General features: G+C 40.6%; 55 protein-coding genes and 4 pseudogenes (1 of these 59 cut by a window edge). 25 read left to right on the top strand and 34 right to left on the bottom strand.

The genetic code is table 11. The features are described from left to right. Positions 1 to 234, top strand: partial view of an NADH-quinone oxidoreductase subunit M gene (locus TOL9009_RS0124225; protein ID WP_029635336.1) — the final stretch only. Its footprint begins 1,263 nt before the window's first position; only the last 234 of its 1,497 coding nucleotides appear in the window; its start codon lies beyond the left edge, outside the window; it ends in the stop codon at positions 232 to 234. Positions 235 to 420: 186 nt separating this feature from the next. Continuing rightward, entirely contained in the window at positions 421 to 1,551 is a 1,131-nt protein-coding gene (locus TOL9009_RS0124220; RefSeq protein WP_029635334.1) for a CO2 hydration protein, read from the top strand. Positions 1,552 to 1,554: 3 nt separating this feature from the next. Here TOL9009_RS0124220 and TOL9009_RS0124215 read toward each other — a convergent pair whose 3' ends face one another. The 3 genes from TOL9009_RS0124215 to TOL9009_RS0124205 all read right to left on the bottom strand — a co-directional run bounded on the left by TOL9009_RS0124215 (position 1,555) and on the right by TOL9009_RS0124205 (position 4,153). Beyond that, positions 1,555 to 2,298, bottom strand: a complete 744-nt coding sequence (locus tag TOL9009_RS0124215; RefSeq protein WP_029635332.1) for a Uma2 family endonuclease — start codon at positions 2,296 to 2,298, stop codon at positions 1,555 to 1,557. A 193-nt stretch (positions 2,299 to 2,491) separates the two neighbouring features. Next, the gene (locus tag TOL9009_RS0124210; RefSeq protein ID WP_051503016.1) at positions 2,492 to 2,950 is read right to left on the bottom strand and encodes a DUF29 domain-containing protein; all 459 of its coding nucleotides are present in this window, start codon (positions 2,948 to 2,950) and stop codon (positions 2,492 to 2,494) included. 231 nt (positions 2,951 to 3,181) lie between these two features. Continuing rightward, the gene (locus TOL9009_RS0124205; protein ID WP_029635328.1) at positions 3,182 to 4,153 is read right to left on the bottom strand and encodes a protochlorophyllide reductase; all 972 of its coding nucleotides are present in this window, start codon (positions 4,151 to 4,153) and stop codon (positions 3,182 to 3,184) included. Positions 4,154 to 4,371: 218 nt separating this feature from the next. On the opposite strand from TOL9009_RS0124205, the gene TOL9009_RS0124200 reads away from it, so the two are divergent. Further along, entirely contained in the window at positions 4,372 to 5,313 is a 942-nt protein-coding gene (locus TOL9009_RS0124200) for a tetratricopeptide repeat protein (RefSeq protein ID WP_029635326.1), read from the top strand. Between the two features lie 50 nt (positions 5,314 to 5,363). Here TOL9009_RS0124200 and TOL9009_RS0124195 read toward each other — a convergent pair whose 3' ends face one another. After that, the gene (locus tag TOL9009_RS0124195; protein WP_398344914.1) at positions 5,364 to 7,004 is read right to left on the bottom strand and encodes a sensor histidine kinase; all 1,641 of its coding nucleotides are present in this window, start codon (positions 7,002 to 7,004) and stop codon (positions 5,364 to 5,366) included. A 300-nt stretch (positions 7,005 to 7,304) separates the two neighbouring features. Next, a complete protein-coding gene (locus TOL9009_RS47705; protein ID WP_186227640.1) occupies positions 7,305 to 7,448 on the bottom strand; it encodes a hypothetical protein in 144 nt (47 codons plus the stop codon). Positions 7,449 to 7,615: 167 nt separating this feature from the next. Between TOL9009_RS47705 and TOL9009_RS0124190 the strand changes: the two genes are divergently transcribed. Beyond that, positions 7,616 to 8,137, top strand: a complete 522-nt coding sequence (locus TOL9009_RS0124190) for a hypothetical protein (protein ID WP_051503015.1) — start codon at positions 7,616 to 7,618, stop codon at positions 8,135 to 8,137. 15 nt (positions 8,138 to 8,152) lie between these two features. Here the strand turns inward: TOL9009_RS0124190 and TOL9009_RS0124185 are convergent, their stop codons facing one another. Together TOL9009_RS0124185 and TOL9009_RS0124180 are read right to left on the bottom strand one after the other, a co-directional pair. Then, positions 8,153 to 9,301, bottom strand: coding sequence for an extracellular solute-binding protein (locus TOL9009_RS0124185; RefSeq protein WP_029635320.1), 1,149 nt, complete (start codon positions 9,299 to 9,301; stop codon positions 8,153 to 8,155). Positions 9,302 to 9,582: 281 nt separating this feature from the next. After that, complete coding sequence (locus TOL9009_RS0124180) at positions 9,583 to 10,167, bottom strand: PAP/fibrillin family protein (RefSeq protein WP_029635318.1); 585 nt, start codon at positions 10,165 to 10,167, stop codon at positions 9,583 to 9,585. 47 nt (positions 10,168 to 10,214) lie between these two features. Between TOL9009_RS0124180 and TOL9009_RS46135 the strand changes: the two genes are divergently transcribed. The 3 genes from TOL9009_RS46135 to mraY all read left to right on the top strand — a co-directional run bounded on the left by TOL9009_RS46135 (position 10,215) and on the right by mraY (position 11,878). Continuing rightward, a complete protein-coding gene (locus tag TOL9009_RS46135; protein WP_144238329.1) occupies positions 10,215 to 10,394 on the top strand; it encodes a hypothetical protein in 180 nt (59 codons plus the stop codon). Between the two features lie 64 nt (positions 10,395 to 10,458). After that, positions 10,459 to 10,698 carry a DUF3134 domain-containing protein gene (locus TOL9009_RS0124175; RefSeq protein WP_029635316.1) on the top strand — a complete coding sequence of 80 codons (240 nt, stop codon included), beginning with the start codon at positions 10,459 to 10,461 and terminating at the stop codon, positions 10,696 to 10,698. Positions 10,699 to 10,774: 76 nt separating this feature from the next. Next, on the top strand, positions 10,775 to 11,878 hold the full coding sequence (gene mraY, locus TOL9009_RS0124170) for a phospho-N-acetylmuramoyl-pentapeptide-transferase (RefSeq protein ID WP_029635314.1): 1,104 nt from the start codon (positions 10,775 to 10,777) through the stop codon (positions 11,876 to 11,878). 117 nt (positions 11,879 to 11,995) lie between these two features. Here mraY and TOL9009_RS0124165 read toward each other — a convergent pair whose 3' ends face one another. The 4 genes from TOL9009_RS0124165 to TOL9009_RS0124150 all read right to left on the bottom strand — a co-directional run bounded on the left by TOL9009_RS0124165 (position 11,996) and on the right by TOL9009_RS0124150 (position 14,910). Continuing rightward, positions 11,996 to 12,496 carry a MogA/MoaB family molybdenum cofactor biosynthesis protein gene (locus TOL9009_RS0124165; protein ID WP_029635312.1) on the bottom strand — a complete coding sequence of 167 codons (501 nt, stop codon included), beginning with the start codon at positions 12,494 to 12,496 and terminating at the stop codon, positions 11,996 to 11,998. Between the two features lie 141 nt (positions 12,497 to 12,637). Then, positions 12,638 to 12,979, bottom strand: a complete 342-nt coding sequence (gene psb28 / locus TOL9009_RS0124160) for a photosystem II reaction center protein Psb28 (RefSeq protein ID WP_029635311.1) — start codon at positions 12,977 to 12,979, stop codon at positions 12,638 to 12,640. A gap of 103 nt (positions 12,980 to 13,082) precedes the next feature. After that, positions 13,083 to 13,535 (bottom strand): D-aminoacyl-tRNA deacylase, encoded by a 453-nt coding sequence (dtd, locus tag TOL9009_RS0124155; RefSeq protein ID WP_029635310.1) that lies wholly within the window; start codon positions 13,533 to 13,535, stop codon positions 13,083 to 13,085. Positions 13,536 to 13,788: 253 nt separating this feature from the next. Then, entirely contained in the window at positions 13,789 to 14,910 is a 1,122-nt protein-coding gene (locus TOL9009_RS0124150; RefSeq protein ID WP_029635309.1) for a CobW family GTP-binding protein, read from the bottom strand. 138 nt (positions 14,911 to 15,048) lie between these two features. Between TOL9009_RS0124150 and cysS the strand changes: the two genes are divergently transcribed. From cysS to TOL9009_RS0124130, 3 genes are all read left to right on the top strand, one after another. Next, positions 15,049 to 16,488 carry a cysteine--tRNA ligase gene (gene cysS, locus TOL9009_RS0124145; protein ID WP_029635308.1) on the top strand — a complete coding sequence of 480 codons (1,440 nt, stop codon included), beginning with the start codon at positions 15,049 to 15,051 and terminating at the stop codon, positions 16,486 to 16,488. Between the two features lie 153 nt (positions 16,489 to 16,641). Beyond that, complete coding sequence (locus TOL9009_RS0124140; protein ID WP_029635306.1) at positions 16,642 to 18,081, top strand: TldD/PmbA family protein; 1,440 nt, start codon at positions 16,642 to 16,644, stop codon at positions 18,079 to 18,081. A 194-nt stretch (positions 18,082 to 18,275) separates the two neighbouring features. Beyond that, a complete protein-coding gene (locus TOL9009_RS0124130) occupies positions 18,276 to 19,622 on the top strand; it encodes a TldD/PmbA family protein (protein ID WP_029635302.1) in 1,347 nt (448 codons plus the stop codon). 328 nt (positions 19,623 to 19,950) lie between these two features. On the opposite strand, the gene TOL9009_RS0124125 is transcribed toward TOL9009_RS0124130, so the two are convergent. The 3 genes from TOL9009_RS0124125 to coaD are packed head-to-tail and all read right to left on the bottom strand — an operon-like array spanning position 19,951 to position 21,486. Beyond that, on the bottom strand, positions 19,951 to 20,277 hold the full coding sequence (locus tag TOL9009_RS0124125; protein WP_029635300.1) for a Ycf66 family protein: 327 nt from the start codon (positions 20,275 to 20,277) through the stop codon (positions 19,951 to 19,953). Between the two features lie 55 nt (positions 20,278 to 20,332). Continuing rightward, positions 20,333 to 21,025: an ATP synthase subunit B family protein gene (locus tag TOL9009_RS0124120; protein ID WP_144238328.1), complete on the bottom strand. Its 693-nt coding sequence runs from the start codon at positions 21,023 to 21,025 to the stop codon at positions 20,333 to 20,335. Further along, positions 20,911 to 21,486: a pantetheine-phosphate adenylyltransferase gene (coaD, locus tag TOL9009_RS0124115; protein ID WP_029635296.1), complete on the bottom strand. Its 576-nt coding sequence runs from the start codon at positions 21,484 to 21,486 to the stop codon at positions 20,911 to 20,913. Before coaD ends, TOL9009_RS0124120 begins: the two co-directional genes overlap by 115 nt. A 370-nt stretch (positions 21,487 to 21,856) precedes the next feature. On the opposite strand from coaD, the gene lgt reads away from it, so the two are divergent. The 4 genes and pseudogenes from lgt to TOL9009_RS43810 all read left to right on the top strand — a co-directional run. Then, positions 21,857 to 22,732, top strand: a complete 876-nt coding sequence (gene lgt / locus TOL9009_RS0124110) for a prolipoprotein diacylglyceryl transferase (RefSeq protein ID WP_029635294.1) — start codon at positions 21,857 to 21,859, stop codon at positions 22,730 to 22,732. A gap of 213 nt (positions 22,733 to 22,945) precedes the next feature. Beyond that, positions 22,946 to 23,785 carry a precorrin-4 C(11)-methyltransferase gene (gene cobM, locus TOL9009_RS0124105; protein WP_029635292.1) on the top strand — a complete coding sequence of 280 codons (840 nt, stop codon included), beginning with the start codon at positions 22,946 to 22,948 and terminating at the stop codon, positions 23,783 to 23,785. Between the two features lie 264 nt (positions 23,786 to 24,049). Continuing rightward, positions 24,050 to 24,268, top strand: coding sequence for a hypothetical protein (locus tag TOL9009_RS46125; RefSeq protein ID WP_144238327.1), 219 nt, complete (start codon positions 24,050 to 24,052; stop codon positions 24,266 to 24,268). Positions 24,269 to 25,016: 748 nt separating this feature from the next. After that, positions 25,017 to 25,335: pseudogene (locus TOL9009_RS43810) on the top strand (IS630 family transposase); the annotation flags it as partial. A 289-nt stretch (positions 25,336 to 25,624) separates the two neighbouring features. Here the strand turns inward: TOL9009_RS43810 and TOL9009_RS48525 are convergent. The 6 genes from TOL9009_RS48525 to TOL9009_RS0124070 form a co-directional block, all read right to left on the bottom strand. Then, the gene (locus tag TOL9009_RS48525; RefSeq protein WP_029635288.1) at positions 25,625 to 26,062 is read right to left on the bottom strand and encodes a hypothetical protein; all 438 of its coding nucleotides are present in this window, start codon (positions 26,060 to 26,062) and stop codon (positions 25,625 to 25,627) included. Between the two features lie 370 nt (positions 26,063 to 26,432). Further along, positions 26,433 to 26,702: a hypothetical protein gene (locus TOL9009_RS0124085; protein WP_029635286.1), complete on the bottom strand. Its 270-nt coding sequence runs from the start codon at positions 26,700 to 26,702 to the stop codon at positions 26,433 to 26,435. Beyond that, positions 26,681 to 26,848, bottom strand: coding sequence for a hypothetical protein (locus TOL9009_RS47700; protein WP_186227639.1), 168 nt, complete (start codon positions 26,846 to 26,848; stop codon positions 26,681 to 26,683). The genes TOL9009_RS0124085 and TOL9009_RS47700 overlap by 22 nt, the downstream gene beginning before the upstream one ends. 99 nt (positions 26,849 to 26,947) lie before the next feature. After that, positions 26,948 to 27,337, bottom strand: a complete 390-nt coding sequence (locus TOL9009_RS40330; RefSeq protein WP_063628701.1) for a mannose-binding lectin — start codon at positions 27,335 to 27,337, stop codon at positions 26,948 to 26,950. Positions 27,338 to 27,460: 123 nt separating this feature from the next. Beyond that, on the bottom strand, positions 27,461 to 29,131 hold the full coding sequence (locus TOL9009_RS0124075) for a tetratricopeptide repeat protein (protein WP_029635282.1): 1,671 nt from the start codon (positions 29,129 to 29,131) through the stop codon (positions 27,461 to 27,463). After that, the gene (locus TOL9009_RS0124070) at positions 29,071 to 30,036 is read right to left on the bottom strand and encodes an RNA polymerase sigma factor (protein ID WP_038296559.1); all 966 of its coding nucleotides are present in this window, start codon (positions 30,034 to 30,036) and stop codon (positions 29,071 to 29,073) included. The genes TOL9009_RS0124075 and TOL9009_RS0124070 overlap by 61 nt, the downstream gene beginning before the upstream one ends. A gap of 591 nt (positions 30,037 to 30,627) precedes the next feature. Between TOL9009_RS0124070 and TOL9009_RS0124065 the strand changes: the two genes are divergently transcribed. From TOL9009_RS0124065 to rlmN, 3 genes and pseudogenes are all read left to right on the top strand, one after another. Further along, positions 30,628 to 30,999 (top strand): hypothetical protein, encoded by a 372-nt coding sequence (locus TOL9009_RS0124065; protein ID WP_144238325.1) that lies wholly within the window; start codon positions 30,628 to 30,630, stop codon positions 30,997 to 30,999. A gap of 97 nt (positions 31,000 to 31,096) precedes the next feature. Then, a pseudogene (locus tag TOL9009_RS0124060) lies at positions 31,097 to 31,513 on the top strand (sensor histidine kinase); the annotation flags it as partial. Between the two features lie 150 nt (positions 31,514 to 31,663). Beyond that, positions 31,664 to 32,731 (top strand): 23S rRNA (adenine(2503)-C(2))-methyltransferase RlmN, encoded by a 1,068-nt coding sequence (gene rlmN, locus TOL9009_RS0124055; protein ID WP_029635273.1) that lies wholly within the window; start codon positions 31,664 to 31,666, stop codon positions 32,729 to 32,731. A gap of 83 nt (positions 32,732 to 32,814) precedes the next feature. Here rlmN and TOL9009_RS0124050 read toward each other — a convergent pair whose 3' ends face one another. Together TOL9009_RS0124050 and TOL9009_RS40325 are read right to left on the bottom strand one after the other, a co-directional pair. Next, on the bottom strand, positions 32,815 to 32,994 hold the full coding sequence (locus TOL9009_RS0124050; protein WP_029635271.1) for a hypothetical protein: 180 nt from the start codon (positions 32,992 to 32,994) through the stop codon (positions 32,815 to 32,817). Between the two features lie 449 nt (positions 32,995 to 33,443). Further along, positions 33,444 to 33,800 (bottom strand): annotated as a pseudogene (locus TOL9009_RS40325) (ISH3 family transposase); the annotation flags it as partial. A 161-nt stretch (positions 33,801 to 33,961) separates the two neighbouring features. On the opposite strand from TOL9009_RS40325, the gene TOL9009_RS40320 reads away from it, so the two are divergent. Further along, a complete protein-coding gene (locus tag TOL9009_RS40320) occupies positions 33,962 to 34,996 on the top strand; it encodes a DNA cytosine methyltransferase (protein WP_051503013.1) in 1,035 nt (344 codons plus the stop codon). Between the two features lie 184 nt (positions 34,997 to 35,180). Here the strand turns inward: TOL9009_RS40320 and uvrC are convergent, their stop codons facing one another. The 7 genes from uvrC to TOL9009_RS0124005 form a co-directional block, all read right to left on the bottom strand. Beyond that, positions 35,181 to 37,058, bottom strand: coding sequence for an excinuclease ABC subunit UvrC (gene uvrC, locus TOL9009_RS0124035; RefSeq protein WP_029635269.1), 1,878 nt, complete (start codon positions 37,056 to 37,058; stop codon positions 35,181 to 35,183). Between the two features lie 135 nt (positions 37,059 to 37,193). Further along, positions 37,194 to 37,730: a PEP-CTERM sorting domain-containing protein gene (locus tag TOL9009_RS0124030; protein WP_029635267.1), complete on the bottom strand. Its 537-nt coding sequence runs from the start codon at positions 37,728 to 37,730 to the stop codon at positions 37,194 to 37,196. A gap of 428 nt (positions 37,731 to 38,158) precedes the next feature. Then, positions 38,159 to 39,472, bottom strand: a complete 1,314-nt coding sequence (locus tag TOL9009_RS0124025) for an LL-diaminopimelate aminotransferase (RefSeq protein ID WP_029635265.1) — start codon at positions 39,470 to 39,472, stop codon at positions 38,159 to 38,161. 116 nt (positions 39,473 to 39,588) lie between these two features. Beyond that, a complete protein-coding gene (locus tag TOL9009_RS0124020) occupies positions 39,589 to 39,924 on the bottom strand; it encodes a thioredoxin family protein (RefSeq protein WP_029635263.1) in 336 nt (111 codons plus the stop codon). A 208-nt stretch (positions 39,925 to 40,132) separates the two neighbouring features. Further along, positions 40,133 to 40,909, bottom strand: a complete 777-nt coding sequence (locus TOL9009_RS0124015; protein WP_029635261.1) for a PspA/IM30 family protein — start codon at positions 40,907 to 40,909, stop codon at positions 40,133 to 40,135. Between the two features lie 181 nt (positions 40,910 to 41,090). Then, on the bottom strand, positions 41,091 to 41,807 hold the full coding sequence (locus TOL9009_RS40315; protein ID WP_038296558.1) for a PspA/IM30 family protein: 717 nt from the start codon (positions 41,805 to 41,807) through the stop codon (positions 41,091 to 41,093). 87 nt (positions 41,808 to 41,894) lie between these two features. Beyond that, positions 41,895 to 43,124 carry a hypothetical protein gene (locus tag TOL9009_RS0124005; RefSeq protein ID WP_029635259.1) on the bottom strand — a complete coding sequence of 410 codons (1,230 nt, stop codon included), beginning with the start codon at positions 43,122 to 43,124 and terminating at the stop codon, positions 41,895 to 41,897. A gap of 130 nt (positions 43,125 to 43,254) precedes the next feature. On the opposite strand from TOL9009_RS0124005, the gene TOL9009_RS0124000 reads away from it, so the two are divergent. Next, the gene (locus TOL9009_RS0124000) at positions 43,255 to 43,812 is read left to right on the top strand and encodes a DUF721 domain-containing protein (protein ID WP_029635257.1); all 558 of its coding nucleotides are present in this window, start codon (positions 43,255 to 43,257) and stop codon (positions 43,810 to 43,812) included. Positions 43,813 to 44,474: 662 nt separating this feature from the next. Continuing rightward, complete coding sequence (locus tag TOL9009_RS0123995) at positions 44,475 to 44,786, top strand: hypothetical protein (protein WP_029635255.1); 312 nt, start codon at positions 44,475 to 44,477, stop codon at positions 44,784 to 44,786. A gap of 131 nt (positions 44,787 to 44,917) precedes the next feature. On the opposite strand, the gene menB is transcribed toward TOL9009_RS0123995, so the two are convergent. Beyond that, a complete protein-coding gene (gene menB / locus TOL9009_RS0123990; RefSeq protein ID WP_029635253.1) occupies positions 44,918 to 45,751 on the bottom strand; it encodes a 1,4-dihydroxy-2-naphthoyl-CoA synthase in 834 nt (277 codons plus the stop codon). 247 nt (positions 45,752 to 45,998) lie between these two features. On the opposite strand from menB, the gene TOL9009_RS0123985 reads away from it, so the two are divergent. After that, entirely contained in the window at positions 45,999 to 46,553 is a 555-nt protein-coding gene (locus TOL9009_RS0123985) for a TRAP transporter small permease subunit (RefSeq protein WP_029635251.1), read from the top strand. After that, positions 46,537 to 47,874, top strand: a complete 1,338-nt coding sequence (locus TOL9009_RS0123980; protein ID WP_029635249.1) for a TRAP transporter large permease — start codon at positions 46,537 to 46,539, stop codon at positions 47,872 to 47,874. Before TOL9009_RS0123985 ends, TOL9009_RS0123980 begins: the two co-directional genes overlap by 17 nt. Before the next feature lie 180 nt (positions 47,875 to 48,054). On the opposite strand, the gene TOL9009_RS0123970 is transcribed toward TOL9009_RS0123980, so the two are convergent. Then, entirely contained in the window at positions 48,055 to 49,155 is a 1,101-nt protein-coding gene (locus TOL9009_RS0123970) for a TRAP transporter substrate-binding protein (protein ID WP_029635247.1), read from the bottom strand. A 209-nt stretch (positions 49,156 to 49,364) separates the two neighbouring features. Between TOL9009_RS0123970 and TOL9009_RS0123965 the strand changes: the two genes are divergently transcribed. After that, on the top strand, positions 49,365 to 50,165 hold the full coding sequence (locus TOL9009_RS0123965; protein ID WP_029635246.1) for a hypothetical protein: 801 nt from the start codon (positions 49,365 to 49,367) through the stop codon (positions 50,163 to 50,165). A gap of 1,091 nt (positions 50,166 to 51,256) precedes the next feature. Here the strand turns inward: TOL9009_RS0123965 and TOL9009_RS49620 are convergent. From TOL9009_RS49620 to TOL9009_RS40300, 3 genes are all read right to left on the bottom strand, one after another. Next, positions 51,257 to 52,252: a 4a-hydroxytetrahydrobiopterin dehydratase gene (locus TOL9009_RS49620; RefSeq protein WP_063628700.1), complete on the bottom strand. Its 996-nt coding sequence runs from the start codon at positions 52,250 to 52,252 to the stop codon at positions 51,257 to 51,259. 231 nt (positions 52,253 to 52,483) lie between these two features. After that, positions 52,484 to 53,953 carry a pentapeptide repeat-containing protein gene (locus TOL9009_RS0123955; protein WP_029635244.1) on the bottom strand — a complete coding sequence of 490 codons (1,470 nt, stop codon included), beginning with the start codon at positions 53,951 to 53,953 and terminating at the stop codon, positions 52,484 to 52,486. A 228-nt stretch (positions 53,954 to 54,181) separates the two neighbouring features. Further along, positions 54,182 to 54,763 carry a pentapeptide repeat-containing protein gene (locus TOL9009_RS40300; RefSeq protein ID WP_051503012.1) on the bottom strand — a complete coding sequence of 194 codons (582 nt, stop codon included), beginning with the start codon at positions 54,761 to 54,763 and terminating at the stop codon, positions 54,182 to 54,184. Positions 54,764 to 55,177: 414 nt separating this feature from the next. On the opposite strand from TOL9009_RS40300, the gene TOL9009_RS0123945 reads away from it, so the two are divergent. Together TOL9009_RS0123945 and TOL9009_RS40295 are read left to right on the top strand one after the other, a co-directional pair. Continuing rightward, the gene (locus tag TOL9009_RS0123945; RefSeq protein WP_029635243.1) at positions 55,178 to 56,380 is read left to right on the top strand and encodes an FAD-dependent oxidoreductase; all 1,203 of its coding nucleotides are present in this window, start codon (positions 55,178 to 55,180) and stop codon (positions 56,378 to 56,380) included. A gap of 283 nt (positions 56,381 to 56,663) precedes the next feature. Next, positions 56,664 to 57,575: pseudogene (locus TOL9009_RS40295) on the top strand (DNA cytosine methyltransferase); the annotation flags it as partial. Positions 57,576 to 57,671 lie beyond the last annotated feature (96 nt).

Below are 57,671 nucleotides of genomic sequence, written 5' to 3'. Positions count from 1 at the left end.
TACTTCTTACTTTTGCTAGACCGCGCCTTTTTTGGACGCTTATCTGTGCAAGTGATGAATTTGCCTCGTGTATATTGGAGCGATCGCCTTCCATCTGTAATATTAGCAATCTTAATTGTGATTTTGGGTATTCAACCTGCTTGGTTAGTCCGCTGGACTGAACCAACCATCACCGCAATGGTTAATGCTCAAAACGTAGTTGCAATATCTCCAGACAAAATCAAAGGTAATTGAGAAATGGATAATTGTTAGTGGATGGTGGTTAGTGGTTAATGGATGGTGATTAGTCGCTAGTAGTTAGTGGCTAGTCGGAAATTTAATTAACAACTATCACCCAACAACCATCAACCAAAAACCAACAACCATCAACCATCAACCATCAACCATCAACCATCAACCAACAACCAACAACTAACAGCAATGGTAACTCTTACAAACAAGCTTGCCAACCACCCACTTTCTAAATATATTGAACTTCTCCTTTTTGGAGAAGCATTACTTCCAGACAATCCCGAAAACGTATTAGAAGTAGTTGGCATTCTCAAAAGTTATGGCGTAGTTTTAGATGCTTACTCCAAAAATCTCATCTACATTGCCGAAAATCAATTTTTAATATTTTTTCCCTTTTTTAAATACATGAATGGGGAAGTTACTTTAAATAAATTATTACGTCATTGGTGGCATGACAGAATCAACTTTGAATATGCTGAATATTGTATGAGAGCTATGCTTTGGCATGGTGGGGGAGGGTTAGATGAATATTTAAATTCAGCAGAATTTGAAGAACGAGCCAAAGTTGTTATTAATGCCAAATTTCAAAATAATCCCTTGATGATGGGAGTTAACCAACTATTTCCTGACTTCTTAACAGAACAGTTGCGCGTAAGTTGTTATTATACTGGTTTGGGTCAATTTTGGCGAGTCATGGCTGATATGTTTCTCAATTTATCAGACCTTTATGACCAAGGCAAAATCAAATCGATTCCCCAAGTTGTCGATCATATTAAAGGGGAGTTGGTCGCAAATGCAAATAAGCCAATTACCTACTCTGTGAAAGTGCGGGATAAAGTTTATGAAATTATACCCCAAAGCGTTGGTTTAACCTTTCTTGCAGATACGGCAATTCCTTATGTTGAAGCTGTATTCTTTCGAGGAACACCTTTTCAGGGGACAGTTTCATATAATGCTCAAGCTTATCAAATTCCGGCAGATCAAGCACGATTTCAATATGGTGCTTTGTATGCCGATCCTTTACCCATTGGTGGTGCGGGTATACCTCCCACCTTGTTAATGCAGGATATGCGGCACTATCTGCCAGAGTATTTGCACGAAATTTATCGTCGCAGTCGCAGAGGTGAAGATGATTTGCGGGTACAAATTTGCATAAGTTTCCAAAAATCGATGTTTTGTGTGACTACAGCAACGATTTTAGGATTAATGCCTCATCCTTTGGATAGCCAAAATCCAGATGAGCAAAATGCTAATCAAGTGTATTTAGGAAAGTGGATGGATCGGCTACAAAATTCGCGCTTGTTGAATGTTAATCAGTAGTTGTTAGGCTTCCGGTTCAATGCCAAGCGATCGCAATTGAGCAGTTAGGCGATCGGCTCTTTGTCTTTCCTGTTCAGCCCGTTGGGATTCCTGTTCAGCTCTTTCCTCACCACTTAACAACAAATTACCTTGCAAATCCCACCAGCGTAACCAGGGTAATTCTGCATTCTGATATTCTCCCATCCATATGCCTAGCTCAACTCCTAAAGGTGCGATAAGATAATGTCCTCGTTCATTTGCTGCTAATAACTGATACTGTCCGCCAATGAATTCATATACTTCTACACTAGCTTTCTTGACTTCGTAAATAACATAGAAAGGAGGACGAATGACCTGCTCATAAATCCAAAATTTACCCGTCCAAGGGGTTTTGTCTCTTTCTTCATTTCCATTACCAGAGACAAATTCTAAGACAATCAATGGGGCGATAAATTCTCGCCATAACACATAAGAGCGGCGCGTTATCCCATCCAGCAAGGGGGGTACATTCGGGACATAGAACCAATCTGGTGCTTCTGCGCCTTTCTCTGGGGGGTCTGTCAAGCGCCAGTAAATACCTAAGTCCTGACCAATACAATATTGAGCATCAGGATGTAATTGTTTGAGGACGGGTGTAATCGAGTCAGTCAGTAAGATGCTTTGGGGATGCTCTTGCCAATTTTTCACGAAAGTACCATTAGACTCTGGTAGCTGCGTATGGTCGGGGAAAGGAGTAAGGGCAGTGGATGGATCGGTTGCAGAGGTCATAAGACTACCTTTGCAGGAGTAAGGGTTGTTTTTTAGTTTAGCAATGAAAAGGCAAAGGAGTGCGATCGCGCTTCTATAGACACTCTTTACTGGAAAAGATGTAGAGACTTAGCATTGCTACGTCTGTTGAGCATCTGGGTAGCACATATTAATTTCCACTAAAGAGTGTCTTATCTGTCAAGTCAAAATCGAGTTAGAATTCCTCAACATTCAAACTTGGTTCACCTGGATAAAACTCATTATCGATGATTTGCTCAAAGCTATAATTACATTCTGAGGGAAAGGTTTTCAAGGATAAATTAGTTTCTCCCATTGCTAAATCCCTACCGTTTTCATAAGCTGACTGTAAAGCATCTGGCAGGTAAGATTTTAGACTAGGATTATCTACTAATAATTTCATAGTTTCACGTCGCTGTAAGCGAATAGTTGCTAACCAGCTACGACTACGCCGTTCTGGTTGATACTCCCATTTTAGTAAATGCCCTAATAACACGCTCAGACGATTTCTCAATTCCTGGCGTTGTTGTTTCCCCAATGATTCTATTTCCTCAAGCAAATTTGGCAAGTCAATTTTGCTCCAGTTTTTGTGGCGTAATAACTCAGCTTGTTCTAGCGTCCAGGCGTAGAAGTCTGTTTCGTAGAGATTAGGCATTTTAATTGCCTGTATGCTTGTTATACCAATTCTATCACATACTTGTAATACAGCAGATTTCAGGTAAATCAAAATATATAAAACCCCTCTCCTTGTAGAGACGTAGCACTGCTACGTCTCTACGTACATTCGATTAAAGCACAATCTGCTGTAACTTTCTGATGTAAAAATGGGGTGGAAAAGGTTGTTAACAGGTAATAATTTTCTGCATTACCCATTGCCAACTGTATATTATGCAATTCCAACTAACTTGGCGCTCAAATCCCACAGCTTTTTAGCTTTGTTATCATCACTAGCTTCGTTAGAAACCTCTTGCACAAAAGATTTACGCCCTTCTTTCTGTCGATTTCCCCAACTCCAATACATCCCGGATTTATTATATTCGGGATTGGCGACAACTTCGGCAACGCGATCGCCTGCCAACTCTTCAGAGACAAATCCCCCAGTAATATTCTTCTGGAAGAGTGGAAAGATTTTCTGAAATAGCGGATAGTGATTGCGAAATAAAGCCGTAGTTGCTACACATCCAGGATACAGAGAACTGAAAACAATATTAGTTGACTCGTGATAACGCCGATGCAACTCTCGCATAGTCAAAACATTGCAAAGTTTGCTATCTTTGTAAGCTTTGCCTGATTTAAACTTCTTGCCGTTAATCATGGAAATCGGCGCTTTAAAACCTGCTTCAAAGCCTTGGAGTTCTCCTAAATCTGGAGGTGCTGGAATCGGAATTTTGCCTCCCAATTCCTTCGGATTTGCTGTCACAGTTCCCAAAATAATTAATCTTGGTTGCGAAGCTGAAGATTTTTTCAAATCCTCAAGCATCAAATTACATAAAAGAAAATGTCCAAGATGATTTGTCGCAACGCTCAACTCATAGCCGTCTTCGCTGTACAATGGCTCTTTTAATAAAGGCATATATACAGCAGCATTGCATACCAAAGCATCCAGAGATTTGCCGCTTTCTCGGAAGTTTTTCACAAACTGTCGCACACTTTCTAAGCTAGCTAAGTCGAGATGCATGATTGTGTAGCTGTCTTGCGACATTCCTACAGTTTTGGCAGCTTTTTCTGTCTTCGGGATATCCCGACATGCCATCACCACATGCCATTTTCCAGTTTGGGCAAGCGCTCTTGCAGCTTGCAAACCGACTCCTGAGGATGCACCGGTAATTACAACCGTTGACTGCCCATATTGTTGCATTCTCTTTAGACTCCCTTGACCGTCCTTAACTATCTTCAGGATCTCACATTTGTAACACTAGTAGAGACGTTCCACCGGAACGTCTTTACATCTGGAAATGCCGCAACTATGCGTTTTTGGCTATTTGCTAAGTGCTTTTACAAACATTTTTTTCTACTTATGCTATCCTTTTGGGAATCTGGACAATAAATATCATACCAAGGGGAGATGCCAGGTCTATGAAAATAATCCTCAACCTAGAAGCGGAATTATATTTTCAGCAAGGATTGCGCCAAAACAAAGCAGAAAAGTTTGAAGAGGCGATCGCCAATTTCGACAAAGCGCTTAGATGTAAGTCAGATTATCCGGAAGCCTTATCGCAAAAAGGTTTTGCCTTAGGTTGCTTGGGACACCACATGGATGCGATCGCTTGTTTTGACTTAACGTTAGAATTACGCCCAGATGCTTGCTGGGTTTGGCACAACCGCGCTATTGCTCTGGGGAAAGTAGAACGTCACAATGAAGCTCTCAACAGCTTTGACCGCGCTCTTGAATTCAACTTCAATTCCCCCACTATTTGGCACAATCGCGGTATTACCTTGTGCGACTTGGGACATTATGAAAAGGCAATTATCAGCTTTGAGCGCACTATAAACTTGCAACCAGATGCTTATTGGGCATGGAACAATCAAGGTAATGCCCTCAAACAATTAGAACGCTATGAAGAAGCTGTTAACAGCTACGATCGCGCTATTGAATTCGACCCCAACAACGTCATGGCTTGGCATAACCGAGGTGCAAGTTTGAGTAACTGGGGACGTTATGAAAAAGCAATTGTCAGCTTTGACCGCGTTTTAGCAATTCAACCAGATTATTATAAAGCTTGGTTAAACCGAGGCATAACTTGGGAAAAATTACAACGTTACTCTGAAGCGATCGCTAGTTACAATCGTGCCATTGAATTGCAACCCAACGATCACATAGTCTGGTACAACAAAGCTCGCTGTTATGCGTTACAAAATAATATCGAAAGCGCAATTGAAAACTTACAACAAGCAATTATTATCTGTCCAGAACAATATTTGCACACAATCCAAACTCACTCAGATTTTGACAAAATCCGTGACGATGGACGCTTTCAGGCTTTAATCCAACAACCAAATTACGACGGTGCCCAATAGCGATCGCAATTTTAGTTTCCTGCATCCTCTCCGCATTCAAAGATGAGCTTTCAAGATGATTCTGGCTGCTTGGGTTGCTCAAGAAGATTGCTTTGTTTGATAGGAATCTCAATTACAAATTCTGTACCTTCACCAGGTGCAGAGATACACTTAATTTTTCCTCTATGCTTATCTACTATAATCTGATAACTAATAGATAATCCTAAGCCAGTACCTTTGCCTACTGGCTTAGTAGTAAAAAAGAAGTCAAAAATTCTATTTTTGATTTCTTCCGTTATTCCTATTCCACTATCTTGTATACTAATAATTACATATTTTTTGTCTTTCATTTTAGTATGGATAGTAATAGAATTCCTGTAATTGTTAACTACTCCTTTTAAATATTCTCTTTCTTGTTCTCGTAAAGCATCAATAGCGTTAATAAGGATATTCATAAATACCTGGTTTAGTCCTCCCGCATAACATTCGATAAAAGGCAAATGACCATAATTTTTTATAATTATAATTTCTTGTTGAGGATGCTTTCCTTTAAGATGATGCTGCAAAATTAATAATGTACTATTAATCCCTTCATGGATATCAACAGATTTAATTTCTGCTTCATCAAGACGTGAAAAGTTCCGTAAATTTAGCACAATTTTACGGATGCGGTTAGCACCAACTTCCATTGAGGCTATAATTTTTGATACATCTTCTATAATAAAATTGAAATCTATTTCATCAATAAACTTATCTATTTTGGGGTGAGAAAAACCTTGTTGCTGATATAGATTAATTAAAGTTAATAATTGCTGAGTATATTGTTTAAAGTGTATTAAATTGCCGGAAATGAAATTAATTGGATTGTTGATTTCATGAGCAACACCAGCAACTAGTTGACCCAACGATGACATCTTTTCACTTTGAATTAGCTGTACTTGAGTCTGTTGTAACTCTTGTAGTGTCCGTTGTAATTGGATATTTTTTTGATTTAATTTTTCTGTTCTTGTCGCAACTTGTATTTCTAAATTAGAATTAGCTTCTTCTAAAGCAGCCTGAGATATTTTTTTAGCTGTCAGATATTTTTGCAGTAAATTTAATACTAAAAGCCATGTAGGAATCAGAATGAATAAACTTATCATAGAAACTAGAAATGCCCAAAACATTCTTTGGCGGTATTTAGTAATTTTCTGCTGTAAAGAAAGTGAAATATTATGGTTTCTTTGAGTAACACCATCAGCATAAATCTGTTTTTGCATCTCATAACTGCGGCTGGATAATAAAAGCTGCGCTGCGTCCTTTTGTTTGTTTCTAACTAAGTTAAAAGATTGGTATTCCATTGATACCAAACTTTTATTAGCTGCATCAATTTTTTTAGTATTATCGTTTTTATATGCATTAGGAGCTAGTTTAATAGATTCTTTGATTGCAGCATCAAGTTGAGGTTCAAATTGACGATAGCGTTGCTCCCAAGCAACATTCCCTGTTGCTGCGTTCATCCGAGCAGACATAGTTAAGACTTCATCGAAATAAGTAATTTGATCGCTCAGTTTTTGGAGTTTAAATTCGTTTTGAATAATACTATCGAAATTATAATACGCTTGCCAATTCAGCCAATTTTGACAAATAAACAAGAGTAGTGTTAGTGCTACTGTTACAGCTATTAGTTGAGATGGAACAAATTTTAGCTTAGAAAGTAGACGCATTTTCATAGTGTTATTTTAAATATAGTCTAATTTCACTGCTCATCCAAGCAGTTTTAGATCCTTACTTCTAGTATTCCCTAATTAAGAAAATTTTTAACACCACTTTTCTTTATTTACAACATTCATTTACATTAGAAGGCATAAATAAAGTTTGTACTAAGCGTTAAAACGTTTACTACGAATGGCAGACACTCTTACAGTAGTGACAATCACGCAGCACAATTTAGCCCCACCAAGGAGTTTCAATAATTCTTATTAAGTTCGTAGTGAGCGATTTATCGCTCAATTTAAGGGCTAAAGCCCTTACTACGAACTTATCAAAGATTCAGGTAAATGAAGTACATATATAAAACCCCTCTTCTTGTAGAGACGTAGCACAGAATAGTCTGTTACCTGTATTCGATATGCTGTATCAAAGATGTAGAGCGATCGCACGGGAGATCCTTCCATTGGTAAAAAATATAAAAATTGTTTTGATTGCGTTAGTTATATGCTTAAAATGGGAAACATTGGTATTAAAAGCTCTGTCTTTAATAAGTAGACAATAACACCAACTGTATTGACCTATTAGCCATACTCCTTCGAGGATTAATCCTAAATCGAACACAGTAGAAGTTATGCGTAAACATAAAACGGGTGCTCAAAAGTCATTACTTACACTACTCTTAGGCATTAGCCTCACTACCATTTCCCTTTTATCAATTCAACCATCAACAGCACAAACTGAAGCATCTGACGCTCCTTTAGAACTAGAATTATTGGACAATCCAAAAGGTGTAATTACAGCTAACACCATTAACCAAGGGCAATTGACTATTCCTAGTTTATGGTGGGCAAAAGAAAACTCTGAGAACAAGTTGCTAGATAACTGGATAGCATATCCAGCAGAAGGGACACAACCTGCACGAGTCGATGTTATTGTCAACCAGCAATATTGGAGTATTTTAGACTATTTAGAACGATACAATTTCGTGAATCGTGTCGGCAGCCTTGCCAAGAATTACGGTTACAATATCCGGGTTTTCAACTATCAACAAGAACGTTTAGCAACTTATACTTGTAACTTTAATACAAGTCCAACTTTATGTAGGATAGATTTCAATAATCAAAATAAGCTAGGGTTACGGCGCTCTTCATAGAAAAATAGCTTGTTCTTATGCTTCATTTTTGATTCTGGCAAACAAATCTCGATACTGCTTTTCCGTTGATTCGGTTAAAGGCAGTAAATATTCATTTTTATCGAAAAATTGTGAATTACTCACTAAAAGATTGCGTAATGGTTTCTGGATGTCAGATGTCGCAATGTCGGTAGAAATTGGCGAATTAGTTTTAGTCAGCAAAGAGATTTCCTTGGCAATGTTAGGAGTCCAACAAAAATCAATAAACTCAGATAATAAAGGACTTTTTGCCCCAACTGGACGTACCCATAAATCTGACCACATTGCCGTTCCGGACTGGGGGATAATTGCCGCAAGTTCTGGATAACGTATTAGCATCCGCAAGACGTCGCTTGACCAAGCAACTGCTAACCAAGTATCCCCAATAATTAAGGGTTCGAGATACTTATTAGAAGCGTAAAACTTCACCTGTTGGTTTAAGGTTCGTAATTCCTTTTCCAACGAAGGCACTTGATCAAGATTTTCTGTGTTGTAGGATTTTCCTAACTTCTTCAAAACTATACCAATAACTTCTCGTGGTTGATCGAGCAGAGAAATGCGATCGCGCAAGTCACTTCTAAACAAATCATCCCAATCTTTCGGTGTCCAACCCAATTCTTTAAATTTATCGCGACGATAAACAATCAGCGTACTACCCCAGCGGTAAGGTGCAGCCCAAATTTTTCCTTGAGCATCCAAGTTACCTTGGTCATTACGTCTCACCAATTGTTGCCAGCGTTTCGGCAAAGCAGACCACTGCTTTAACTGCGATTCTTCCAATGGTTGAATCAGTTTTTGCTCAATTGCCTCTTTTAGTGTATAATCTGCCAACGTTACCAAATCGGCTACAGCGGTTTTTTGGAATTGCGGCAAGGAGAAGGAGGGAAGCCATCCCTTACCATCAGTACGTTTGGTTTTCCCCTGCCAAGTTTCCAATTGATCGAATAAATCCTGCAATTGTCCTACTGGGACAAACTTTAATTGTGCTTTTTGCTGTAAACTCTTGCTAAATTGATTTACCACCTGTCCGGGGATAGAGCCTTTCAATAGCTGCACGTTTAATTTCGTCTGATTGTTGCCAGCACACCCAACAAGCAGTTGCGATGCTAGTGCGCCTGTACCCAGTATAAAAGACCGTCTATCCATCAATTTTGAATTTTAGATTTTGGAGCCACTTACGTGCAACTGGCATCGAAGTAGCGTGATTTGGAATTATATCTATATTAGACTTACCGGAAGAGGGGGAAAGGGCAAAGGGGAAAGGGGAAAGGGGGAAAAAATACGATCAGTGATTTAAATAACTCTTTATTTCCATACCTTTACCCTTTCCCCTTTAACCTTTTCCCCTCTTAAAATTCCCCACTCCCCTCTTGACAAAGTACCTACAATCGCTTAAGTTCAATCGCAAATACTCTTTCAGGAACAATTTATGCTTTGGTTAAGACAAACACACTACCCTCATTACCTCTACCAATACGCAGATCGTTATCTAGATAGGTGATATCTAGCCAACCTTGCTGTTCACCGCTTTTAATAGGAAAATCAATTGCAGTGAATTTTTTACCAGCTTCAATTTGTTGGATAAAAGTTTCTGGATTACTGTAGCCTATTAAGTTTTTCAAGCCGATAATAGACCGCTCAAATTTTACTTTGACGCGACGCTCGGAAAGTGGTTCAAATTTAGCAGCCACGCTCACTAAACCTTCGAGTAATGGTAAGCCATAAACTTCGGCTATATTGTAAACGCTGTTAGTTTCTACGCGAATACACTGATAAATTTGACCAACTTTAGACAAGGGTATCCGATCAAGGTTTAATAGCCCAATGCTTGTGGTGTATAGCAGTCGCCAATTGCCATTCAGTAAATGAGCAGCTTCAACCGGACGAAGTGTAGGGTTTAAGTCTTCTAAATTAGCGATCGCCGCTAAAATAGCCTGTTTTTCTAATTCAGTTGCCAAAATTCCCCGATTTGTAGAAGCAATTGCATTAATTAAATCCGCCTTTGCGATCATGTGTCATTACCTCAAAAGATATCAGTATTAACTAGAGATTAAGTTCTATGTATAAAGGCATAACATTAATTGAGAATCCGCAAGTTCGTGGCGATCGCTTCTGGCTATTAAATAAATATTTTTTCACGGATTTTTCTATGAAAGAGTTGTGCGATCGTTTGCCACTATTAAATAAATATTTTTTGACGGATTTTTCTATGAAAGAGTTGAATGATAAAAATACATAACGCCTATATCAAGTGATAGACTCTTAATGTCTAGTCACTGTAGCCTTTTCGTGCCTTCGTCGATATGTTGAATTCTCCATTACGTGAAGAACCCCGCAACCAACGAGCCGCCGTAATTCCATTAAAGCAAGAGTCGTCACTCTTGGACTGGTTGCAGTCAAGTAATCGTCTGATAGCGCGTGAAGTTCAAGAAACAGATTTTTCATCTGGTGAAGATGATGTCGAAGCTTTGATGGGTGTAGAAGATGGCGGAATTGATTATGATATCGAAGATGACGACGATACCCCCGTAGAAGACGATTAATTTCTGTCGGTAGGGGGCTGAGTGGCATAGTCCCCATAATTTAATGAATGTAAGTGTGGAGTGAAGGGAAATATCCGTGGACGCTAAATTATCTCCTGACCAAGGGTTAAACATTTCTGGCATCAGTCTAGTCTCTTTATTGGGTGTAGGACTAAGTGTTGCAGCACTAAGTTTAGATTGGATAGGCAATCGGTTGCCTTGGCAGGGTATGTCGCTAACCCTGCCACTATTGTTGTCTGCGCTATTGTCGGGTACGGTCGGTTTTTGGGTGATACCGTGGCTGCAAGCACTCAAAGCAGGGCAAATCATCCGCGAGGATGGTCCGCAAGCGCATTTGAAAAAGGCAGGCACACCAACAATGGGGGGCATTTTCTTTGTGCCTGTGGCGGTGATTATTGCTTGTATATGGTCTAATTTTTCCACAGAAGTACTCGCGGTTTCCGCATTAACACTGAGTTACGGTTTAATTGGCTGGATTGACGATTGGCAAATTCTCCGTCGTAAGTCTAATAAAGGTATATCGCCTCATATGAAACTGGCTTTGCAAGTAGGTTTTGCAGCATTGTTTTGTCTGTGGCTAATGTTTAATCAACCTTCTAATATTACGAATATCGCTTTGCCTTTTGTTAGTCTTTCAATACCTCTAGGATTTCTATTCTGGCCCTTAGCTGGTTTTGTTTTAGTAGCAGAAAGTAACGCGACTAATTTAACTGATGGAATTGATGGGTTAGCAGCGGGAACAGTAGCGATCGCTATCTTCTCATTAGGTGTTATCATCGCCCCCACCTCGCTTCCATTGATGGTTTTCTGTGCTGCTGTCAGTGGCAGCTGCCTGGGCTTTTTAGCTCATAATCGCAACCCAGCTCGCGTTTTTATGGGAGATACTGGTTCCCTAGCGCTGGGAGGCGCTCTCGCTGCTGTAGGATTAATGACTAATAGCCTGGTAGCCTTATTTATTATTAGTGGTATCTTCTTCGTCGAAACCCTTTCAGTAATGGCGCAAGTTGGTTACTACAAAGCTACAAAAGGTTCTGATGGTAAAGGTAAGCGGCTTTTCAAAATGGCACCCTTACACCATCACTTAGAACTTACTGGTTGGTCTGAACAGCAAGTAGTTGCAGTTTTCTATATTATTGCAGCAATGTTAGCCGTAATCAGTTTGGCGATCGCTCAATTTTGATACGTTGAAAAAAATAACTCTATAAAATCTCGCAATCCCCCACTATCTAGAGGGGGTTGTTTTTTTAAGGAGTTGTAGAGACGCGATATATCGCGTCTCTAAGAGTTAGGAGTTATATCAAGTCCGCATCTGGCTAACTAAATGCACCAGTTCCGGTAAAATTAACTTGGACATAGCCAACCGCACAGCATTACTAGAACCAGGAACAGAGAAGATTAATTTATCTTGATAAATACCAGCAACAGCGCGAGAAGCAAGCGATCGCGAACCAATTTCTTGATAACTTAGAAAGCGAAACAACTCCCCAAATCCTGGTAAGGTTTTTGAAAGTAATTTCTCAATAGCATCATAGGTTGTATCCCTCGGTGCAATTCCCGTACCACCATTGAAAATTACTACATCTAAATTAGCCTTCTTACCCAACAATTGAAGCTGCTCTTGAATCTGTGCTGGTTCATCCTTGATAATCGTGTAAGCTCCTACAGCATGATTTGCATTCAAAAGTAATTGCTGAATTAGCTGTCCACTTTTGTCTGTTTCACTTGTGCGTGTATCGCTAACTGTAACAACAGCACAAGTCACTGACATTTCTGGTGAGTCAGGATGAGGTTGTTGCATATATGAATGCTAATGGGTAATTGAAAAGGGGAAAGGGGATACAAGGGGAAATTTTATGAGGGGAAAAGGTTAAAGGGTAAAGGAAGAAAAGTTTTTCCTTTTCCTCCTTTCCCCTTCCTGCTGCCCAATGCCCAATTTTGATTAAGCTTTAGCTTTATTTAATTCTAATCCATTTTCCTCACCGTACCGCGTCATAAAGCGTATAAAGCGATCCCATTGTTCGCTAGATTTCATTATGTGGACAGCTTCTAATCCTTCTGGTTTGCCGTTGAGAAATTTAGCTTTTACTTCACGAGTGATGATTTCGCCCTCTTCGTCAATCATATACATACCAGTGATATCATCACTAACGCCTTGATCTAAAGCTTTAGGATTCTTGAAAATAAACGTTGCTGTACCACTGTCACCAGTAGCCGATCGCGTTAACCGCACTTCTGGAATGACTTCTTCATTAATACCTCTGGAAAACTGGATTTTAGCCATGATGAGAGAGTTTAAACTTTTGTAATGGTTAGTTTAATATTCTCTCATCATTTAGAACTGCTTACTATAGCGTTGCTTATATTTCTTAATTACGTATAAACCCTTATATACCTTCTCGCTCTAGTAATAAAGTCACAGGACCGTCATTTTCAATCGACACTTGCATCATCGCGCCAAATTGACCAGTTTCTACCCGCAAACCACTTTCTCGCAACTTGGCAACAAAGTTATTATATAAATCTTGGGCTAATGTTGGAGCGGCTGAACGGTCAAAAGAAGGACGCCTACCTTTGCGACAATCCCCGTAAAGCGTAAATTGACTAATTACCAACAACTCACCGTTAATTTCTTGCACCGATTTTTGCCATCTGTCTTCCCCTTCTTCATCAGGAAACAACCGCAAATCCAAACACTTACGCACCATCCAGTCAACTTCAATATCGGTATCAGTATCGGCAATACCTACAAGCAAGTTTAACCCCCGCGCAATTTTGCCGATTATTTCACCGTTTACAGCAACTTGAGATGATTTAACTCGCTGGATGATAACCCGCATAAAAGTTAAGAATTGAGATATAAATATTATTTTGGATCAGCATAGGGTTCCGTAATTTCATCGCTAATTCTCTGCGTACCTTTGCGCTTACCTCAGCGTCCCTTTGCGTTTAAATTTCAACCTTCAATTACCACTATTTTACACAAAACTATACTTAAGTACAATAATGATTCTCAGAATGCCAAAGCAAAGGCTCTGTCTTCAAGTGAAAGTAACAGAGCCATTGTTAAAGATAATTATAAAAGACTAGAGATTACTTTCCAAATCCTTTACCGCGACTAGTGGAAGGAAGACAAATGCACTTTTCTAGCTGTTCTAGCAACTGATTTTGATCTAAATTTTGACCAATCAAAACTAGCTGATTTTTCTTTTCACCTTTCCACTCATCATCATCCATAGTAAAGCGCTTACCGCAAAGGTGGAAAATATGACGGTTCGGACTTTCATCAAACCACATAATTCCCTTCGCTCGGAAGATATTTTCAGTTAGCTGGTTATCTAAGAAATATTGAAACTTCCTAATCGAAAAAGGTTTGTCAATTTGGAAAGATAGTGAGGTAAAACCATCATTTTCTAAATGGTCAGAATGATGGTGGTGATGTTCATGGTCGTGGTCATGATGGTCGTGACCGCATGTAGAATGGTCATGATCGTCGTGGTCGTGGTGGTCATGATCGTGGTCGTGATGGTCGTGATTATGCTCATCAAGAGTGTCAAAATACTTATCAGACTCAAACAGACCAACGCTGAGAATTAAAGGAAGTGGGACTTGCGATCGCGTGGTGCGAAGAATTCTCGCTCCTTCTTTAACTTGTCCTATTTTTTTCTCCAACTCATTTAAAGTCGCTTCATCAACTAAATCAGTTTTGTTGAGAACAATCACATCACCATAAGCAATTTGACTGTAAGCTGCTTCCGAGTTGAATAAATCCAAGCTATAATTTGCCGCGTCTACCACCGTAATAATCGAATCTAGACGAGTCAAATCGCGTAATTCTGTACCCAAAAATGTCAGCGCGACTGGTAGCGGGTCTGCTAATCCAGTTGTTTCGACAACTAGATAATCTAGCCTTTCTTCGCGTTCTAAAACTTTGTAAACTGCATCAACCAAATCATTATTAATGGTGCAGCAAATACAACCATTACTCAGTTCCACCATGTTCTCACCAGTGGAAACAATTAACTCATTGTCGATGCCAATTTCACCAAATTCATTAACTAAAACAGCGGTTTTCAAACCCTGTTGATTGGTGAGAATATGATTAAGTAAAGTCGTCTTTCCACTACCGAGGAAGCCAGTAATAATTGTTACTGGCAAGCCTTGTTTCGGTGCATCCATTGCTTGAGATTGGTCAGGAGTCACTGCTGATTGCATAGCGCTGTGTCAAAAAAAAATCAAAATTAAGGAATGTAGCGCAGATAGTCCAGAAAACACTAGCATAGGGATGCTGGACATCCGTCCCAGCTGCTTACCCTATTATTACTTATCTTCTCATTAGAGCATTACTCTGTTATGACCCTAACCGTTTACAACACTCTCAGCCGTCGTCAAGAACCTTTTGAAACAGTCGAGCCAGGAAAGGTTAAGATGTATTACTGTGGCGTGACGGTTTATGATTATTGCCATTTGGGTCATGCCAGAGCTTGTATAGTTTGGGATGTAGTGCGTCGCTACTTACAATTTGTTGGCTATGAAGTCCGCTACGTCCAGAATTTTACTGATGTTGATGATAAGATTTTGAATCGAGCGCGGCAAGAACACTCAACGATGGAGACGATCGCCGATCGCTTTATCAAAGCATATTTTGAGGATATGGCGCGGCTGAATATCAAAGAAGCCTCAGAATATCCCCGCGCTACCCATACAATGAATGGCATAACTCGACTAATTCACGAGTTAGAAAATAAAGGCTACGCTTACCCAAGTAACGGTGATGTTTACTACTCAGTGCGATCCTTTCCTGAATATGGCAAGCTTTCTGGACGCAAATTAGAAAATTCCCAAGCTGGTGCCAGTGGACGAGTTGATTTAGAAGATCCTGAGTATCAGCGCAAAAAAGATTCGGCTGATTTTGCTTTGTGGAAAGCTGCAAAACCCGATGAACCCGCTTGGGAATCACCTTGGGGCAAAGGTCGTCCAGGATGGCATATTGAATGTAGTGCAATGGTACGCGATCGCCTTGGGGAAACTATCGATATTCACGCTGGTGGTGAAGATTTAATTTTCCCCCATCATGAAAATGAAATTGCCCAATCGGAAGCAGTCACAGGCAAACCGCTATCTCGCTACTGGATGCATAATGGCATGGTGAAGGTGGATGGCGAAAAAATGTCCAAATCTTTAGGTAATTTTACCACCATTCGCGACTTATTGGATCGAGGCGTTGACCCGATGGCAGTACGCTTATTTGTACTGATGGCACAATATCGCACACCAATCGATTTTACCGACGAAGCAATTCAAGCAGCAACCAACGGTTGGCACACTCTGAAAGAAGGTTTGCTTTTTGGGTACCAATTGGGATGGGGAATGGGGAGTCAGAATTCATCAATTCCTAATTCTTTCATTGAACGTTTCATCGAAGCTGTAAATAATGACTTTAATTTCCCTGGTGGTTTAATAGTCCTGTTTGAATTAGCCAAAGAACTGCGACGTGAGCGAAATATTTTTGTCCATGAAGGGAAAACTGAAATACCACCGGATGAGTTACTCAAACAGTGGCAAACACTTGTTACTTTAGCGGGTGTTTTGGGTTTAGAAGCCGAGATGAAAGTAGAAAAATCTGTGAGTGACGGTTTAAGCGATGCCGAAATTGAAGCGAAAATTCAGGAAAGACAAGATGCACGGATTGCGAAGAATTTTGTTTTGAGCGATCGCATTCGTGATGAACTACTTCAATGCGGAATTACCTTAATTGATAGCCGTGACGGAACCCGCTGGCACAGAAATTAGAAAAAAAAGGTTAGTGGTTAGCAGTTAGTAGTTAGTGGATTATAAGATTTTTTGACAACTAACAACCAACAACTAACAACTAACAACTAACAACCAACAACTAACAACTAACACCCAACAACTAACAACTAATACCCAACACTGATTTAAATTATGTTTTTTGAATTAACAAACATCCTCGCTTCTCTAAATATCCCCGCTGATTGGATTGGTATCAGAGCCGTAAAGGAAAACAACTATAATTGTTATGTTCGAGATGCCTTACCGCAAACAAACGGCAAATCCTCCACTATGGGAGTGATGCTGGAAGTTTTGGTTAATGGTTGTCTCGGTTATGCTGCTACCAATTCTTTGGATCTTGCCAGCTTAGAATCTGCTGCGGAAAAAGCGTATAAACAGGCACTAGCTGCAAGTGAATGGTGGATATATCCCTTCAGTTCTAAAGAACGCCCGAAAGTAGTTGGTGAATATATCTCCCCATTTATTAAACCGTTAGATGCACTGAGTCCGAAAGAAATAAATGATATACTTACCCGTATTTGCAAAACCTTAAAAGTTAACGATAAAATTGTCCAAACCAGTGCAAGTACGACCACCACCGAAAAAGAAACTTGGTTTGTCAGCAGTAACGGATCGGAAGTGTATCAAAAAATCTTGTCATTAGGCACTAATTACGGTGCTACGGCACAAGATGGAGCGATCGTGCAGCAGCGCAGTAACAACGGTTGGCAAGCACACTGTTACCAAGGTGGCATGGAACTGTTAAGAGAAGAAGAATTATGGCAACGGGTGCAGCAAATTGGCGAACAAGCAATAGAACTATTGACAGCGGACGACTGCCCTTCCACGCGCACCAACTTAATTTTAGCACCAGACCAAATGATGCTACAAATTCATGAAAGTGTGGGACATCCTTTAGAAATCGATCGCATTTTAGGAGATGAGCGCAACTACGCCGGCGGCAGCTTTGTCAACAAAAGTGACTTTGGCAATCTAGTATACGGTTCTGAGTTAATGAATATTACTTTTGATCCCACCGTACCCGGAGAGTTTGCCAGCTACAGCTTTGATGATACTGGGGCAGTAGCAACACGGGAATACTTAATTAAAGAAGGCGTACTTCAGCGCGGTTTAGGTAGTTTAGAAAGCCAAGCTAGAGCCAGTGTACCAGGAGTTGCGTGTGCGCGTGCTTCTTCATGGAATCGACCAGCGATTGATCGCATGGCAAACTTGAATTTAGAGCCAGGAAACGCCACCTTTGACGAAATCATCGCCGACATAGAACACGGCGTTTATATGGAATCTAACCGTTCTTGGTCAATTGATGACCAACGTTATAAATTTCAGTTTGGCTGCGAATACGCCAAATTAATTGAAAACGGCAAACTTACCAAAACCCTCCGCAATCCTAACTATAGAGCCACCACACCCGAATTTTGGCAAAGCTTAATTAAAGTAGGAAACTCCTCTAATTGGCAAATGTACGGCACAGCTTACTGTGGCAAAGGAGAACCAAATCAGGCGATTTCCGTAGGACATGGTTCACCCATTTGTTTATTTGCTAACGTCGAAGTCTTTGGTGGTGGTGCCTAAGAGGGAGGGGGGGATGGGGAGGACAAGGGGACAAGGAGGACAAGGGGACAAGGAGGACAAGGGGACTCCTTAGAGAATAATTGTTCTTCCCCCCCCTCTCCCTCATCTCCCTCATCTCCCTCATCTCCCTCATCCCCCTCATCTCCCTCATCCCCCTCATCTCCCCCATCTCCCCCATCTCTCAAAAAATGCCCATGAAAATTGACGATTTATCAAATTTAGAAATCAGCTTTAATCGATTAATTGAAACTCTGCTAAATAAAAAAACAGAGAATGAACACTTCACAATAAAACTACATGGCGAACGCAGCCAATTTACGCGGTTCAATCACGCCAAAGTGCGACAAACTGGTTGTGTCACTGATGGTTGGATTGAACTGAATTTGATGCAAGATCAGCGCAATAGTTTTCGACAATTTCCCTTTACTGGGAATTGGGAAATAGATTGGCAAGCAGCATACAACGCTTTCAAAGAACTCAGGGAAGAACTGCCCTATTTACCCGCCGATCCGTATCTCGTTTTGCCATCAGGAACAAATACCAGTCGCGAGACACATTCGGGTAAATTGTTGACAGCAGAAGCGGTAGTACCAACTGTACTAGAACAAGTTGCCGAATTAGATTTTGCCGGGATATATGCTGGTGGTTCCGTAATTCAAGGTTATGGTGATTCTAGCGGTCAAAAACATTTATTTGCGACCGATACTTTTACCTTAGATTATTCTATTTTCACTACATCGGGACAAGCTGTAAAAGGGACTTTTGCCGGAAGTGATTGGGATTCAACTGCTTATATAGCGAAAATCAGCGATGCGAAAAGGCAAATAAAACTCCTTTCAGATTCCTCGAAAGAATTGCCACGGGGAAATTATAAAACTTATTTTGCGCCGTCGGCTGTTTCTGATTTATTAATGATGCTTTCTTGGGGTGGTGTCAGCGAAGCGGATATTCAACAAGGAAATAGTGCTTTGGCTGCGATATCGCGTCAAGAAAAGCAACTTTCTCGGTTATTTAATTTGAAAGAAAACTTTCAACGCGGTTTGGTGCCGCGATTTAATGAATGGGGAGAAATGGCAGCGCCGGAAATACCTATAATTGAAAAAGGCATGTTAGTAAATACCTTGGTGAATTCTCGCACTGCTAAGGAATATGATAAAAATGCAAATGGTGCGAATGGAAATGAGTCATTACGTGCGCCAGAATTGAGTATGGGGAATTTAGCATTTGAGCAGATTTTGCCAAGTTTAGATACAGGCTTATATGTATCGAATTTACATTACTTGAATTGGAGCGATCGCCCAACTGGTAGAATCACAGGTATGACTCGTTATGCTTGTTTTTGGGTGGAAAAGGGAGAAATAATCGCCCCAATTGAAAATCTGCGTTTTGATGACAGTCTCTATCGCTTTTGGGGAGAAAATTTAATAGACTTCACGAATTTTCAAGAATTCATTCCCGAAGTCGGAACATACGACAGTCGTCAACTAGGAGGGAGTATGGTTCCTGGGATGTTGGTTGAAGATTTTACTTATACTCTTTAAATGTTTCGCGCCAAATTGTAGAGACGTTCCGCCGGAACGTCTCTACGATGGTTCCGGCATGAGGTAAGTAAAACATAAAACGAGAAAATAAGGAAGATGGTACGTTGCTAGTATTCCAGTTATTTAGCAGACAGAAAGATAATTATGAGTTTCGCGCAAAATTAATTGTATAGACGTTCCGGCAGAACGTCTCTACGGGTGATATCAATACGGTTCTGATAAGAAAATTCGATAAACCAAAAATCTTGTAGAGACGCAAGGGTGTCGCGTCTATACATACCCTAAATCAGCACGAAAAATCCTTAACCAAACCGTATTGCGGGTGATATTATCTATTTCTATAAACTGCGTTAATTACAATATCTTTAATACAAAAATAAATAATTATGAGAAATGAGAGAAATTGCCCAAACTGAAGAATCGGATCTAAGCGCCAACCTTGAAAAATCAAAATTACCCCAGATAAAAACATCAAAACTGGTATAAATATTGCCTGGATGATATAAAGTGATAAAGCCCAATTAGTCAATCTAGTTGCTCTTTGAACTAGAAAAAATACCATTAAAATTAAGTAAATTGCACCCAGTAAAACATGAATAATTCCTAGTAAGCTCGCTATATTTAATCCAATATTAACTTGAGCTAAAGTAAACATTTATGAATAATCCTGTTTAATTAAAGCTAATTGTGGTAAAAATATTTTTTTTAACTTACTTCTTCTTACCAGGAGATGAATTGCGTTGTGGTGGAGTATCTGGGTACAGTTGTTCGCGTCCGTTGCGGATAACTCGCAACATATCGCTGAGGTTTTGCTCGATATTTTCCAAAACGCTATCAGCATAAGTATCGGCGCCATTTTCAATTTCTTGAGCTTGAGCGATCGCTTGAGTGCGAATTTCCTCCAACTCTTGCTGACAAGCACGTCGCTTGCGCTCAATTTCTGCCAGAGTCTCTTCCATCATCGCATCACATTCTTGCTGCACTTCTTGCCGAAGCATCTGCGCTTCTCTTTCTGCTTGTCGGATAATGTCACTTTCAGCTAGAATCTGCGCTCTTTTGGCTTGCGCTGCCTCTACAACTTGCTGTCCATACTCTTCCGCTTCCAGAAGAATTTCCTGCTTCTGTTCGATAATTGCGGCAGCTTCTTGAAAAACAGATGGTAAAGAAACTCGAATAAAATCAAGCTGATCCAGCAGCTTTTCTTCATCCACTAAAGTGCGTCGCGTCAGGGGAATGTGGAAACTAGAAAGAATCATTTCCTCTAACCGGTTGAGTTCCTGCTGAATTTCTACACTTCCCATTCCGGAAACGTCTCCATAGGAGTTTCCATCGGCAAAATCCTGAGGTTCTGAGTTGCTTCCGTTTTGATTGGGTTCGATACTGTCTGTTGGTGAGCGTAGCATTGGTATATATCTAGAGCGACGTGCGGGGGAACAAGATGATCAATAGAGCCACCAAACCTTGCAATCTCTTTTACTACACTACTACTTAAAAAACTATACTCGTTTGAGGTAGCCAGAAAAACAGTTTCTATTTGAGTAGAAAGGGTTTTATTAGTATGAGCCATTTGTAACTCTACTTCAAAGTCGGAAACCGCTCGTAAACCCCGGATCAAAACTTGTGCTTGCTGCATTTGGGCATAATTGACGGTTAGACCATCAAAGCTGTCTACTTCTACATTAGGTAGATGTACTGTTGAAAGACGAATCTGTTCTATACGTTGTTGCACGCTAAACAGTGGCATTTTGTTGGGGTTACGCAGCACAGCCACAATCACCTTCTCAAACAACCTGCTACCACGTTGGATCAAGTCAAGGTGTCCTAAGGTAATGGGGTCGAAACTACCTGGATAAATGGCAATCACAATATTAGATGCTTCACAGTTGTTTAGGTGATTATATCGGAACTCGATTGATAGATCGCAAACCGCTTTAGAAATAAAGGATGATTATTAGATATAGGCGTGAAAATCAATGTAGAGACGTAGCAATGCTACGTCTAATCAAGGGTTTTAGGTAACGCATCATTAATTTCTGGAGATGATTATTTTACACCTTAAACCCTTAAACTAGAAAACTGAAGCTTTGCAGAGTGCCATGCACAAAAAAAAGAAACAAAATCCAAATACCATATTCTTTGACTTGAAGTCAGGAAACCGACGAGCAAACTTCTCGAAAACCGATCCTCAAACTTCCCGCAAAATCCAAAATCCAAAATATTATAGGTAGTTTTGCATGGCACTGGATTTTTCCGTCTTGCCTTTGGCATTTCAATTTACTTCTCCAGGACCGATTCTGGTTAAAATCGGATTTTTAACTATCCGCTGGTATGGCTTGTTGATTGCCTCAGCTGTGTTGATTGGCGTTAGTCTCTCTCAGTATTTGGCAAAACGTCGTAATATTAATCCAGAATTGCTGAGTGATTTGTCAATTTGGCTGGTAATTGGGGCAATTCCTGCCGCACGCATATATTACGTTTTATTTCAGTGGTCAGAATATGCCCAGCACCCTGAACGCATCATTGCTATTTGGCAAGGAGGTATTGCGATTCATGGTGCAATTATTGGTGGGGTTATGGCAGCGTTAATTTTTGCCAAACTCAAGCAAGTTTCTTTTTGGCAATTAGCAGATTTAGTAGCACCTTCGCTGATTTTAGGACAAGCGATCGGGCGCTGGGGCAATTTCTTCAATTCTGAAGCTTTTGGCGGTCCGACTAATTTACCCTGGAAGCTATACATTCCGGCAGAACGTCGTCCTCCAGAATTGGCTAGTTTTGAATACTTCCATCCCACTTTTCTTTACGAATCTCTGTGGAATTTAATGGTTTTCGCTTTGCTGATGATTTTGTTTTTTCGCAGCTTGCGATCGCAACCACGCTTAAAAGTAGGTACTTTGTTTATGGTTTACTGGGTAGCTTATAGCTTAGGACGCTTTTGGATCGAAGGTCTAAGGACTGATAGTTTGATGCTAGGACCACTAAGAATCGCACAATTGGTCAGTTTAACGGGAATTCTCTTAGGATTAGCTGGGCTAGCTTGGCTTTACTTAGCTAAACGCTCTTTACCTGATGTAGTTTCCCCGTCCAACGCAGATGAGGAGATGGGGAGATAGGAAGATGGGGGGATGGGGGGGAGTCATAGTACAGATGTTCCGGCGGAACGTCTCTACCTCATACCAATAAAAATAAAAAATGCCCCAGAGTATTCTCTAGGGCTTAACCAGGGTGCATCTACCACTCATCTCTACTAGGCAAAGAGTATTTATCCGGAAGGATACTGAAAAAATGCCAAAAAATTTTTTTGCTGAGTTGTCATGTGATTATTTATGAGTAATTATACTGGAAATGTAAATAAAAAAGAGTATGGTCATTTGTTAATACCAGCAGTGTATATTGTGGGAGCAGGTCCGGGCGATCCTGATTTACTAACGGTAAAGGCGCAGAAACTGCTGAAGTGTGCTGATGTGGTTTTATTTGCAGATTCTTTAGTCCCCGAAGAGATTTTAGAACTTTGTCGTCATGATGCGGAGATTATTCAAACGGCGAATAAGACTTTAGAAGAGATTTTGCCAATCATGATAGAACGAGTGCGATCGCATAAATCTGTCGTTCGTCTTCATTCTGGTGATCCGAGTTTATATAGTGCCATCCACGAACAAATGCAGCTTTTGGCTTCGTCAGATATTCCCTTTGAAGTGATACCAGGTATCAGCGCCTTTCAAGCCGCTGCCGCTAAACTTAAAATTGAGTTAACAGTTCCTGGTTTAGTTCAAACTATCATCCTCACTCGCATCAGCGGACGTACACAAGTCCCCCCAACAGAAGAATTAGCCAGTCTCGCACAACATCAAGCCAGCCTTTGCCTATATCTAAGTGCGCGTCATGTCGCGTCTTCCCAAGCCAAACTACTAGAACACTACCCAGATGATACCCTAGTAGCAATTTGCTATCGAATCGGCTGGCAAGATGAAAAAATTCTGGTTGTTCCCCTTGACAAAATGGCAGATTGTACCATCGAAGAAAATCTGATTCGGACCACATTATACGTAATTAGTCCTGCACTTTCCCAAAGTTTGGGCAAAGGGCGATACTCCAAAGGTGTCGGTTTGCGATCGCATTTATATCATCCCGAACACAATCATCTGTTTCGCTCGTATGAGCAGTGAGAAGGGGACAAGGGGAGTAGTATTTTTTAGGACTTACGCATTAAGAGGAAATACTCATTGCCTGTGAGCTTCCTTAAGTTTTAAGAATGCTCTAGCCTTTGCCATTCTGACAATATGCTCTCATCATAAAAGCGATCGCACTTCTTACATCCTCAAAGCGATCGCACTCCCGACAAAAAAGCGATCGCACTCCCTACACAAAAGCGATTGCTCTCCCCAATCTCCCATAAAAAACCGATCGCACTCCCCAATCTCTCATAAAAAATGCGATCGCACTCCCTATATCGTCAAAGCGATCGCACTCCCCAATTTACCATCATCAAAGCGATCGCAATCTTTACACAAAAGCGATCGCCGCTCTCCCCACAAAAAGAGCGATCGCCCTTCTCCCTACACAAAAGCGATCGCTCTCCCCAGTCTCCTATAAAAAAAGCGATCGCACTTCTCCCTACAAAAAAGGCGATCGCATTACAAGATCCGTAATCGCAATAAAACGCTGGGTGGGTTACGCTGTCGCTAACCCACCCAATTTAATGATAATGATACCGATGGTGCGTTAACGAAGTGTAACGCACCCTACAAGATCAGGTGATCGCACTAACCTTAACCTGTTAACGAGGAGGACAACTTAATGCTCCATCAGGTCGAGAATTCACGATCTTAGCTGTCCCAGAGAACCCACAAGTCTTAATCCAAGCATTCCCCTCAGCATGGCTTTTGACTTTCTTATCACTACAGTAGGTAATTCTATCCGATGTTACTAAACATTGATAAGCTGGGTATCCTTGAGCAAATGCGGGATCTATGAAAATAAATGTCCCTAGAATAACAAACACGGTAATCGCCAGAACACGTAAACGCATTATGGTTTCATTAATCATGATAAGCCTCACTTCATCCGTTTGACTCAAATCAACTAAGTATGCTTTTTTCTTCCCACATCTTTTAGATGTTTCCCAACCCCAGTTTGTGAATTTTTCGAGTTACAAGCATTTTTTCTCCCAAAAAATCCACCGTCAACCCCCATAACCCTTCCGTCCCTTACCTTTCAGCCGCTTCAAAGTCTTCTCAACTTCCCCACGAGCCGGATACAACAACTCCTGACTCAAAGCACTCTCATAAGCCTCTATCGCCCCCAACGTCAAGTGGTCAACTAAGGGATGAAAATTGATGAGCGATCGCCACTTTTATTTAGGCGATCGCACTCCCATAAATTTGTTAACTCAGTCCCCCAACCCATGAAGTGCTGATTTTTTGGGATGGTGCGAGTTACCACCCTTCCAAGGCAGTTCGAGGTTTTTTGGACGAGCTTAATCAAGGTCTGCCAACCGAGCAATGGAAAATACACTGCGTTCGCTTTGCCCGTAATTGCCCAGAACAAAATCCACGCTTAGGATATTTGGCTGCAAGCCAAAACATGGGTTCGACGTTTTTGTGCCTTGATTCCTTCATTTTCTCATTTGAAATGGATGTTTGAATGGTTTATCCGACACACTACCTTCGATTTTGACACTCTTGCTATGTACGGAGTTTTTTCAAAAATCAAATAGGACTCCTATATCTAGTGGTCTGTCAATTTTATTTTGACGGTTAGAGAGACGCGATAAATCGCCGTCTCTACAGGGAATCTATCCATCAATTATTTATTGACAGAGTACTAGAGGTCAGTGACGACCTTGTACTGTTTCATTGCTACGAAAGGACATTATAACGGTAAATACAAAATAGAAAATAGAAAAGAGGAAAGAAGTATTTTGTAACACATAAAACATTTCTTTCCGCTCTTCTATTTTTAGGGACATTGATCAGTAATAAACCTACTGAAAAACTGTCAATATCCTACTTAACAGTACTTCTACCAATACGTGGCTGTATCCCTACACTGTAAGATAGCCTTTGTGATTCTCTTAATCCTGTTTTTAACGACATTTTAGTGGTTGCGTTAGCAGGATTACAAGAATAAGGACCGCTCTGTGTACTGGGAGGTATAGAAGGAATTGTTAAATCATGACATGTGGAGTCTCCAACTTCTACGCTAGTTTTAGTGAATTCAACATTAGCATTATAGGATGAATCCTCGTTTTGAAAGAAAAAAGTTAAAGTACCTTCTCTATATGTCAACAAACAAGACGGATTTACAGGGTTAAGTTGACCTACTATTGTTGTACTACAAGCTGGCGGCTCTGTAGCTTTAGCATCTAATGGGTACAAGACAGCAGAGAACATGCACACGACCACACAGATTAAGAATTTATAAAAGTTTTGGACTTTAGACATTAGATTCCTCCTTTTTCAAACCAACAATTTTACAGAATTAGATTTTGGACAAAAACTAACGCTTTTGCTCAAATTCCAAAACAGTTTCCTACTCAAAAGTTTGGCGTTGCATAGATCCAGGATGAATTGGCGGATGAAACCATTGATAATTCGTTCCAAAATGGGAAAAATCATCCCATGATTCAGCAACGCCGTCCTTATTTACAACTCAAATCGTTGTAAATTTCTGAGTTGTTTGAGAAAGATAGGGGATAGTTAATCACTTAACTTTTGTGTTCCCTTTTTTCTTCCCACATCTCTTAGACGTTTCCCAACGCCAATTTGTGAATTTTTCGAGTTACGGGCATTTTTTCTCTCCAAAAATCCACCCTCAACCCCCATAACCCTTCCTCGCTTTACCTTTCAGTCGCTGCAAAATCTTCTCAACTTCCCCACGAGCCGGATATAACAACTGCTGACTCAAAGCACTTTTATAAGCCTCTATCGCTTCCAACTTATCCCCCAACCCCACTAAGGCTCTCCTTAACCAGTAATCAGATGCAGCCGGGTTGAATGCCCTCAATTCCTGACTTCCCTCACAAGCGGCTTCCCACGATCGCTTACTAGCCCCAACATCCCTCAGCGAAAGGCGATCGCCCATCTCCCCACAAAAAAGCGATCGCCCTTTTCCCTACACAAAAGCGATCGCACTTCTCTCATGATAAAAGCGATCGCACTTTTGTAAAAAAGGCGATCACTCCTCTTCCCATAAAAAAGCGATCGCACTCCCGTAAATAAATAAAACAAAAGGTGATCACATTTTTGTCATGTATCATCGGATGGGCGATGACTTTCTTGCTTGATGAAGTTAGGAAAATAAAGCGAACGCACAAGTGCGCTAGCTACTTATTCATACCTGAGATTACCGTCAATATTGGCAATGTGATCATCAAGATTGATACTTGTGCCTACAAAGTCTTGGTTTCTTTTCTTACATTCAGCAGTGAGGGTACTACCGCTCTTTAAAGCAGTCCCACGGCAGGTCTCAATAAAGTTCTTATCGTTCCAACTCAAACTTCCATCAATATTTCCAATATATGGATTTAAGTCAATACTAGTGGGAGTAAATCCACCATTAGCTTTTTCGCAAGAAGCTCTTAGGGTTGAACCAGAGACACTAGCGTCTCTACAAGTCTTGGAAAAATCACCCAGTGCCCAAGCGTTGCTGGTGAATAAATCGAAAGCAATTACTACGGCAAATACACAAGCTACCAAAACACGAAATACACGATTCATTTTGATTTTCCTTGTTGTAAGTTGAATTAAGTGGTTTTTCCTTCCCATATCTTTTAGACGTTTGCCAACTCCAATTTGTGAATTTTTCGAGTTACAGGCATTTTTTCTCCCAAAAATCCACCCTCAACTCGCAGAACCCTTCCGCTTCTTACCTTTCAGCCGCTGCAAAATTTTCTCAACTTCCTCACGAGGCGGATACAACAACTGCTGACTCAAAGCTCTTTCATAAGCCTGTATCGCTCCCAACTTATCCCCCAACCCTACCAAGGCTCTCCCTAACCAGTAATCAGCCCCAGCCGGGTTAAACGCCCTCAATTCCTGACTTTCCTCACAAGCTGCTTCCCACCACCGCTTACTAGCCCCAACATCCTTCAGCACTTGGTAACTCTCCCCTAGCCAAACCAACCCAGGTACTAATTGCAGAGAACCTCCTGGTGGTAATATATGCGATCCTTTCTCCAACACCTCCACGGCTTCTTGATGTTTCCCAGCCAAGGCTAAAACCCGTCCATGACGAAACCAAGCATCAGCTAACTGGGGCTGTAGATGCGTCCCCTGTTCAGAAACCTGACACCCCCGTTCAATCTCCTGAAAGTATTCCACCAACACCCGTCCCGCAGTAGCCCAAACACTCCAGCGTTCAGGAAACCGCTTCAACATCTCCTCCACTATGGAAGCAAGACCTCTAACTCCCCTCTCCTCGCAGGAGAGGGGTAGGGGAGCCAGTGCGTTGCGGAGGTTCCCTCCGTTGTAGCACCTGGCGTGGTGAGGTTCAAGGGGTAAAATCTCGCACAACCCCCGATAAATTTCGCAATCATGGGGATACAGATCATAAGCTTTCCACATTATCTCCGCCGCTTTCTGATATTCCCCGGTGTGGAATAAGCACCGTCCGTAGTAATACCAACCATAAGGATGATTTGGGTGTTCTGCGGTAAACTTTGCTAACACCTCTACACCTTGCGTCCAATCCCCACGGAGAATATAGTAATATGACAGCGAATTGTGAGCCTCAGCCCCATGAGGAGCCTGTTGCAGTGCAGAGGTAATCATCTTTTTAGTCAGCTTCCCCTCCTGACCAGATACCAATCTCATCTGACAACGCTGATCAATTTGTCGTTGGAGTACCCGTAAATCATCTCCAGCTAAGGCTATAGCCCTGTTTAACCGCTCTCTAGCTGTTTGAATATCCCCCACCGCCTTCAGCGCATCATGGCTGGAAATCAACGCCACAACATCATCTGGATTGACTGACAAAACCTGCTTCAAGGCACTGAGAGTACCAAAAGGATTTTCTCTCCCGTGATGCACTTGTGCCAAAGCCAGCGAGTGAACTACTTTGTCAGGTTCTAAAGCAGCTGCTAAATTAAAAGCGATGATTGCCTTCTGACTCTCACCTCTGCAAACTGCAATCAATCCATTTATATGATTCTGAGTCCCTTCATTTTCAGACAACAATAAGGCTTTTTCATATATTTCTAGAGCCTCTTTTTCTAGTCCCATCAGCTGCAAGATTTTACCCAGTTGCAGCCGCACATCAATTAATTGAGGTTGTCGCTCAATCACTTGACGATATTCTGCAACTGCTTGTTGCCAGTTTCCCATCTCGTAAAGTAAATCAGCTAGTTCTAATCTTTTTTTCCATCCTTGGGGATATTTATCGACATACTTACTTAAGGTGATGAGTTTCTGCTCAAGTCTTGCTGGCTTTTCTTCTAAAACCAAGTGAGCATTCATCTCCAACCCAGAGAATTGGGTGAACTGTACCAAAGATGTGACAATGTTTCCAGACATATTACGGTTACTTTATAGTTAATTTCTTCGCCGTTGCTGTTTGTTGTAATTGGTGATTCTGAATTACAAATCACTGTTTCATCAGATTTAGAACTTAGGCACTCAGTCGCGAGAAAACAAGACTTTGAGATTGCTACATCGCGTCGCAATGACGGAAATACGTAGTCCGTGGGTAAGTCCTGAGGTTGAATCTCTTCCACTATGGGAATTACCTTTTTTAAGGATGGGAAGAGGGAATCTAGAGAAGTGTTATCTTCCCCTGCAAGATATTTCTTTAACTGCTTTTTTAGAATCCTGCGTGCCTGTTGAATGCGTTTGCGAACATTCTCTTCAGAAAGGGCGAGTTGCTTGGCAATATCTTGATAGGATTTCTCTTGGCAGTAGTGTAAAATAAAAGGATGGCGCAATCTGTCAGGTAAAGATTCAATTCTCTGGTGGAGATATGCTCGCATCTCCAAATTCAAAATATTAGATTCAGGAAATTCTACCCTAGAACAAAATGCTGCATGATCTGCAAATTTAATATCATCAATGTTTTCAATTCCTGGGGCTTCTTGTTTGTGTTTTCGATGCACATCCATGCAGAAGTTATAGATAAGTCGAGTTAACCACGCTTTGGGATGTATAATTTTCTTTGCATCTTTTGTCCATTCGTTCCAGGCTTTGAGCATTGCCTGATTGAGTGCATCTTCGGCATCATGAAAATTACCTCCCATCCACTTTAGGCAAAGGTTGTAAAAATAATCTTGATATGATTCCCATAATTGCCAAAAATCCTGACAATTATTTTGAGATAGAGCTTTGAATTGACTTTGTTTTGGCAATACATTCCTGATTTCCAGCCCTGATAAGGAGAACAAAAGTTCTTGTTCAGGGTTCGCTTGTATACATGACTTCCTGTTCATTATTTAAAGCATGAGGGATAATGCACTGTACAAAAGACTGGAAGATAATGGATATTAGGACCAGCCCTTTCAAGGTGAACGTTTGTACTATGAAATAAATAATATTTTTCACCCAATTTCGGTATTTTGGCGATTGCGATCGCTTAATTTACAGTCCAAAAATTTGGAGTTTATCCATAATTTATTTCTTCAATTGCAGTCAATGCCTGAAATACGGTTAAAAATTGGATAGTACATATGCTCACCTTGAAAGGGCTAATATTAGGACTTATGCATTGACATAAATTTGATTGTATGCATAAATCCATACTTTATTTCTACCAACAGAAGTTAAAATGAATGAGCTTCATAGCTCTCCCTTGAATGGGTGTAAACACCATCAAATTATGCAGTTTTGGAATATTTATGGAATAAATTGCCCTAAATAGGGCTGGCAAAATTAAATATACAGCAGATTGATGCGTTTTAAGCATGTATCTCCTAAAGCTGAAATATGCTGGTGTATATTTGTCCGAAGGAAGTGGAGCCAATACGGTTCGGCTAAGATGCACAGTCCTTAAAGATCCCCCATTATTCCCTTTTTAAGGGGGGTTGGGGGGATCGAGTCTTATCCGAACCGTATTGGGAGTGGAGCGATCGCTGTTTGACAACGATCTCAAAAAAGATGTTGTCGTGCTACAAGTAACAATCTTGGTGCTATTGACTTCTGGTTCTGGGGCGATCGGCTGGTTAATTCGCGCTAAATTAGACGGTGCTCCGATTGAAGCTAGTACGAATTTGTTGGCTATTTTGCTGATGGCGATCGCTTTTGTGGGAATTGCGATCGCATCCTGGACAAGTTTGCTACAAATTACTGCGATCGTAGAAGCGCGGGATGAAGCAGAACATTTATTTAAAATTGCCCTAGTAGTCCATGTCATAAGTTTTGAGGGGTTTCAACTTACCAAAATAATTGATTTTTAAGGCTTTGGAAATTTGATTACCCATCAGAATTAATGACATGGACTAGTAGTCTGTCAAATTGATTTTGACGGGTTGGTAGTGTGAGCGAGACGCTCACATTGAAATTATCAAGGAATATGGTGATTTACCTGAAGTTGAATGTTATGCCGGACAGTTAAATCAAGTCTTTATGAACATCTTGAATAATAGTATTGATGCATTCGATGATTACAATCAAATAAAAGTGGAAGTTAAAAATAACTTGAGTCAAATTATTATCTGTACTAAATTAGTAAATCCCGATTGGGTGGTTATTTCGATTAAAGATAATGGTTCAGGGATGAGCGAAAGTATTAGACAAAAACTATTTGATCCCTTTTTTACAACTAAACCTGTGGGACAAGGTACCGGTTTAGGATTATCAATTAGCTATCAAATTGTGGTGGATAAACATCAGGGCAAAATAGAGTGTATTTCCCAACCAGGAGAAGGTGCAGAGTTTTGGGTTGAAATTCCCATCCGGCAAATAAAATAATAAACATAGGAGTGGAAAAGACGTAGAGACGCGAAATTTCGCGTCTCTACAAGGGTTTTGGGTAACGCATAGTTAATTTTCACTTTCTATGTCTAATAAATCCAGGCACTAGGAGCTACGATATAGATCCGATGCCAATTCCTAAATGTTATGTCTGCTAACTCTGCCTCTGCCACAATCACGACTCCCCAAGTTGCACAAATCTCAATTCCGCCACTGTTGGGCGCTTCTTTAGACGAATTGACGGTTTGGGTGCAGCAACAAAAACAACCCGCTTACAGAGGAAAGCAGCTGCATGATTGGATATATAACAAGGGAGTGCGACATCTTAATGATATCTCCGCCTTTTCCAAACAATGGCGTGCCGAAGTAGCAGAAATTCCTATTGGACGCTCAACTTTACATTACCGCTCTGTTGCCCCCGATGGCACTGTCAAGTATCTTTTAAGATTGACAGATGACCAAATTATTGAAGCTGTAGGTATTCCTTCTAATAAGCGTCTCACAGTTTGCGTTTCTACGCAAGTCGGTTGCCCAATGGCTTGTGATTTTTGCGCTACTGGTAAAGGTGGATACAAGCGCAATTTAGCACGACATGAAATTGTCGATCAAGTTTTAACTGTACAAGAAGATTTTCAACAACGAGTTAGCCATGTAGTGTTTATGGGTATGGGTGAACCGTTGTTGAATGTAGATAATGTTTTAGGTGCGATCAAATCTATAAATAAAGATGTGGGAATTGGACAGCGATCGCTTACTTTATCTACTGTCGGTATACGCGATCGCATTCGTCAACTAGCCAAACACCAGTTACAAGTTACTCTCGCTGTTAGTCTCCACGCATCTAACCAAGCGCTGCGAGAACAACTCATCCCCAGCGCACATGCTTATAAAATTGAAGATTTACTCGCTGAATGTCGAGAATACGTAGAAATTACCGGACGCCGCATTAGTTTTGAATACGTTCTCCTGGCTGGGGTGAATGACTTACCAGAACACGCATTACAATTAGCGAAATGTCTGCGAGGCTTTCAAAGTCACGTTAATTTGATTCCCTACAATCCTATCAGCGAAGTGGATTATAAACGCCCGAATAGCGATCGTATATCTGCTTTTATGACAGTTCTCAAACAGCAAAATATTGCTGTTAGTGTCCGTTATTCTCGTGGGTTAGAAACTGATGCTGCTTGTGGACAACTAAGAACAAGCAAGAAGTAATTAAGAGGAGCGGAATTTTTTCTTAACTGTAGAGACGCGAAATTTCGCGTCTCTACAAGTACAAATGTTCCCTTGTAACGTCTCTATTTTGCAGCAAGAATACCTGGAGCATAAGCCTCAATCACTTTACCAGTGAGGGTGCAAGATATCATTAAGTAGTCACAAGTTGGGCATTGTGTGCGAGTCAACTGACTATCAGAAATGTAATACCTTTCACCTTCGCTGCCGCAGTTTGGGCAACGAATTTTTTGTACTATTTGCATTTTAAAATTCCCTGATGTAGTAATTTTTTATGGGTAAAAACGGTGAATCATCTGAAGCAAAATTTTAAATTCAGAAAATTTTCTTGTAGTTTTATTCTCTTATTTATTACCTACTCAACACATCCAACTTTAGACATATAAATGGATTTTGTCAAATGCATAACGCTTCTATATACGCTGATCCCTATAAATAAAGCCTTGAGATTAAGTACTTTCCAGTCATTTTAACTTTTTTTCCTGTGACATCAGACATCAGCTTTTAGGATAAGTAGTATTTGCAGTAAAAAGTGAAAATTAAGAAATAACTGTATTGTTAGTTACAAAAAGATTTATCTTAATATTTGCTTAAGGATTTGTCGTGGTGATTTAGGGTGTGTAGAGACGCGATACCTTTGGATCTCTACAATGAATGATTGACAAAACAGAGATAATGTCAGTAGATCACAAACTTTATTACTAGGCTTGCCATAATAAGGAATTAAGTTTAAATCAATAGCTAACTTTAGGTGTCCGTTTTTAATTCCTCTCGGAACTCGACTTTTTAAAGCTTGATTAATTTGTCTCTCTAAATCTTCAAAATCATTAATTTTGTTGAGATGATATCTAATATCATTTCCAGATGGAATTTTCTTCAATGTTTTAGCTGTATTCTCAATAGTATCCCCATTGCTTGCTGCTCTCACTAAAATCTCAAATAAAGTTTTTTGATCACATACACCTTGAGTTTTTATAGAGAAATTTTCTGCGAAACACTCAATAACTTCGTCTAGAGTTTCTGTCTCTGTTATAGCCAGTTGTTCTAAAATTCCATAATTAAACAAATTTTAAATGCATAAAAACAGATATATTGTGTGAAAAATTAATAAAGTAACTGTCAAGAATTGTATTAACAATATTAAAAAATTGTTATCTTCTGTTAAAATATTTAATTCATCTGTCTAGCTAGGGAAATATTTTAATAATCTTTATGGAGGAATTAAACCTAAAATTTGCCGATTTATTTGCAGGTATTGGAGGTTTTAGATTGGCTTTTGAAAAAGCCAACTATAAATGTGTATTTTCCTGTGAGATTAACGAAGCTTGTCAACAGGTTTATTCTAATAATTTTGGAGAAAAACCTGTACATGACATCAGAAAAATTGATATACAAAAGCTTCCTTACTTTGATGTATTGACAGCTGGTTTTCCTTGTCAACCTTTTAGTATTTGTGGACGAAAAAAAGGGTTTCATGACACTAGAGGAACTCTATTTTTTCATATTTGCGAAATCATTGAGCATATTAGTCCTCCTGTAGTTATCCTTGAAAATGTTAAGCATATATTACATCATGATAAAGGTAGAACATTAGAAGTAATATTATATTCTTTGGAAGATATGGGTTATGTAGTTAATTACGAGATACTTAATTCTAAAGATTTTGGGCTACCACAAAATCGAGAAAGAGTAGTATTTGTTGCGACGAAAAAGAGAAAATTTGATTTTGGACTACTCAAAAAAACTTATCCGTTTCCTACTCTTAGAGAATTTTTGTGTACTTCAGAAGAATTTGAATACTTAAATCCTCAAGAATACACAATGATAGATAATCCAAAACAACAAGATTCTGGTCTGATTTTTGTAGGATATCGTAATAAAAATATTTGGAAAACAGGTATTAGACCAAACACAGAACATTTATCTAGGGTTCATCATCAACCAAATAGAATCTATTCTATAGAAGGTGTACATCCAACAATACCTTCTCAAGAAACTTCCGGTAGATTTTTTATTTACATACCAGAAGAAAATTCAGTTCGGAAGTTAACGATTAGAGAGTGCTATAAAATCATGGGGTTTCCTGATAATTTCAAAACCCATAGTAATTTATCGGAGTGTTATAAGCAAATAGGTAATTCAGTTGCTATCCCAGTAATGTATGAACTTGCTAATCAAATAAAAAAACAAGTTTTTTTAGATCAAGATATGGCTTGTGAAACAAATAATATTAAAGATAATTTTTAGTTTGAGCAACCTATTCAACTAGAAATACCTTTTATTTTAAGATTGATCATGTCTATCACGGATTTTATTGATGGTTATTCTCAATTAATAGAGTCTGATAATGAAATACAAAAAATTCACAAGGAGAAATGGAATGAAATTTTAGGTAGATTAATCATTGAGGAATGAAATAAACCAAGATTCTTCAAGCTGGATTAAAATAATCATAAATCTCTTGCGCTAAACGCGGACCAATTCCGGAAACCTCAGCTAGTTGTGCAGGTGTCGCTTGCCGGATATAATCAACAGAGCGAAAATGCGCTAAAAGCTGCTTTTGTCGATGGTGTCCCAAACCGGGAATTTCATCTAAACGCGATCGCTTTAATTTGTCACTGCGTTGCTGACGATGAAAACTAACTGCAAATCTATGCGCTTCATCCCGCAAGCGTCGTAACAACTGCACTCCTGCTTGTTCAGCTTCAGTTTGCAATGGTGCAGATTCTCCCGGAAGAAAAATCTCCTCTCGCTGCTTTGCTAAACTGACGACTCGCAAATCATCTAACAAATTCATCTCTTGCAAAACAGCGACAACTGAAGATAATTGACCTTTACCGCCATCAATCATAATTAAATCAGGAAAATCTGGATTCCCCTGTCTTAATAACTCCGGATCTTCACCATACTTCCGAAAGCGACGCTGAATAACTTCAGCTAAACTCGCAAAATCATCTGAATGTCCGGCAGTAACTGTGGGATTTTTGATTTTGTAGTGACGATAATGCTGGTTAGCGCTAATTCCATCGATAAACACGACTTGGGAAGCTACTGCATTTGAACCTTGAATGTGTGAGATGTCGTAACCTTCGATGCGATGAGGTAAATCGGGTAAATCGAGAATCGCGGTTAAATCTTGCATAGCTTGGTGATTGCGATCGCCCAATTTTTGCATTCTTTGCAATTCATACTGAGCATTTCGCTCAACCATCTCAATTAATTCTGCCTTAGTTTGCCGCTGCGGAGCCAAAATTGTGACTTTTCGTTGTTTGCGCTGACTTAAAACATCCGCTAATATGTCCCCATCTGGTAACTCGTGCTGTACCAAAATCTCTGCAGGAATTTCCACAGCGTCAGCAGTTTGATAATGTTCTTCCAACACTCGTTGTAAAATAGCTCCAGGTTCAGCGTGAGTATCGGCAACGAAACCCAAACGTCCGACAAGTTGCCCAGCACGAATTTGAAATAATTGAATACAAGCGTGTTTATCATCGCCCGCCAGAGCGATCGCATCCCGCGAAACGGTATCATCCGGTAAGGCAACTTTTTGATTTGAAGAAAGCGACTTCAACCCATTGATTTGGTCACGAATTCTTGCCGCAGACTCAAAATTGAGCGCTTCTGCCGATTTCTGCATCTGAGTAGTCAAAATATCAATCAGTTCTTGACTTCGACCTTGAAAAACCATCGCCACTTTTTGCACAGTTTTGCGGTATTCTTCTGGTGAAATCAGCTTTTGACAAACACCCGGACAGCGACCTAAATCGTAATTTAGACAAGGACGATCTTTAAAAAGTGGTTGGGGTCGTTGTTTGAGTGCGAAGATGCGCTTAGATATACGTAATATTTCTCGTAATAGATGAGAATCAGTATAAGGTCCGTAAAACTTATCTTTTTCTTTACCGCTTTTACGTTTGCGAGTGATGAAAATACGCGGATATTCTTCAGACCAAGTAATGCATACATAAGGATATTTTTTATCATCCTTTAGGAGTACATTAAAGTATGGCTGGTGCTGCTTGATTAAGTTTGCTTCTAGTGCTAAAGCTTCAGCTTCAGTATCGGTGACGATAAATTCAATTTCCGTCACCTGTTTTACCATTGTTGCGATGCGTTCGCTTAATCTTTGGGAATCGCGGAAATATGAACGAACACGCGATCGCAATTTTCGCGATTTCCCTATATAGATTATGCGATCGCTCCCGTCGCGCATGAAATAAACCCCAGGTTCCGGGGGAATTTCCACTAGACGGTTTTCCAGACGTTCTGGATCTTTAAGCAGCGGTACTATTTGAGCAGATGTTGTCACAACTATTAAGTAGTTTCACAAATATACCATCTCTATTTTAATAAAAATTCATCTAAAATTATCGATTATTATATATATAGGACTCATAAAGCTTTGTCTAGTTATGGATAGAAATTAGTTAACAGTTCCAACCCCTTAGCCTATTTTCATCTTTTGGTGCTGGGTGACAAACAAACTAGCGATCGCTATTAGCCCTAATATTGTCGAGGGTTCTGGTATCCTTCTTTTAGGGGGGGACGGTGGTGCTTTCCAAGTATTAGTATATGTAAGCGTTTCTTTGGTTTTAAACTTTGTATCCCCAACGTAATATTTATAGTAAGTTGTGCCGTCAATTGTCTCATTTGACACTTCACTAGCTTGAATAATTTCTTCTATATTGCTTTCTGCTTTTTGCAGCAATTGCGAAGCTTGATTACCAGTTGTATATTTACCAGCCAAAAATTCTTGTTTATCGAGATAGTATGGTCGAACTTGGTTTAAGTTAAACTCATCTGTAGCTTCGTTATTAGTAGGTTTTGTTTGAGTCCAAGGTAGTTCCAAATTCAAGCTGGGATGATTCTCAGGCAGTGGATTTACTGAAGGATTTCTGATGAATTTGTCAGTTTTAAATGAGAAAGCTGACGCTGGGGTAGCAGCGATCGTCAATCCAAAAACGGCGACAAAAATCGCCATGAATTCTGCCTGTACTAGCCACGGTGCTAGGCAAAATTGGCACGGAACCATTTTTAACGTTGAATTTTGAGAGAAGTTTGAGCCTCTGCTTTTGGCGCTCATAACCTTGGTAATTTTAAATTGCTTAGTTACTGTCATATACGTCCTTGACTTTTGAAGCTACGATTTTAGCTCAACACGGACTAAATATACTTTTTTATAGTAAATTTTAGTATTACGTCCTATGTAATGTTATCTGTAGTTTCACTGAAAAATGCAGGTAGTCAAGGCGGAAACAATAAATTTATCGTTAATTAGAGATGAAGAGTTGATAAATTGCTTACAGAGGAGGGGAAAAGGTTAAAGGCATGGAGTTATTTAAAATCAGTAAAAATGCTTAAAATTACTTCTTCCTTTCCCCCTTCCCCCTTCCCCTTTCCCCCTCTTTTTCATAGAAACTTAGCTATTCTCTCCACAGCCGTGGTTAATATAGTTGGCTCATGCACTAAAGCAAAGCGAACATATCCTTCCCCAAATTTACCAAACCCTGCACCAGGGGAAGCCGCAACACCAGTTTGTTCGACTAACTCAGTACAAAATTGGATAGAATTTTGACTCCAATGTGTCGGCAACTTTGCCCAAATATACATTGTTGCTTGGGGAGTAGGAACTTGCCAACCAATGCGATGTAAAGCGCTCACTATCGCATCTCGACGTTGTTTGAAGGTAGCAACAGCAGCATTTACCCCAGCTTGAGGACCAGTGAGAGCAGCGATCGCCCCATTCAAAATTCCCCGATACTGATTAAAATCTACAGCTGCTTTTACCTGACGTAAAGCATGAATCAACTCAGCATTACCAATAGCGTAGCCAATACGAAAGCCACCCATATTATATGACTTGGACAAAGTGAAAAACTCAATTGAGACGCTTTTATCTGGGTCAGCTTGGAAAATTGAAGGAGCGAGGGGGGAGGAGGGGGAGATGGGGAGAGGGGGAGAGGGGGGGATGGGGAGAGCGGGGGATGGGGGAGATGAGGAAGATGAGGAAGATATTGCTCCCTTATCTCCCTTATCTCCCTTATCTCCCTTATCTCCCTTGTCCCCTTGTCCGTCCCCAGTCTCCTCAAACACTAAATCTACGTAGGGGAAATCATGAACGAGAACGAGATTATGTTGTTGACAAAATGCTACAGCTTCTTGAAAGAAAGATAATGGCGCGATCGCACTGGTAGGATTGTGAGGATAGCTCAATACCATCATCCGCGACTGTGCCAAAACAGGCGCGGGAATCTCGCTAAATACTGGTAAAAAATTGTTTTCTTCCCGGAGTGGCATCGGGTAGATTTGACCGCTGGCTAAGTACACTCCGCCTGCATGAGAAGGATAGCCCGGATCGAGCAATAAAGCAAAATCTCCAGGATTCAGCACTGCTAGAGGGAAATGTGCCGTCCCTTCTTGAGAACCAATGAGGGGTAACACTTCCATTTCTGGGTCAACTTTAATACCGAATTTTTGCTCGTACCAATTAGCTGCGGCTTGACGAAACGCTTGAGTGCCGTTAAACAGCAAGTAGCCGTGAGTACTTGGATCGTGTAAAGATTGAGCGATCGCCTCAATTACGTGCGCTTCGGTTGGTAAATCAGAAGACCCCAGCGACAAATCTATCAACTGTTGCCCAGCAGCCTTAGCTTTGGTTTTGGCTATGTCCATCTCTGCAAATACATTGAATTGCAGGGGTTGTAAACGTTTCGCAAACTGCATTTTATTTAGAAGTCAGGAGGAGCAAAATTAATTGTAGAGACGTTCCGACGGAACGTCTGTACTTGGGTAGAGACGTTCCGACGGAACGTCTTTAGGGGGAGTTAGAGAACTTTGGACTAATTATTGTTTAAATGAGTATCCAGGAAGCTGAGTAATTTATCTTTACTGATGGCTCCCTCACTGGAAGCTAAGATAGTGTTTCCTTGAAATAGTCGGAGGGCGGGTACACCTTCAACCTGATATTCTTTAACAGTCAGTGGATTAGGATCTACTTCCATTTTGACAATTTTCAGGCGATCGCTGTATATATCGGCAGTTGAGTTGATTACGGGTGACATCAATCTACAAGGTCCGCACCAAGAAGCCCAAAAGTAAACCAATACCGGCTGTTCGGCTTTCAAAACTTCGGTTTCAAACTCAGCATCAGTTATAGTGCTTACACCCTTATTCATTGCAGTCTCCATCCGGTGGCACGATTTATATTGGCACACAAAATACTCTATCTCAAAGTCGTCAATTTAGTCCGCGTAGGCGGACTTTGTTTATGTAGCCGCGATTTTAATCGTCGGGGCTTAATTGACCATTGACCAAATCATTTTGACGCGAAATCCCACGACCAAAAGGCGTGGGATAGTTGAAGTGAAGATTTTTCTGATAATGTTACATTTGATCCAATTGTTTTTTTAGCGATTCCAACTCGGCATCAACCACTTCCGGTCGCTGATTAGTTTTAGGAGTGTTAGTTTCTTGTGGCAATAAAGGTTGATTTGGTGGACTAGCTGGTGCCAGCGACGCTTTCAAAGCTGCCAATTCATCGTCAACATCGCTACCAGATTCCAATTTGGCAAATTGGCTTTCTAAATCAGCACCTGCTAACTCTCCTGCTGACTGAGCGCGAGCTTCTTGCATCAAGACTTTTTCTTCCATCCGCTCAAAAGCTGACATTGCGCTGCTGCTATTCATACCGCGCACCATGCCTTGAAGTTGCTCTTGAGCTTTGGCAGTGGTGATTCGCGCTTTGAGCATTTCTTTCTTGGTTTTTGCCTCAGAAATTTTGCTCTCTAGCTGCATTAAGTTGCGCTTGATAGTTTCCACCTGAATAACTTGCTGATCCAGGCTGGTTTTAAGAGCAGTGCCGGTGTCCGTGTAAGTCTTTTTCCGCTCTAGTGCTTGACGTGCAAGGTTTTCATCACCTTTTTGCAGCGCTAGCTGGGCATTACGTTGCCACTTATTTATTTCATTTTGGGCATCATTATACTGTTTTTCTGTACGTTTTTGAGCAGCAATTGTCTGGGCGACTCCCTGACGTAGCTGTACCAAGTCTTCCTGCATTTCCAGGATGGCTTGTTCGAGCATTTTTTCTGGATCTTCGGCTTTACTTACCAGGTCATTAAGGTTAGCACCTACTACTCGTCTAATGCGATCAAATAATCCCATAACTTTGTTTTTCCTTTTGCGATTTACGCGCTTTGAACGGATACGAAGGCTTTTCTACTATTTAATAGCTACCTATTTCAATTTAATCTTTTCGCTTTAGATTGGTAGCTTCACACAACCCTTAATTTCTAAGATATGCTTTAGTTTTCCTTAATTGCCCAATGTTTACGGTTCGTGATTTTTAAGTATTTACACTCTCAGAATTTAAATTATTGCCTTTATGTGGTATAATGTCTGCGCCACTTAAAGGCTGCACTTTCATCGCTGCGAGTTCCCCATCAATAGTGTTGTTAGATTCACTCTTAGTAAATTGAGAAACCAAGTCATCGCTGTCGAGTTGAGCTATTGCTTCGGATTTGGCTTCGAGTTGCAAAACTTTTTCTTCCATCCGTTCAAAAGCGTTTAAGCTGCTAGTGGTAGATGAACTGCTCAACATTTCCTGAAGCCGGTAAGAAGCTTCAGCAGAACGAGCGCGAGCGATGTACATATCTTTTTTAGTTTTCGCCTCCAATATTTTAAATTCTAGCGATCGCATATCTTGTTTCATTTTAACTATCAAACTATTTTGCTGCTTTATCTGCAAAGCCAGAGCATCATGTGTTTCTTGATAGGCACGACGTTTGGTAAGAGCTTCCCTAGCTAAAGGTTCATTATTGGCTTGTAGCGCCAATTGAGCGCGACGATACCATTCCTCTACTGTTGACTTAGCCTGAGCGGTTTGTCGTTCGGTACGTTTTTGAGTTGCTACTGCCTGTGCTACTGCTTGTCGCAATTGCACCAAATTAGTTTGCATCTCCATAACAGCTTGCTCCAGAATCTTTTCTGGATCTGACCCACTGCTCATCATACTATTGAAATTAGCGCGAATCACCCGTTGGATACGCTTCATCATTTCCATTTCGGCTCTCCATTCACTTTTTGCTCGCAGTGTCAACAGCTAGGGATTAAGTAGATGTTTTTTTATGGTATCGTAGATTTTCGCTCCTTAAGGTTGCTCCACCCGCGCTTTAATTCCTTTAGCCTGTAGTAGTTGCATTTGTTGTTTTACTTGCTCTTTGGTTTTCAGCGCACCCAGATAAATGAATTTTCCATCAGCTGATAAATAAGCATCGGGAATTACTTCCCGTGCAGAGGCGAAAGTGCGATCGCCTTGATTTTCTATGACAAGATGATAAAATCCATCTTTTGACGGTTTCACTTCTGAAAGCGGTTTTTCGGGCTTTGGCGAAGTTGTTGCCTTTGGTGTCGGCAAAGGTTGCGCTTTTTGTATTGGCGCTATAGGGGGATTTGCCGGAATTATTACCGCCACAGGGCTGGGTATTGGTGTAGGAGTCGGTTTCGGTTTGGGTGTTAAGCCAACTACGTCATTAGGATTGTTCACCTCTGGAAATTCATCGGTGGCAAGATTTGGATACTTAGGTATGGGGGTAGTCGGTGTTTCTGGTTTTGCTTTCTGAGTATTTTTAATATTAGTTGTCGATGCCGTTGGTGGCGAATTTGACACAGACTTTCCACCAAAGCCAAGCAGAGACAAGCTTTTCGGATTAAAAAGTACGTATCCCAAGGTGAGACTCGCTAGTAATAGTAATAACATTGAGCCAATCCCCAAAGGTGATAAAAGACTATCGCTGTTACTTGGCTTTCTTTTTGGCGGTTGTTCTTCTGTCAAACTTCGCAGCAGTGCTTCAGATGATTCTAAGTAATCGTCTGGCTGCTTGGGGGTGTCATCTGATGGGGTATTTTCGGTTTGATCGGATTTGACAACCGTAGGCACAATACTGCCATTTTCCTCTGAAGGTGTATCTGTTTTATCTATAACCTCAACCTTGGGAGGTTTTGGCAACTCAGTATTTACCGTTGTCGCCGCTGGCATTTCCTGAGGAGTTTCAGCTTCAACAGATGCGGACGGGATATTCGGTTGAAGAACGGTCTGCTTTTCTTGTACTAAAGAAGTTAAATTTGATATCGGTTTTTTGGACGCGATGCTTGCGGCAAGAACTCCGCTCAACCCAGTAATGGCAGTCTGCTGGAATTGATTGGTGTTACTACTGGCACGGTTTTGGTTAGGTGTGTTGTATCCGGTTCGTGTACGTCGATAGCGGGCTAACTCTTGATCTAGTTGCACTTCTAAACAAGCTAATGCTGCTGCTAGTTGTGGCTTCAACCCAGGTGTTTTCGACGATTGAGTACCCAAATGTCGGAGGTTTTGACTCATAGCCTGTCTGCCTCAAAAGTAGATTACTGGATTAACTTAAAATACATGTGTGCCAATCCTAACGAAAATTCCCAGAATAGATTGATGCTTTTTGTAGCAAGCTAAAATTTTTACTCAAGGTTTACGCAAAATGTCTTTGAAATCAGTTAATGATATTTTAAGTCTTCCGGAAATTCAGATATTACTGCACCAGCAGCCATTTCCCCGCTTGCTCAAGTGTTGGTCTCAAGTGGTAGGAAATGCGATCGCATTTCATACTCAACCATTGTCGATTCAGCGCGATGTCTTGCGGGTGGCAACTTCTAGCGCAGCTTGGGCACAAAATTTGACTTTCGAGCGTCAGCGACTGCTTGTCAAGTTGAATGAAAAACTACCCGATCCTTTAGTAGATATTCGCTTCTCTACTGCTGGTTGGAAGCGTCCCCAAGATAAAGCAAACCAGCAAAAAACCCTTTTGCCGTCTGAACATCCTAGTTACCTTGGTGATGAGACAAACGTCAAGCCTCAGGTGCTACCAATAAGCAAAAATGCGAATGCTGCTTTTGAAAATTGGAAAATGGCTATGGTCATGCGATCGCATAATTTACCTGTTTGTCCTCAATGTCAATCTCCCACCCCACCAGGCGAAATTCAGCGCTGGGGTGTCTGTTCTATCTGTGCTACTAAGCAGTTTTCTAGTAGTTTTTGAAGACAATAAAAAAAGATATACGTAGCAATTGTAAATACCGCCCATTTACAGCACGAAGAGTGCTGATACCATTTATGTAAAGACGTTCCGCCGGAACGTCTCTACGACGGTAGGTATGTTTTTATTACTATTAATTAAACGGACGTGAGTTATATCACAATACGCTTGGTGTTAAGGATTTTTGGTACTGATTTTTGACCTGTAGAGACGCGATCGGACGAAGTCTCTACACTCGGATTTTAGGCTTAACACCAAGCGTATTGAATTATATCATGAAAACTTTTTCTTCTTTTTTCCCTTTCCCCCTCTTTCTATAAGTATTCCTACAGGAATACTTGTAGAAAATTTCTCCTCATTTCCCCCTAAATTTCTGCAAACTATGTTATGTGACATTTTTTGAAGTTAATTTAACACCCTGACCAAATCGAAAATATAAGGCTTAACCTTGATCCCTAATAGCTTTGAGCCTGATATTGCTATATTTACGGTAGTTGAATTATTGCCAAATATGACACAAATATAAAAATTTCCTAAAGTTAATTATTTCATCGGGATCGCTAGAACATATACAGAATAATAGATTTATGGCTTCAATAGGTATTTATATGTAGAGCAGAATTGAAAACAGAAATCAGCCCTAACGGGATTTAATATAAACCCAGATGAAACCCATTAAAGTCTTGACTTCTGCCTGTCGATATTGTCGTCATTACAAACCGGAAGGACGCCGTGGCGGACTTTGCCAACAGTTGGGAGCGCCAGTTCTTGCAAGTTGGAAGGCTTGTTCTTTCGCGCTCCCACCGTTTGCACCTAGCTGGGAAAGTTTGGAAGATGTTTGGAGTTTGCCCGGTGCAACACCAGTTTTGGCTTCTAGTTCTTTAGGTTCTAGTTTAGATAAAATTCCAGTTGCTTCTGTTTCTCAAACAGCCGTCTGTACATCTGAACAGACAGAAGCTCAGGCAGTTTTAATTTAAGGGCTGATTATTACCAAAGTTTTCAAATTACTCTGCCCAAAAGAAATTTGGTTATAATATTTTTCAATTTGTAAAGAAACTTCACATTTTCAAAAATCGCACCTTTGCTTAAAGATGCGATTTTTGAGCTTTTAAGGTAGCCAGGGAAAGTCCCGAAAATTTGGGGGACGCTTTTCGAGAAAAGCTTGTTTGCCTTCAGAACCTTCTTGGGTCATGTAATAAAGTAAAGTGGCATTACCTGCGAGTTCTTGCAAACCAGCTTGTCCATCACAATCAGCGTTAAATGCAGCTTTGAGACAGCGAATAGCGATCGGACTTTTTTCTAATATTTCTTGTGCCCACTGAATTCCTTCTGCCTCTAGTTGTTCTATTGGAACAACACAATTAACTAAACCCATTTCCTCGGCTTGTTGTGCAGTATATTGGCGACAGAGAAACCAAATTTCTCGCGCTTTTTTTTGTCCGACAATGCGAGCGAGATAACTTGCGCCAAAACCACCATCAAAACTGCCGACTTTGGGACCTGTTTGTCCGAAAATGGCGTTATCGGCAGCGATGGTGAGATCGCAAATTAAGTGTAAAACGTGTCCACCACCGATCGCATATCCAGCCACCAAAGCAATTACTACTTTCGGCATCGAACGAATCAGGCGTTGTAAATCCAGCACATTCAAACGGGGTACACCATCATCATCTACATAACCGGCGTGTCCTCGCACACTTTGATCGCCGCCAGCACAAAAAGCGTATTTCCCATCTGTGTGGGGTCCTGCACCAGTAAATAGTACAACACCAATAGTAGTATCTTCACGGGCATCAGAAAAAGCGTCGTAAAGTTCAAAAACGGTTTTCGGACGAAAAGCATTGCGTTTGTGGGGACGATTGATGGTGATTTTGGCGATACCGTCAGTTTTGTGGTAAAGAATATCTTCGTAGGTTTTGGCAGTTTCCCAGTTGATTTGCATAGCTGTGGAGTGCGTTGTGCTTGAGAATTTTATCGCAGTTGCTAGCACAAGCGATCGCTTAAATGCAAGGAGCCATGAAGAAATGTTCGCGATTATACAAAGTTGCCGGAGGCGATCGCACTCTTACACACAGAACGCAGAGAAATAAGAGTTTGAGAGAGTTTTTACGCTCATTCCTGCTTCTTATAAGCTTGCCCATTTCGGTTGTAAACTACATTTACAACACAGTTCAAAAGGGTAGAGAACATTGGAAAAACTCTTAAGAGTTTCTAGAATTATTGATGCTTGCAACGATCGCATTGGTAAAATGACTAGCTGGCTGGTGCTAGTCATGGTCATACTTGGGGTATGGAATGTTGTTGGGCGATACTTGGGACGAATTATCGGCAGCAATCTTACCTCTAATGCTTACATCGAAGCGCAATGGTATATATTTGATTTAGTTTTTTTGTTAGGAGCGGCTTACACGCTCAAACATAACGAACACGTGCGCGTTGATATTTTTTACAATAATTGGCAGCCTAAGCGTAAGGCAGTTGCAGATTTGCTGGGAACGATATTTTTTTTGATTCCCTTCTGCATCATGGTAATTATTTTTTCTTGGGATAGTATCATTGCTTCGTGGCAAATTCTGGAAACGTCGCCTGATCCGGGTGGATTGCCGCGTTACCCGATTAAAGCCATGATTATCGTCGCCTGTGTATTGTTGATTTTTCAGGGAATTTCTGAGGCAATCAAAAATTTGGCAATTATTCAAGGCAGACTAGAAACTCAGGAGGAACACCATGACGCTGGCTTATGAATGGCTTGGTCCACTGATGTTTGCGGGTGCTTTGGTGCTGCTGTCGCTGGGGTATCCGGTAGCTTTTTCGCTTGGTGGTGTGGCGATTTTATTTGGGCTAGTAGGAATTGGACTAGGCATATTTGACCCAATATTTATGACTGCGATGCCACAGCGAATTTTTGGCATCATGGCAAATTATACCTTGCTAGCTATCCCTTACTTCATCTTTATGGGGGCAATGCTGGAGAAATCCGGCATAGCTGAGAGGCTGTTAGAAACGATGGGGATTTTGTTGGGGCGTTTGCGTGGCGGACTTGCGTTAGCTGTGGTGCTGGTGGGAGCGCTATTAGCTGCGACAACTGGTGTAGTGGCAGCAACGGTGGTGGCAATGGGTTTAATTTCCTTGCCGATTATGCTGCGCTATGGCTACAACAAAGAATTAGCGACTGGTGTAATTGCTGCATCAGGAACTTTGGGACAAATCATTCCGCCGAGTGTGGTATTGGTGGTACTGGGGGATCAGTTGGGTGTATCGGTGGGCGATTTGTTCATCGGTTCGGTGATTCCTGGTTTGATGATGGCGGGAGCGTTTGCGGCTCATGTGCTGATTGTGTCATTTTTGAAACCAGATGTAGCACCTGCTTTGCCAGCCGAGGTGAGAGAAATCGGTGCTAAAGCTTTGGGAAAGCGAGTCTTTCAGGTGATGCTGCCGCCTTTGGTGTTGATTTCGCTGGTTTTAGGTAGTATCTTTTTTGGCATTGCAACACCCACAGAAGCGGGTGCGGTGGGTTGTGCCGGTGCGATCGCTCTTGCTGCTGCCAACCGTCAACTCACTTTAGAATCGTTACGTCAGGTTTGTGATGCGACTTTGCGAATCACCAGCATGGTGATTTTTATTCTCTTCGGTTCCACCGCTTTTAGTTTAGTTTTCCGGGGACTGAATGGCGATCAATTTATGTTTGATGTCCTCTCAAATCTTCCAGGTGGCAAAGTCGGCTTTTTAATTGTCAGCATGGCAGCGGTATTTTTCCTTGGCTTCTTTATCGACTTTTTCGAGATTGCCTTTATTGTTATCCCTTTATTTGTCCCAGTCGCCCAGCAATTAGGAATAGATTTAGTTTGGTACGGTGTCGTCTTGGGAGCAAATTTGCAAACCTCTTTTCTCACCCCTCCTTTTGGTTTTGCTTTATTCTATTTGCGGGGCGTCGCACCAAAAGAAGTCACCACAACTGATATTTATCGCGGTGTCATACCCTTTATTTTGCTTCAGCTGTTGGTTGTAGTTTTAATTATTGCTTTCCCCGGAATAGTGAGTTTTTTACCCTCTTTGGGGGGATGAGCAGAGTGGGGGGGCAGGGGGAGTAGGGGGAGCAGGGGGAGCAGGGGGAGCAAAATAATAATTCTTTTTTCGCAATGCCCCATGCCCATTGCCCAATGCCCATTGCCCAATGCCCATTGCCCCATGCCCATTGCCCATTGCCCCATGCCCATTGCCCAATCCCCAATCCCCAATCCCCAATCAACTGTTACTAGATGTAACAAAATTGGCAAAGCTCAATTCATTAACGCGGTTCCAGTTGTAAATCTTCTTGCGAAAGTCTTTCCACTGTTCGTAAACTTGTTTAAAAGTAGCGTCTTTACTCGCATTTTCATCAAATAGCGCAAAGGTAGCTTTCTGTGCTGCTTGGAGAATATCTTGGCTGTAGGGCGTTAACTTGGTACCACCTGCAACTAATCTTGAAAGTGCTGCGCCATTTAAAGCATCGTATTGAGCAAGCATATTTAAGTTAGCTTCAAAAGTCGCTACTTTGAAAATTTCTTGATATTCTTTGGGCAAGCGGTTCCAAGCGTTACGGTTAACTAATATATCTAAGGTTGGTCCGGGTTCCCACCAGCCTGGGTAATAGTAAAATTTTGCTGCTTTGTTTAAACCGAGTTTCTCGTCATCGTAAGGACCAACCCACTCAGCAGCATCAATGGCACCTCGATCTAATGCTAAATAAATTTCGCCTCCTGGTAAAACTTGCACGTTTACCCCCAAACGAGACATTACTTGCCCCCCCAATCCGGGAATCCGCATTTTTAAGCCATTGAGGTCAGAAACTGACTTAATTTCCTTTTTGAACCAGCCACCCATCTGCGCCCCAGTATTACCACCGGGAAAGTTAATTACGTTGAAGTTGGCATAAATTTTCTGTGTGACTTCTAATCCACCGCCGTGATAATACCAAGCATTCTGCTGTTGGGCATTCAAGCCGAAGGGAACGGAGGTAGCGAAAGCTAATGCGGGACTTTTACCAATATAATAATAGCCGGCTGTGTGACCGCATTCTATAGTTCCGGCTTGGACGGCATCAAGTACTTGCAATCCTGGCACTAATTCACCGGCGGCAAATGCTGTGATGTTGAAACGTCCGCCGGTCATCTCCTTGACACGCTTGGCGACAGTTTCCGCACCAGCGAAAATACCTAAAGACTTGGGCCAACTTGTTGCCATTCGCCACCTGACATTTGGCTGTCCGGTTTTTACACCTGGGGCAGTGCCTGTCCGGGTACAGGAAACGAGTGTAGTAGTTGCTGTAGCGATCGCAGCTGTAGTAATAATTTCTCGGCGTTTCATAATTTTGCTAATTTAAATAGAAAATCTTGTTTGATTCAGTTTTAGTATTTTAAAGCCCATTTACTCGGAAAATATGGAATTTTTCGGAGTTATAAAACACAATCACTACAAATAATTCCATTTGTTAAGATTATTTGCGAATTACTGGTCATCGGTACTGTAGTCAAGGTAATTAACAATCGGGTACTTTCGGTAAAAAGCATAAATATATGAATTCTCAGCAGTTAGATCCAGCAGTTGTTTCAGCGATCGCAGACTTTGAAAAATCCAATGTACCCGGTGTTTGGGTAACTTTAGATAAAAACCAAGTACTTGCGGACATGCGATCGCGTGTTAGCGATCCATTTCAAGTTAACCAAGGTGGACAACCGTTTTGCGGACCCGCGTCTATTTTGTTTGAACTGATTCGCAAACAACCATTGCGTTATGTGCAAATTTGCCGCAGTATATTTGAAACTGGTGGTTTTCAAGGACAGACTACACGCATTAAAGCATCGCAAACACTTGTTAAAAGTCGAGGGAGACTGCGATTAAGTCAAGCCGATTGGATGGTTTTAGCAACACTAAGAGAAGCAGAAAACTTTATTTTTAACATTGAAATAGAATCGCCAGATATTATCCGGAATTTGTCTGGGATGACAAAATCTTGGGAGATGAAAGGCTGGACGCGAGAAGTATTAGGTTATCGTCAAGTCAAGTATATTCATACATATTTATTTGGAGAATACGAAGCTTTGACTGAAGCATCAGCTATTATCGATTCTGGGGGTGTAGCGTTTGGTTTGATTACTGCCGCAGGTTTGCTTGGCGGCAAAAAGCCTTTTTTACCTTACCCAAATCACTGGATTACGTTATTAGGAAATATCTCATTTAAAGGTGGTTCGTGGCTTGACCAAGAAAGCGGACGTGTCAGCTTGGATATTTATTCTTGGGCAAAAAAATTTCACATTGACCTTGATGAAAGACCTTTTGAGGATTATTTCTGGGGAGTTGTTATGGGTTCGATGTGATTAGACATCTGGTAGAAAATACCTAGAGACGTTCCACCGGAACGTCTTTACAAGGGTTTCAGTTAACGTATAATTAATTTTTACCACATGTCTAATAGACATCTCCAGAAAAGATGTAGAGACGTAGCACTTGGTAGTCTCTACGTATGACTCTGGAGATATCTAATGCATATTCAAGGATAGGTGGCTATGTCTGCAATCGAAGAGTCACCGCAGACAAAGAATTTATCTGTTCACGAAGGAAGAAGGAAGAAGTACCCACGTTTAAAAACGTGGGATTGTAATAAGGACGTTTTATAATACCGGAAGTTTAGAAGGTACATGCGTAAAACCCAAAACTCTGTAAAGACGTTCCAGCGGAACGTCTCTACGTATATTTAATGACAACGCAATCCGCTGTATATGTACCAAAAAATAAAATTATTTGCTAGAAGAAAAAACACACATAATCTTTAAAAACAACACTTAAGTATTTTTTCTTAGTAAAAATCACCATTAGCATCTTTGCTTTTAGAGAAGAGGGTGCAAAAATCAACTTATAGATAGATTACATACAGCCACAGGATATACACGCCTATAAAGTTAGCAAACAAATAAAGTTTTTAACACAATTTTTTAGTGCAAATATTTGCATCGCTTTTATTCTTTTCGTTGTTTATATCAACTAGAAGGCAGAAAGCAAAATTTTGCTTATGTATGCTTTCTATAAAGTTGGCATTTTACGTTTAACTGTTCTACTTATATCCGGGAAAATATATGCGCGATCGCCAGAGTATTAAACAAGGCAAATTTCAACTTTCGACAAGAGCAAAAATTATGTTCTTTGCTGTGTTTGTGACCGTATTACCGACTTCTGGCTTTTGTATAGCTTCGCTAATACTCTCATTCTATAACGTAGATTCCACATTTAGTAGCGTGAACCACCCAACATCGATTCCTTGGCTGAGTGAACAATCTCAATGTGAGCATACCCGTAGAACTTGGCGTGATAACAAATGTTGGGATTATGAACACAATCCTATGTTTTAATGAGTAAACCAAAAAGTTTTTTAGAAGCCTTGCTGCATAAATATTTCAGATGTCATAGAGACTTATTCCTTTAGCTCCGCACCTGAAAAATTGGAGAAAGCTTGGTCTAAATATTTCGCTAATTGAATATCTCGATCAGAAATTTTATGATCGATATCCCAGGTAGTTAGATAGACTCTAAGTGTACACCAAATGTTCTCCCAGCGAGGGTGATGGAGTTGAATATCGCACCCAGGTGCAACTTGATGCATGAATTCAATTGCTCCAAGGAATGTTTTGAAGTTGTACTGACGAAAAAGTTCAATGCGCTCTTTGGTTGGATCTTCAGGTAGTTGGCTAACAACTTTTTTCCATTTACATAAGCTATGGCTAAGAGCAATTTGAATATACTCCTCACTAATTGGCTGTGGTTTTTCTGGTGGAGGAGTTGGATAAACGCTTAAGAAACTATTTTGGACTGAGGAGTTGTTGTTAGAGCCGTTTTGATTTTTTGTAAAAAGAACAGGAATGAAATGTCCGGGAATACCTTCGAGTTGAATCGTATTGCATCCTAATTTATAAGCAAATTCAATTGTTTCCCCAGCACCTACAGCTGCGTAGAAACCCACAGCAAATTCAATGGCAGCACGATCCCCAATGGCTTGATTCATGCCGATTACGTAGGGAATATGTTGAGCGATCGCACGAGCTTGGAACTCTGCATAGCAAGCATTCAGAACTACACACTCTACTCCTCGCTGAAAGAAAAGTTCAAATAGGTTGGCTAATGCTTCAGAACTAACTAATTTTTCTTGTCCCGCTGCATCTTCAAAGACTAAGCCATCCTCCCCAGCTCCATGACCACTAAAGTGTACAATCTGGGGCTTGAAGTCCAACATTGCCTGCTGAATATCTCTTGGTTTAGTTGCACCACGGGAGTTGATGGGAACCTTACCATATCCTGCAAGACGTAATCGCATCTTAATTTCCTCTTCCTCCTCCTGTAAGCGTAGGCTCTTTGTGCGCTTAGGGTTCGCAGACAGTAGCAAGATTGATTTGAGAGTAGTATCGGTATTCATAGCGAATATATATGTAATTTGCGTTGTGATTAAATATACATAGAGACGTTCCGCCGGAACGTCTCTACAGAGTTTTGGGTTTTAGGCATGTACCTCCTCTAAGTTAAACATTAATAATCACAGATATTTCGGAAATATAAATATTTTCTCATTAAATAATATCAAATTAATTTTTAGTGATGTTTAATAAAAATAAGATGCACCCAAGTAATCAATTAATGCGATTGTTATTTAGACAGTTTGCCGCCAATGCATTGGTGTTTCAACATTATCAGGTAGACGAGTTGTGCGATCGCCCAATGCTCCTCTAATCTGCTGTGGGTCTAAATTTTTCACACCTGTCAAAATTGCCCCTTCTAATTTGACATCGCAAAGATTTGCCCCATAAAGGTTTGCCCCCATCAAGTTTGCCTCACAAAGGTTAGCTTCATGAAGGATTGCTCTTTGCAAATTGGCTCCCATCAAATTTGCTCTATATAAATCAACTTCTATCAAACTTGCTCCAGACAAATTAGCAAACAATACCTCTGTTTGTTGCAGTTTGGCGGCATTCAAATTTGCGTTCCGAAGATTGGCTCCATTCAAGTTTGCTTGTTGTAAGTTCGCTCCAATCAAACCAGCACCCTGCAAGTTAGCTTTACCAAATTTTGCTTGTTGCAAGTTGGCTAAAAACAACTTTGCACCAGAAAGGTTGGCAAGTTTTAAAGTTGCTTGTTGCAAGTTGGCTTTATAAAGGTTGGCGTCGGTGAGATTTGCCGCACGCAAACTTGCACCAGAGAGGTTAGCTCCACGCAAGTTTGCTCCACAAAGCTTAACTTTATTCAGATTAGCTCCGTTCATGTTTGCCCCACTCAAGTTGCATGATTGCAAGTTGGCTTCATACAAAATTGAACCACAGAGTTGAGCTTTTTCCAGGTCTGCACCACAGAGATCGGCTGATCGCAAGTCTGCACCACAAAGGTCAGATCCACTCAAGTCTGCTCCGGCAAAATCTACTCCACGCAGGTCTGCACGTCTGATGTGAGTATTGCGTAAATCAATTTTCTGATTTACCGGGTCTTTTCGTGAATCGCGTCTACCGATGACTGTTAAAGCCACTTGAATATCTGTAGGAATGCGGGGTGATTCTTCCAACCAGTTGGGGTCGTCGGGATGTTCGCGATGGTTGACGCGGGTGTGTCTGCCAAAACGAGGTTCAGAATCTTCCTCGGTTTGTTGCGGTTGTGAGACCTGGATCGGAGCATTCTCGCGCACAAAAGCTGAGAGAATTTCTATGATTGTCCAGTGTTCTTTAGGAAAATCTTGAGCAACTCGTTCTAAAGCGTAAATTGCACCTGTCCGGGTTGATACTTTGTCATGTCCAAGCTGTTCAATTGCTGCGATAAAGCGTTCAGCAATTAACCTGTCTTGATTGAGTTTGTTATTTTCAATGCCGAGTTCGATGTTTCTTTGAGATGCGATCGCACTATTTTCTAAAGCTTCTGTACGCTTTGCTCCATAATAAGCATTAATCATTCCTGCTAGCCCTAAAAAAACTATTGCAGAAGTTGTTAATGTTTGATTTCTATTCTCTATTTCTTGCTGCGTTGACACTTTCTCATGATGAGAAAATGCCAATAAAATTAGAGTTAATGAAACAGTAAATATAACCGATACGGCTATCAACCAACTCAAAAGCGTGTCTGTCTTCTTAGCAGACATAGCAAAAGTCTTCCTCACATTTTAGAATGATTATTGGCAAAAACAATATAGCATTTATCTCCAAATTGCAATATGTGCCCCAAGTCTTAATTATTCTTACTTTTACAATTGGTAGATTGGTTTAGATGAAATATGAGCGTAGATGCTTTACAGACGTACAAAACTCACTTTTACTGCGTCCGATTTCATCTGCTGAAAATCTAGATATTTGGCTTCTTGGATGTCTGTTTAATACAGGTTAGCATCCCGGAAGTTTGCCCGATCCAGTTTTGCACCACTGAGATTTGTGTAATGTAAATTAGCTAGAAACAAATTAGCTCGATGTAAATTGGCTTGATGCAAATTTGCTCCACAGAGGTTTGCCGCATTGAGAATTGCTCCTGCTAAGTTAGCACCACTGAGATTTGCTTCAGCCAGGTTAGATGCACTTAGGATTGTACCACTTAAGTTAGCACTTTTGAGATTTGCCCCTGCCAGGTTAACCTGATATAGATTCGCTCCTGCTAAGTTAGCACCATTAAGGTTTACCCCCCGCATATCCGTATAGCTCAAATCAAGTAGCTGATTTTCCGGATCTTTTTTGACATCTCTCCTCGCAATCACTGTTAGAGCTGCTTGAATATCTGTACGAATTTTGGTTTTTAAGTTGCTGTTTGATTTCTCTTGGGGTATGTAAGGAGCATTATTTCGCACAAAAATCGCGAGCATTTCCATGATTTCCCAGTGTTGTAGTGGATCGTTCTTGGCGATTTGCTCGATTTTATAGATTGCATCCAGATTAGTTACTATGTTTTTACCTCCCACTTCCATTAATTACTATCCCTCAAGCTTAATTTGAGCAACTTATGTTGATTTTGGGCGATTCTATTTTGGTTGACAAGCTTCTAAAGGAGGAATTTTACTGTTAGGCTGTTTTTAGTAGAATCTTAACTTTGTGCTATTCAATACGTATTATTCTTTACTTTCAATACACCAAATCTTTATATAGCAGTTTTTCATAATTTATATATACTATAGCAATCATAGATGATTTATGAAAATTCACGGTGTTCAGATTCCCGACTTCTTTAAGAAGTCGGGAATCTAACTTTTCAGCACTGCTATACTTTTTCCGCAAAAGTTAATATTTTTTTAATTTATATACATAAATAATAATTAAAGTCTAGAAAAATAGATTTTTAGAAAATTTATCTGTAATTTTTAATTCCTCAAGGGATTTACCAAATGCAACAAAATACACAATCAATTGTAAAAGACTTAGTGCTGATTGGTGGCGGTCATAGCCATGCGATCGCACTTTTGATGTTTGGGATGAAACCTTTACCAGGAGTACGGTTAACCTTGATTACCGAAGCTTCAGATACACCCTACTCTGGAATGCTACCTGGACACATTGCCGGATTTTACACTCATGATGAATGTCACATCGATTTGCAACGTTTAGCTCAATTTGCTCAAACACAATTATACATCGATAAAGCAGTGGGTCTTGACTTAAAAAATAATAAAGTTTTTTGTGCTAACCGTCCACCTGTAACTTTTGATGTGCTGTCAATTGATATTGGTAGCACTCCTGCTACTCTATCTGTATCAGGTGCAGAATATGCAATTCCGGCTAAACCTGTAGCGCAACTATTAGAACATTGGTATCAGTTACTTGAGGATGTCGCTGAAAATCCCGAAAAATTAATCAGGATTGGAGTAGTAGGTGGTGGTGCCGGCGGTGTAGAATTGGCGCTATCAATGCAAGCTCATTTACTAGCTATTAAAAAGCGGGAAAAGAATTTTTCTCAGTTGGAAATTCATTTATTTCAGCGTGACGCGGAACTGATGCCTCATTATCATCCATCGGTGCGCCGGTTAGTTACACAACTTTTGATTAAGCGGGGGATGCAACTGCATTTGGGGGAAAGTGTGTGTCAAGTTGTACCTAATAACTTTAGTTCTATAGAGAAAGATGAATTAAATATCATATGTGAATCTGGGTTGAAAGTGAAATGCGATCGCTTGTTTTGGGTAACTCAAGCATCAGCACCACAGTGGTTAAAAACAACAGAATTAGCAACCGATGAGCTAGGCTTTATTCTCGTTGATGACACATTGCGATCGCTAACACATCCACACATATTTGCTACTGGTGATATTGCCACTATGGTAAATCATCCGCGTCCGAAAGCTGGTGTATTTGCAGTTAGGCAAGGTAAACCTTTATTTGAGAACTTGCAGCGAATTTTATTAGGAAAATCACCACTACCTTACAAACCACAGAAACAATATTTAAGTTTAATTGGTACTGGGGATAAACGTGCGATCGCTACACGAGGTTTTTTCACTTTGCCACCGCATAAATTATTGTGGCGTCTCAAAGACTGGATTGATCGCCGATTTATGCAACGCTTTAGCGAGGGACTAGGGACTGGGGACTAGCGGGACTCCCCATTTTATTTTCACATTGCTAATCATTGGTTGCATTTTTTACTACATTGCGTTTCCTATTTGTAGGTTTGTTGATACTACTTCAATATTGGGAACAATAAGAAAGCCATTGATTTTTATCGAGTATTTATGCCTACAAAATTAACCGCTGAGACTTTGATAGCACTTTCTGTGCCAGAGCGGAAAGCACTCATTTCTCAGCAAGCATCAACAATTGATATTACTAACATAGACCTTTTCTTTTACCACTGTAGTGTATTTAGGAGTGACAAAATTGATAAAAGGTAAACTAATCTCTATTTCACTTTTTACAGGAGCTTTTGGTTTAGACCTTGGCATAGAACAGGCAGGATTTCATACTGTAAGTGTGGTAGAAAATGATTCTGATGCCACAAAAACAATAGCTCTTAATCGACCACACCTCAAAGAAATTGCTGTACCAAGGGATATAACGAAAGTAGAAGCTCAAGAGTTACTGTGCGAGGGAGGACGTATTTTAGATATTGGCAGGACTTTACAACCTGGGGAAGTAGATTTAATAATTGGTGGTCCACCTTGTCAACCTTTTAGTACAGCAGGGTTACGTGGTTCAGTGATGGACCCTCGCGGCAGTTTGTTTATGGACTTTATCCGCATAGTTAGAGAAATTCAGCCACGTTTCTTTGTTATGGAAAACGTGAGAGGATTGCTATCTGCTCCTATCCGACATAGACCGATAGACATGCGTAAAGGACAACCATTGGAATTAGATGAAATGCGTGGTGCTGCTCTTTCGGTTGTGTTGGCTGAAATGAAAGCGCTTGGATACAACGTGGTTTACAACCTCTTAGAAGCAGCAGATTATGGTGTTCCACAAAATAGACAGCGCGTTATATTTATTGGTTCTAGAGATAATGAAGCTTTCACATTTCCTCTAGCTACTCATAGCGAAGATGGGATCAATTTACCGAAATGGCGTACTCTTAGAGATGCTATATTCGAGTTAGTTGACTTGCAGCCACAGTTTATTCCTTACTCTGAAAAACGTCTGAAGTATCTTAGACTTTTAAAAGAAGGGCAAAATTGGAAATATTTACCTGAAGAATTAAAGCGTGAAGCTATGGGAGGAGCGTACAACTCAGGAGGAGGTAAAGTTGGTTTTTACAGACGTTTATCTTGGGATAAACCCTCTCCTACGGGAGCAACGCGATTTGGTGAGGTGGGGCAAAAAAGGTGCGATCGCTAAAAATCTTCTTCAGTACAAATTAACTATTGACTACCCATTAATCAGTATTAGTACTTA

Origin of the sequence: [Scytonema hofmanni] UTEX 2349 (genome assembly GCF_000582685.1) — a bacterium.
GTDB classification, from domain to species: domain Bacteria; phylum Cyanobacteriota; class Cyanobacteriia; order Cyanobacteriales; family Nostocaceae; genus Hassallia; species Hassallia hofmanni.
This window is presented reverse-complemented; position numbering and strand designations above follow the sequence as displayed.

Coding starts and splice junctions, on each gene's coding strand:
- TOL9009_RS0124220 (WP_029635334.1), top strand. CDS start 421: ATGGTAACTCTTACAAACAAGCTTGCCAACCACCCACTTTCTAAATAT.
- TOL9009_RS0124215 (WP_029635332.1), bottom strand. CDS start 2,298: ATGACCTCTGCAACCGATCCATCCACTGCCCTTACTCCTTTCCCCGAC.
- TOL9009_RS0124210 (WP_051503016.1), bottom strand. CDS start 2,950: ATGCCTAATCTCTACGAAACAGACTTCTACGCCTGGACGCTAGAACAA.
- TOL9009_RS0124205 (WP_029635328.1), bottom strand. CDS start 4,153: ATGCAACAATATGGGCAGTCAACGGTTGTAATTACCGGTGCATCCTCA.
- TOL9009_RS0124200 (WP_029635326.1), top strand. CDS start 4,372: ATGAAAATAATCCTCAACCTAGAAGCGGAATTATATTTTCAGCAAGGA.
- TOL9009_RS0124195 (WP_398344914.1), bottom strand. CDS start 7,004: ATGAAAATGCGTCTACTTTCTAAGCTAAAATTTGTTCCATCTCAACTA.
- TOL9009_RS47705 (WP_186227640.1), bottom strand. CDS start 7,448: ATGGAAGGATCTCCCGTGCGATCGCTCTACATCTTTGATACAGCATAT.
- TOL9009_RS0124190 (WP_051503015.1), top strand. CDS start 7,616: ATGCGTAAACATAAAACGGGTGCTCAAAAGTCATTACTTACACTACTC.
- TOL9009_RS0124185 (WP_029635320.1), bottom strand. CDS start 9,301: ATGGATAGACGGTCTTTTATACTGGGTACAGGCGCACTAGCATCGCAA.
- TOL9009_RS0124180 (WP_029635318.1), bottom strand. CDS start 10,167: ATGATCGCAAAGGCGGATTTAATTAATGCAATTGCTTCTACAAATCGG.
- TOL9009_RS46135 (WP_144238329.1), top strand. CDS start 10,215: ATGTATAAAGGCATAACATTAATTGAGAATCCGCAAGTTCGTGGCGAT.
- TOL9009_RS0124175 (WP_029635316.1), top strand. CDS start 10,459: ATGTTGAATTCTCCATTACGTGAAGAACCCCGCAACCAACGAGCCGCC.
- TOL9009_RS0124165 (WP_029635312.1), bottom strand. CDS start 12,496: ATGCAACAACCTCATCCTGACTCACCAGAAATGTCAGTGACTTGTGCT.
- psb28 (WP_029635311.1), bottom strand. CDS start 12,979: ATGGCTAAAATCCAGTTTTCCAGAGGTATTAATGAAGAAGTCATTCCA.
- dtd (WP_029635310.1), bottom strand. CDS start 13,535: ATGCGGGTTATCATCCAGCGAGTTAAATCATCTCAAGTTGCTGTAAAC.
- TOL9009_RS0124150 (WP_029635309.1), bottom strand. CDS start 14,910: ATGCAATCAGCAGTGACTCCTGACCAATCTCAAGCAATGGATGCACCG.
- cysS (WP_029635308.1), top strand. CDS start 15,049: ATGACCCTAACCGTTTACAACACTCTCAGCCGTCGTCAAGAACCTTTT.
- TOL9009_RS0124140 (WP_029635306.1), top strand. CDS start 16,642: ATGTTTTTTGAATTAACAAACATCCTCGCTTCTCTAAATATCCCCGCT.
- TOL9009_RS0124130 (WP_029635302.1), top strand. CDS start 18,276: ATGAAAATTGACGATTTATCAAATTTAGAAATCAGCTTTAATCGATTA.
- TOL9009_RS0124125 (WP_029635300.1), bottom strand. CDS start 20,277: ATGTTTACTTTAGCTCAAGTTAATATTGGATTAAATATAGCGAGCTTA.
- TOL9009_RS0124120 (WP_144238328.1), bottom strand. CDS start 21,025: ATGCTACGCTCACCAACAGACAGTATCGAACCCAATCAAAACGGAAGC.
- lgt (WP_029635294.1), top strand. CDS start 21,857: ATGGCACTGGATTTTTCCGTCTTGCCTTTGGCATTTCAATTTACTTCT.
- cobM (WP_029635292.1), top strand. CDS start 22,946: ATGAGTAATTATACTGGAAATGTAAATAAAAAAGAGTATGGTCATTTG.
- TOL9009_RS46125 (WP_144238327.1), top strand. CDS start 24,050: ATGCGATCGCACTCCCTATATCGTCAAAGCGATCGCACTCCCCAATTT.
- TOL9009_RS48525 (WP_029635288.1), bottom strand. CDS start 26,062: ATGTCTAAAGTCCAAAACTTTTATAAATTCTTAATCTGTGTGGTCGTG.
- TOL9009_RS0124085 (WP_029635286.1), bottom strand. CDS start 26,702: ATGGGCGATCGCCTTTCGCTGAGGGATGTTGGGGCTAGTAAGCGATCG.
- TOL9009_RS40330 (WP_063628701.1), bottom strand. CDS start 27,337: ATGAATCGTGTATTTCGTGTTTTGGTAGCTTGTGTATTTGCCGTAGTA.
- TOL9009_RS0124075 (WP_029635282.1), bottom strand. CDS start 29,131: ATGTCTGGAAACATTGTCACATCTTTGGTACAGTTCACCCAATTCTCT.
- TOL9009_RS0124070 (WP_038296559.1), bottom strand. CDS start 30,036: ATGAACAGGAAGTCATGTATACAAGCGAACCCTGAACAAGAACTTTTG.
- rlmN (WP_029635273.1), top strand. CDS start 31,664: ATGTCTGCTAACTCTGCCTCTGCCACAATCACGACTCCCCAAGTTGCA.
- TOL9009_RS0124050 (WP_029635271.1), bottom strand. CDS start 32,994: ATGCAAATAGTACAAAAAATTCGTTGCCCAAACTGCGGCAGCGAAGGT.
- TOL9009_RS40320 (WP_051503013.1), top strand. CDS start 33,962: ATGGAGGAATTAAACCTAAAATTTGCCGATTTATTTGCAGGTATTGGA.
- TOL9009_RS0124030 (WP_029635267.1), bottom strand. CDS start 37,730: ATGGCGATTTTTGTCGCCGTTTTTGGATTGACGATCGCTGCTACCCCA.
- TOL9009_RS0124025 (WP_029635265.1), bottom strand. CDS start 39,472: ATGCAGTTTGCGAAACGTTTACAACCCCTGCAATTCAATGTATTTGCA.
- TOL9009_RS0124020 (WP_029635263.1), bottom strand. CDS start 39,924: ATGAATAAGGGTGTAAGCACTATAACTGATGCTGAGTTTGAAACCGAA.
- TOL9009_RS0124015 (WP_029635261.1), bottom strand. CDS start 40,909: ATGGGATTATTTGATCGCATTAGACGAGTAGTAGGTGCTAACCTTAAT.
- TOL9009_RS40315 (WP_038296558.1), bottom strand. CDS start 41,807: ATGGAAATGATGAAGCGTATCCAACGGGTGATTCGCGCTAATTTCAAT.
- TOL9009_RS0124005 (WP_029635259.1), bottom strand. CDS start 43,124: ATGAGTCAAAACCTCCGACATTTGGGTACTCAATCGTCGAAAACACCT.
- TOL9009_RS0124000 (WP_029635257.1), top strand. CDS start 43,255: ATGTCTTTGAAATCAGTTAATGATATTTTAAGTCTTCCGGAAATTCAG.
- TOL9009_RS0123995 (WP_029635255.1), top strand. CDS start 44,475: ATGAAACCCATTAAAGTCTTGACTTCTGCCTGTCGATATTGTCGTCAT.
- menB (WP_029635253.1), bottom strand. CDS start 45,751: ATGCAAATCAACTGGGAAACTGCCAAAACCTACGAAGATATTCTTTAC.
- TOL9009_RS0123980 (WP_029635249.1), top strand. CDS start 46,537: ATGACGCTGGCTTATGAATGGCTTGGTCCACTGATGTTTGCGGGTGCT.
- TOL9009_RS0123970 (WP_029635247.1), bottom strand. CDS start 49,155: ATGAAACGCCGAGAAATTATTACTACAGCTGCGATCGCTACAGCAACT.
- TOL9009_RS0123965 (WP_029635246.1), top strand. CDS start 49,365: ATGAATTCTCAGCAGTTAGATCCAGCAGTTGTTTCAGCGATCGCAGAC.
- TOL9009_RS49620 (WP_063628700.1), bottom strand. CDS start 52,252: ATGAATACCGATACTACTCTCAAATCAATCTTGCTACTGTCTGCGAAC.
- TOL9009_RS0123955 (WP_029635244.1), bottom strand. CDS start 53,953: ATGTCTGCTAAGAAGACAGACACGCTTTTGAGTTGGTTGATAGCCGTA.
- TOL9009_RS40300 (WP_051503012.1), bottom strand. CDS start 54,763: ATGGAAGTGGGAGGTAAAAACATAGTAACTAATCTGGATGCAATCTAT.
- TOL9009_RS0123945 (WP_029635243.1), top strand. CDS start 55,178: ATGCAACAAAATACACAATCAATTGTAAAAGACTTAGTGCTGATTGGT.